This is a genomic window from Ulvibacter sp. 2210JD10-4 (assembly GCF_058148525.1).
The window spans coordinates 288,357-346,027 of record NZ_JBYVJZ010000005.1 but is presented as its reverse complement, the minus strand read 5'-3'; the positions used below and the strand labels follow the sequence as shown (position 1 = coordinate 346,027).

Sequence of the window (57,671 nt, the reverse complement as noted above, 5' to 3'; positions counted from 1 at the left end):
ATATGGCAGATAACAAAGCTTACTTAGAGTCTATTGCAAGAAGTTTTGGTTATTTCTTTGGAAAGGATAAAAAGGTACGCGTAAATACTATTTCACAGTCACCAACACCAACTACAGCCGGACAGGGAGTAAAAGGCTTTGATGGATTTATAGCGTATGCCGAAAAGATGTCTCCACTTGGAAATGCAACTGCTCTGGATTGTGCAAATTATACGGTGACTCTATTTAGTGACCTCACCAAAAGAGTAACCTTACAAAATCTATATAATGACGGTGGATTTTCTAATATGGGAGTGAGTAATGAAGTAATGGAATCTTTTATGGAAAAAGAATAACTTCCCGTTTTAAAAAACACATTAAAACCTGCTTTCTGACTTGCTTAGAGGCAGGTTTTTATGTTCTAAAAAAAACTTACACGCCTTCATCGAAAAAAGCAGCAAGCTTATCGAAATATTTTTGGTGATACCGCATTTTTTGGATACATTTAGACGAATATTAACTAATCTCTTTTTAAATTATGAAAAAACTTACTTTTCTAGGGTGCTTATTGTTTTGCTTTGCTTTGACAATGAGTGCTCAACGTCAGACATCATCAACGATGGATGATTTATTAAACCGATATTCCCAGCTTGGGGATAAAACAGGAAATGTTTCTGACTATTTTACTACCTCAGAACAACAAATGCTGAGTGATCATTTTAACAATCAGGAATTACCAATTCCTTCCCCTCAAGTAGCTGAATTGTTGGATAGATTGGAAGCTGCCGGAAATTCTGCTTTGGTAGAGCCGCAAAATCTATTTAATGATTATGAAAGAGGCCTTTTACAAGAATATTATTCAAATGCCTATCCGTCTAATGGTGCCATGAGAGCTCCGGGAGATGTTTGGGTTCTTAATGTAAGAGCAGCATGTGGCCAGGAGTTTGGTACTTTTCCTTTGGGAGGACCATATACAATTAATCCTATTGTTGTAAATGCTTCAGGAATTTTCGCAGGAGAATTTGACGGCAACGGAGTTTTATATGGTGTAAACTTTGATATTTTATCACTGGTTACTATAGATCAAGTTACTGGTGCCGAAACAACTGTAGGTCCACTAACTAATATGGTAGGTACTCCTAGTGGTTTGGCCTGGAATGAAGCTAACGGTACTATGTATGCTGCCAGTACAGATGGAGCAGTTAGTACCATCTATACGATAGATCTAACAACTGGAACTTGTACCGTTATTGGAGATACTGGTAATACATTAGGAATTTGGTTGGCAATTGATCCGGCAGGAAATGCTTTCATGGCGGATATTGGAGATGATAATCTTTATTCAATTGATCTAACCACTGGAGCCGGAACACTTGTAGGGCCTCTTGGAATAGATATTTCTTTTGCTCAGGATGCAGATTTTGACCCTGACACAGGAACTTTATATATGGGAGCTTATATTGGTGGAGGTGTTAATTTCTGGGCATCTGTAGATACTACAACCGGAACAGCTACTACTTTAGGTACAGTGAATGCCGATTGTGCTGAAATAGGTATTGCCGCTATCGAAGGAACTCCAGTTGTAACTGGTCCTTCTCTTGCTTATGCAGTTGAAAATGCAACTTCTATGAATGGAACTTTTATGACGGATACACCGGCAACATTTACTCCTATAGCTGCTTCAATACCGGTTGGGCCTGATTTTGAAGGAGCAGGAGCTGTTGATCCATATGACCCAACTACAGCATATGTGGTTGTTAACAACGGAGATTTCTTTAGCCTGGATCTAGCTTCAGGTGTTTATACCTCTCTTGGGAACGTAGGTGTTTTAGATTTTACAGGTTTAGAATTCAGCCCTGATAACGGTCTTTTATATGGAGTTACACTAACAGAACTTTATACAATCAACCCTGGATCTGTAACTGCTACACTAGTAGGAAGTACAGGTATGACGGTAGCTATTGCGCTTGCCATAGATGGTGATGGAAATGGATACTCTTATGATATTACTGACGATAATTTTTACAGCATTGACCTAAGTACGGGGGCAGCAACTGTTGTTGGACCAGTTGGTTTTGATGCTGCATTTGGCCAGGGTATGGCTTGGGACGGTAATACCGATACGATCTATATGACAGCGTTTAACAATGGTATTTTTGACTCGGAGTTACGTACCGTTGATCCTGCTACCGGAGCAACTACTTTAATAGGACAAATGGAACCGGGCTCACTTACACAGTATGCTTGGGTTGTTCTTCCTGCTCCTGCTTTAGTTAATGATGCCTGTGAAGATGCCAGACCTGTTTTCTGTGGATCTACTATATTAGGAGATACTACTACCAATACGGACCAGGGAGGTGCTAATGCTTCTCCAGATGCATGGTTCAGTTTTACCGGTTCGGGTACTTCAGAGTTAGTTACCGTTTCACTTTGTGACGGAGGGACAGCTTATGATTCCAGATTAACAGTTTATAATTCTTGTGGCGGATTAGTGATTACCGAAAATGATGATTTCTGTGGTGTACAATCTGAATTGAAATTTGTGTCAGATGGTTCTACGACCTATTATATCGCAGTGGAAGGATTTGATACTCCGGATGCCGGTGCATTTAGCCTGGCTATCACTTGTGACGTGCCATTGATTAATGATATCTGTCAGGATGCGCTTCCAATTAGTTGTGGAGAGACTGTTTCGGGAACTACTATCAATGCAACAGACGATGCTTATCTAGCTCCTGATTGTGGTACTGCTACAGTAACCACTCCTGGAGTTTGGTATGTATATGAAGATACTACCGGATTAGTTACAGATATTACAGTTAGTTTGTGTAATGGCTCTACAGCTTTTGACACTAAGCTTTCTGTATTTACAGGAGATTGTAATACGCCACCATTAACGTGTGTAGACGGAAATGATGATGCTTGTGGAACTGGAGGACTTGTTTCTGAAGTATCTTTCCAAAGTGATGGTAACTCTACATACCTGATTTTAGTTCACGGATTTGGAGGCCAGACAGGAGATTTCGATTTAGACATGACTTGTATCCCGGTACCTCCACCAAATGACGATATTGCAAACTCTATTGATGTAGACGAGATTGGATGTCCTTTCACAGATCCAGCTGTGCCTATGCCTGCTGCAACTACAGAAGGTGGTAATCCAACAGATTGTAATATAGACGGAGCTAATGGAGTATGGTATAATATCACTCCGGATGCAGATGGAGAAATTACTGCAACTATAACTACTCCTGCCGGAGCAAGTTTTGTGAATTTCTTTACTGCACCAAATGAGAATGCTGTTGAAACAGACCTTGTTTTAGTAGACTGGTGGAACAACCAGTGTGGACCTGCAACCTCTACAACGATACCTGTTGTGGCTGGACAGGCTTACTATATCTTTGTGGTGAACACAGGAGGAATTACAGATATTGAAATCACTTGTGATCTACTTGGTATAGATGATAATATCATTGAAGGGTTTAGCTATTATCCAAACCCTGCTGATGAGACTATCAGCTTAAGTGCTGCAGATACTATTGAAAAAGTAGTAGTATATAATATGTTAGGTCAAAAAATGATTGACCAGGCTATTGATGCTGCAACTTCTCAGGTAAATGTTGCTAACTTGGCAACTGGAACTTATATCATGCAAGTTACAGTGAATGGTCAGGTAGGATCATACCATATCATTAAGAAGTAATTTTTTTCATATTTATTTTAAAGCCACTCCGATTACTATCGGGGTGGCTTTTTTTTTGATTAACTTTGCCGGATGAATCTTCACTTCTCTTTTATCATCCCGGTATACAACCGTCCTGAGGAAATAAAGGAACTTTTAGAGAGTTTTACAAAGCTGAATTATGGGAATCCTTATGAGATTGTGATCGTAGAGGACGGATCCACAAACACATCAGAGGATATGGTCGCTCGGTTTTGGGACCAGCTAGAAATTTCCTATTATTTTAAGAAAAATTCAGGCCCTGGAGACTCCAGAAATTTTGGAATGCAAAAAGCAAAAGGGAACTACTTCATTATTTTAGATTCAGATTGTCTGTTACCTCCACACTACCTTACAACGGTAGCAGATTTTCTAACTAAAAATTATCACGACTGTTATGGTGGTGCAGATGCTGCGCACAGCAGTTTCACAAAACTTCAGAAAGCTATTAATTATGTAATGACCTCATTTCTTACTACGGGGGGAATACGTGGCAGTGAGAAAAGCGTTAGCCGTTTTGAGCCAAGAAGTTTTAATATGGGAATTTCAAAAAAGGCCTTTCTGGATACCGGCGGCTTTTCAAAAATTCATCCGGGAGAAGACCCGGACCTATCGCATAGAATACTGGAAACAGGTTACTCAACCACTTTCCTGCCGAATGCTTATGTATATCATAAAAGGCGAATTTCCTGGAAAAAGTTTTATGTACAGGTTAAAAAATTCGGGTTGGTTCGCCCCATATTAAACTTATGGCACCCTAAATCTTCAAAACTCACTTATTGGTTACCTTCTTTATTTGTGCTATATACTATAGTTTCGGTCATAGCTGCGATATTCATTAATTGGACGGTATTGCTTCCAATAATTTTGTATGTTGTTGTATTGTTTGTTGATTCAAGTTATAAAAATAGAAGTATGGTTATAGGCGTACTATCTGTAATCGCTTTTTTTGTACAGTTTTTTGGATATGGCTCAGCATTCCTTATATCGAGTTTTTATATTCAGTTTTTAAAAAGAGATCCTGAAAAGCAGTTTCCAAACTTATTTTTTAAGTAATTTTATTGAATACTTATAACAAATGCTATCAAAAAAAAAATATAAGAGTTCCAAAGTAAAATCTTTTCTTCTCTTCCTTCTGCTAGCAATTTTGTTTTGGGCACTTACAAAATTTTCCAGAGAATATACGGCCACCATAAATGCTTCGGTTCATTATAATAATATTCCAAAGAATACAATTTTGGATGAAGAGAACCTAAAAGAGGTTTCTTTTGATGTAACTGCCAATGGTTTCGAATTTTTGATGTATAAACTAAAAGAACCCTCTGTAAAGATTGATGTAAATTCATTTTATAATGAAGAAGTAAAACAGGCAAATATTTCAAAAACTGATTTAGTGAAATTAATAACGAATCAACTTAAAAAAAATATTTCAGTTAAGAATGTATCGATCAATGAGCTTACTGTAGCATTAAATGAAATTGTTTCAAAAATGATTCCTGTACGCGCAAATACAAGTGTTACTTTTAAAGAAGGGTTCAATTCTTTAGACAGCTTAAAGATCACACCGGATTCGGTTTCTGTTTCTGGGCCGGCTTCAGATGTAAAAGAAATAAATTATGCCGAGACCACACCGGTGAGTCTGGAAAATACAGACGAGACTATTAATATAATTGCACCGTTGGCGTTATCTATGAATAAAAAAGTTTCATTTACACCTCAAGAGGTACAATTGCAACTTGAAGTTGTAGAGTTTTCACAAAAGGAAATGTTATTACCTGTAGAGGTAATTAACCTTCCGGAGAATATCACAATAAAACTGATTCCGGAAATGATAAAGGTTGTTTTTAGTATATCTGTAAATGATTTTAAAACAATTACTCAAGATGATTTCAAGCTCATTTGTGATTATACTGCTCGTAATACGGAAGAAAATTTTATGGTACCTAAATTTTTGAAAAAACCGAAGAGTGTACTTAATATTGAGCTTAGTGATAAAAAGATAGACTACCTTATTTTTAAATAAACATTGTGTTTTAAAATTATAGCTTTTGAAAATTGTTGGACTTACAGGGGGGATAGGAAGTGGTAAAACTACTGTGGCAATGCTCTTTAAAGAACTGGGTGTTCCGGTCTATATTGCAGATGATGAAGCAAAAAAGCTTACTAATAAGTCTAAAATAATTAAAAAGAAACTTATTTCGTTATTAGGCAAAAAGGCATATACAAAAGAAGTATTAAATAGAAAGTTTGTTGCCAATAAAATATTTAAGGATTCAGATTTGCTGCAAAAGGTGAATGGAATAATCCACCCAAAAGTTGCGCAACATTTTCAAAGATGGCTCAAAAAACAAGAGGGAGCATATTGTATTAAGGAGGCAGCTATTTTATTTGAGAATGGAGGGTATAAAAATTGTGACCTGACCATACTGGTAACAGCACCTAAAGAAGAACGGATCAAAAGGGTTATGTTACGGGATAAAACAACAAAAGGAGCAATAGAAGAGAGAATGGCCAATCAATGGGAGGATGAAGAAAAAGAAAAATTGGCAGATGTTATCATAAGGAATACTAGTTTGGCAACTACACGAAAACAGGTTAAAAAGATACATTCTTTTCTAATTAAAGAGTGATAGAATCGCGACAAATTCATTTTGTTAACATTTGGTTAAATGGAAAGCCATCTAAATGTTAAAATCTTACTTTTGAAATATGAACAAAAAGCTATTTGCAATCCTTATAGCCTTAATGACGTTATCATTATTGGGTATTATTTTTGTTCAGGGATATTGGATTACCAATTCGTATCAAACAAAAGAGGATCAGTTTACATTTAATGTCCAGCAAACACTTTTGTCTGTATCTAAAAAGATACAGATGCGTGAGATTGAAGACTATTACAACATTTACAGTGGCTATGTGGATAGTATTGATGTTCCGGATAATGTGAATTTTAGCGAATTAATTTATACCACCAGCAACGATAGAAATAATGAGACCTATATATTTTCTGATGGTATTTTGGAAGAAGATTATAAGCTGTCTTCTAATTTTTTGGATACCGAAATAGATTCTATCCGATTTAAAAAAATAACAAATAAAAAAAGCACTACAAAAGTTGTTACAGGTGTAGATGGTAGTGGTATCACATCCGAAACTAAAATAGAATCATTTAGCAGGTTGAAAGATTATGAGCGCAACCAATTTGAAGAAGCTTTCAAGAATATTTCTACCAAAACACCAATTCACAAACGGGTGAGTGGTGCTGAGATTGAGAAAGAACTTACTAAAGAGTTAAGAGGAAGAGGGGTTGCTTCAAAATTTGAATATGCCGTTTACAGCAATAACCTGGCTACAAAAATAAAGTCTAAAAACTTTGAACTAAAGGGTGATACCACTTATGAGGTCCCCTTATTTACAAATGAAGAATTGAAGACAAATTATACGTTATATGTAAATTTTCTGGGAAAAGAAAAAGAGGTTCTCAATTCCATTTTGGGAATGGCGATGCTTTCATTGATTTTTACAAGCGTGATTATACTTGCATATTCCAGTGCTTTATCTCAATTATTCAGGCAACGACAAATTTCACAGATAAAATCTGATTTTATCAATAACATGACACACGAGTTTAAAACTCCAATTGCAACTATAAACCTGGCTCTGGACGCTTTAAAGAATCCAAAGGTAAAGGACGATAAAGAATTCTTAGGCCGTTATCTGGGAATGATACGGGATGAAAACAGGAGAATGCATGCCCAAGTAGAAAATGTCCTGCGTATTTCGAAATTAGAGAAGAACGAACTTGATCTACCAAAAGAAAGATTAAAATTACATGATATTCTGGAGACATCTATTTCGCACGTTGGGCTTATGGTGGAAGATCGCGGAGGCTATATAGAAACACATTTGGGTGCCTTAAAATCTTCTGTTCTCGCTAACGAATCACATTTAACCAATGTGATTGTAAATATTTTGGATAATGCTATTAAATATTCTGAAGAAAGTCCAAAAATTGACATTTATACGGAAAATGTAAAAGATAATATTATTTTAAAAATACGCGATCAGGGGATGGGGATGAGTAAGGCAGTTCAAAAAAGAATATTCGAAAAGTTCTATAGAGAATCGACCGGGGATATTCATAATGTTAAAGGACACGGCCTCGGACTTGCATACGTAAAGCGTATACTTGATGATCATGACGGAGAGATTTATGTAGAAAGTGAAAAAGGGAAGGGGAGCACATTTATTATAAAATTACACTTAATATCTTAAATTATGGAAACTGAAAACAAAAAGATTCTTCTAGTAGAAGACGATCCAAACTTTGGAACGGTACTTAAAGATTATCTTGCAATGAACGACTATCAGGTAACACACGCCAAGAATGGAATGGAAGGCTTTGAAAAATTCAAAAAAGATGATTTTGACCTTTGTATCCTGGATGTAATGATGCCTTATAAAGATGGTTTCACCCTCGCAAAGGAAATTCGTGAAAAGAATGAAGACGTACCCATCATTTTTCTAACTGCAAAAGCAATGAAGGAAGATGTTTTGAAAGGATACAAAGTAGGAGCAGATGATTACCTTAATAAGCCTTTTGACAGTGAAGTGCTTTTAATGAAAATCAAAGCCATCATACAGCGTAAGGCAACAGATTCTATTGCAGATAGCAAACAATTTGAATTTAATGTAGGTAATTTCCATTTGAACTCTAAATTACGTTTCCTTACCTATAAAAAAGAAAGTCCATCCAAACTTTCACCAAAAGAGAATGAATTACTGCGCCTGCTTGCATTACATAAGAATGATCTAATGCCTCGTGAATTAGCATTGACAAAAATATGGAGGGATGATAATTATTTTACCTCTCGTAGTATGGATGTATATATAGCTAAACTTCGTAAGTATTTAAGCAAAGATGATGGTGTGGAAATAATTAATATCCACGGAGAAGGATTTCGTTTGGTAGTGAAAGATGAAGTAGATCAATAATTTGAGTATATAATAAGTGTAAAAAACCCTTGTTAAAGAGCTTTTTCCCCTTTTATGTAAGCAATGATTTCTGAAGCATTTGTAAGATAATCAAACCAGTGAATTGCTTCATTTTTACCAAACCACGTAATTTGCCTTTTGGCGAAACGCCGTGTGTTTTTCTTGATTTCTTCAATGGCTTTTTCCTTGGAGATATTACCGTCAAGATATTGAAAGAGTTCTTTATAGCCTACTGTTTGTAGAGCATTCAAAGTTTTGTATTGAAACAGGCGTTTAGCTTCTTCTATCAAACCTTTGGAGATCATTTGGTCTACACGTTGATTGATACGATTATATATGATCTCTCTTTCAGCTGTTAAGCCAATATATAGTGTTTCAAAATATCGGGTTGACGTGCCTTTTTTCAGAAAAGAAGAGTACGGTTTTCCGGATCCCCTGTATATTTCTAATGCACGAATAAGCCTATGTGCATTGTGTACATCAACTTTTTTAAAATATTCCGGGTCTACTTCGGCGAGTTCTTTTTGTAAAGGTTCAATGCCATTCGTTTCAAATTCGGCATTTAATTGTGTTCTGACCTCTGCCGGAACCTCAGGAAATTCATCCAATCCGTTGACTACAGCATCTATATACAACCCGGAGCCACCAACCATCACTACAATAGGATTCTTCTCAAATAATTCATCAAGTTTCCGAAGGGCCTCTTTCTCAAAATCTCCTACGCTGTAAGGCTCAAAAATACTTTTATTCTGAATGAAGTGATGTGGTACAGCAGCAAGCTCTTCAGTAGAAGGAACTGCGGTACCAATGGACATTTCTTTAAAAAATTGACGTGAATCTGCAGAAATTATTTCAGCAGTAAAGGCCTGTGCAATTTTAATAGCAAGAGAGGTTTTACCTATAGCAGTCGAGCCTACAATACAAATAAGTAATGGTTTTTGAGGTGCCATTAAAATTCATTTTCTTCGGGATGTAATAGTTCACCACATTTATGACAAAACTCTGCATCGTCTCTGTGTTTTGTGGCTCCACAATTATTACATGAAAATGTATTTACATGCACATAATCACTACTTTTCACATATTCTGCACTAACAATACCGGTAGGCACGGCAATGATCCCATATCCTAAGATCATAATAATACTGGCTACAAACTGGCCAAACGGTGTTACAGGTGAGATATCACCATAACCTACAGTAGTAAGGGTTACAATACACCAATAGACACTTTGTGGAATACTTACAAAACCACTTTCTTCACCTTCGATGAGATACATGAGTGTCCCGGAAATTATTGAAATTATTAAAACAGCAAATAAGAAAATAAATATTTTCGCCCTACTGTCTTTTAGTGCTTTTACCAGTTTGTTTGACTCGCCAACATAACGGGTTATTTTTAAAATTCTAAATACCCGCAGTAAACGGAAAGCTCTTACTGTGAGGAGATAACTACTTCCAGCTAAAATAAAGGAAAGATAGAGAGGAATGGTCGACAGAAAATCAATAATTCCGTAGAAACTAAAAATATAATTTGCCGGCTTTTTGATAGTAATGATACGAGCGATGTATTCGAAAGTAAAAAAAATAGTGATGACCCATTCGCCTATATATAATACTTCATGAAATTTCTCATCTATAGTTTTTACGCTCTCCATCATTACAAATACAACACTCAATAAGATCAATATGAGCAAAACAACATCAAACAGTTTTCCTAATGGAGTATCTGCCTCATGGATAATGACGTGTAACTTTTGTCGCCAGGTACTTTTTTTAGTTGGTTCCAAGAAGGTTTATTTTTTAAAGTTCCATAAAATTAAACAACTTTATTTACATAGTTGCTTCTTGCGGTAGATTTACAATCTTTAAGACCTTATTTTTTCTTAGGTAACTCTGAATTATATGTTGCGAATCCCGATTGTTTTCCATTGGGCTGATAATGGATTTTAAAATTTCTGGATTATTGATCTGGTAGTTTAGATTGTAAAACCCAAACCCTCTATAGATCCCGTTTTCAATTAAAATTACGGAACGTTCATCAACCTCTCTTCCTTTGTCTATAATAAGCATATGGCTATTCTCGTAACTGTTTTTCTCTAAAAAAACCTGTACGCGGCCATTGTATTCTTCAACAGGTTCTTCTTCTATACAAGCGCCATAGCATTCTTTAATACTATAGGAGAAGCAACCGTGTTCTGTTTGGTATAAACCGGTTAGTTTCTGACACAATTGATTCTCTTCTGTAATTTTGTATAAGATAGATTTTGCCTGCTGATAATTGGTAAATGTCGTGATCGATTTTTTTCGAGTGTCTGCTTTTTCAATTTTTAAATTGATGTAACCCTTATCATCTAGAAAAGAAGATAGTTGGTAATTAAATAAGGTTCTACGTAAAGCACGGTTAAAAACAGGTTTGTTTCGTTTTATTTCTTCACTTTCTTTTAATTGGGCGATCAGGTCGTTTCCGGTTTCTTCATAACTAACTGCTGCAACTTCCAATTGAATTTTCTTCGACTTTCTATTATCATTGGTAAAATGTTGTGTTAACCGCTTCTTAATGTTTTTGCTTTTGCCAATGTAGATAATTGTCCCATCTGCCTTGTGCATATAATAAACACCTGTAGAAGAGGGGGCTGTTTCAAGAATATCTAATAATTTAGGCTCTAATTGCCGTTTAGGGTCTTTTCTAACGTGTTTAGTAATAATCTCTTTGGCGGTGTCCTTAGCCAATAACATTTTAAATAAAGCAACTGTAGCCTTTGCATCTCCTTGAGCACGGTGGCGGTCACTTAATGGAATTCCGAGAAAACGGACTAATTTACCCAGGCTATAGGAAGGAAGGTCCGGCATTAATTTTTTGGAAAGCTCTACGGTACAAAGCGTATTCATTTCGAAAGGATATCCTAACCTGTCAAACTCTGTTGTTAAAATCCGGTTATCAAATTGGGCATTATGTGCAACTAAGGTACAGCCATTTGTAATTTCGATAATACGTTTTGCAACTTCATAGAACTTAGGAGCATTTCGAAGCATTTCAGTAGTGATTCCGGTAAGATTTACAACGAACGGTTGAATTCTACGTTCCGGATTGATCAAACTACAGAATTGATCAACGATTTTATGCCCGTCGAAACGATAAATGGCAATTTCGGTAATTCCTTCTTCATTGTATTTTCCTCCTGTAGTTTCTATATCTAGAATTGCGTACATCTATAAACTGGGGTTCAATTTTTTTTGTCAAGTTACGAATAATTACGAGCACCAAAAATAGCACTACCTACCCGAACCATATTACTCCCGTGTTCTACAGCCAACAGATAGTCTCCACTCATTCCCATAGAAAGAATTGTAAAACTATATTTTTGTTGAAGAGAATCGTAGTAAGTCTTTAGTTTCTGAAACTCGGAAACTACCTGATCTTCATTATCTGTAAAGCTTGACATTCCCATAAGTCCAACTATTCTTATATGCTGAAAACTCTTTATTTCTTCTGAAGTCAATAAGGCTAAAGCATCTGTTTCGGTCATTCCAAACTTAGTATCTTCCCGGGCGATTTTTATTTGAAGCAGGCAGTCGATCACCCGATCGTTTTTTTCAGCCTGTCTATTAATTTCCCTCAACAATCTTAAACTATCCACTGCATGTATTAGGCTCACGAATGGCGCTATATATTTCACTTTATTGCGTTGTACATGTCCTATCATATGCCACTTTACATCTTTAGGCATCTCTTTCCACTTGGCTTCCATCTCCTGAATTTTATTTTCGCCAAATACATGCTGCCCTGCTTCATAGGCTTGCATCAGATCACTTACAGGCTTTGTCTTGGAAACAGCGATAAGGGTTACATCTTCCGGAAGTGTGCTTTTTATTTTTTTTATATTTTCTGAAATAGACATCTTAAAACTCATAAATAGTAACTCCGCTACGGAGTTTTGGTTCAATATAGGTGCTTTTAGGGGGCATTATTAAGCCTTCATCTGCAATTTGTTTCATCTCATCGGTAGTTACCGGTAACAACCCAAAACCTACAGTGAAGTCAGAATTATCCACCAACATTTTTACATAGGCCAAGTCATTTTTACCATGTGTATACGAAATACGTTGGTCATTGCGTACATCTTCAATACCTAAAATAGGATTCAAAATAGTTGCAAAGAGAATCTGTGTGTCCAAAGCATCTAAAGCATTGGCAATAGTATAGTTATTCTTCCGAAGGTATAGCGAATAGAATTCACCATCCAGATACATGCTAAAATGATGTTTCTTGGAAGGTTTATAATACTCTAGTCCTCTATTTTCAATACGGAACATGCTATCCAATTGTATAAGAAAAGACTCTTTACTCAATCCATTGAGGTCTTTTACCAAACGATTGAATTCGTAAATCTTTAAGTCACTTTCCGGAATAAGGTAACTCATAAAAAAATTATAGGCTTCTTCTCCGGTATGATTCTTATTTTCAGACCCCAGATCTTTTGCCAGTAAATAGGAAGAGGCAGAACGATGGTGGCCATCAGCAATGTACAAAGATTCCATAATCGCGAACTGTTCTGTAATTTCCCGGATGATTTCCTTATTATCAACGTTCCACAGATAATGGGTATCCCTGTAGGTGGTAGTAAATTCATATTCGGCCCTGTTCTGCATAACCATTTCTATAATAGAGGCCAGTACATCATTATCCGGGTAGGTGAGAAGTACAGGCTCGGCATTAAATCCAACGGTTTTTAAATATTTTTCAAAAAGGAGTTCCTTATATTCCAGTGTATCTTCATGTTTTTTGATCACATTGTCTTCATAATCCTGTGCACTGGCAGCTGCAATAATCCCATTGAATTCCAGCCCATCTCTGTTTACGATCTTATAGATATAAAAAGAAGGGTTCTTATCTTGTATAAAGTTTACATCTTCTTTGAATTCCTGATACCGGTTCCTAACCAGATTATAACGCTCTTTACCCAAAGTCTCTTTGTGGTAACGATACCCCGGGTTAACAATATGCAAAAATGAAAAAGGATTGTCTCGTAATCGCGCTTCCCTTTCGGCAGGAGTATAACTTTCATACGATCTTGATGCGATCAGGCTTACCTTATCTCGTGTTGGACGTACAGCTCTAAAAGGAATTATTTTTGCCATTTTTCTATCAGGTGTTAGGTATTGAGTGATTAGTAACCAGTGATCAGTAACCAGTGATCAATGATTAGGGGAATTCTTTGCTCCAAATTTTTCAGGATTCAATATCATATAATTTATAAGTTTACCTACCTCTTCGCTAATAGAGAATAGTTCTGAGTACATACTTTCTGATATGTAATTACATTTGTAAGAGAACTCAAGCCAAGTCTGCTTTTCAGAATTTTCAGCATCACTATCTGTCAATTTACTCTTAAAATGTTTTGGATAAGTCCTTTTTCTATAAGCTTCAGAGATATTGGCAGAGATACTTCTTGATGATCTTCTTATTTGGTCTGTTAATGAATAAGTTTCTTCTTTTGGAAATGACTTTGAGATTTCAAATATCTTCATAGCTAAGTCGACAGATTTTTGGTACGCAAGTAATTCTTGAAATTTCATTATTCTTTTTAAATCCTAGTTACTGAACACTAAGCACTGAACATTGAATTCTGAGTAGTGCTAACTAATTCCAACTTACTTTGAGAATTGCGAAGAAATTTTCTCTGCTCTACGACTTTCGCTATAATCATAAAACCCTTCACCACTTTTCACTCCTAATTTTCCAGCCATTACCATATTTACCAATAAGGGGCAGGGGGCGTATTTAGGATTTTTAAAACCGTCGTACATCACTTTTAAGATAGACAGGCAGACATCCAGTCCAATAAAATCTGCTAATTGTAAGGGCCCCATGGGATGTGCCATCCCCAGTTTCATTACAGTATCAATTTCTTCCACACCTGCAACTCCATTGTACAGTGTTTCAATAGCTTCGTTGATCATGGGCATTAGTATACGATTGGCCACAAAACCCGGATAATCGTTTACTTCTACAGGAACTTTTAGCAATTTTTCCGAGATTTCTTTTACCGTTGTGTAAGTTTCATTACTGGTACTATACCCTTTAATGATCTCAACCAGTTTCATGATAGGTGCCGGATTCATAAAGTGCATACCTATGACCATGTCTGGACGGGAAGTAACCGCTGCAATCTCCGTAATTGAAATAGAGGATGTATTACTTGCCAAAATAGTGTCTTCCGGACAAAACTTATCGAGGTCTCTGAAAATATTCAACTTTAGATCAATATTTTCGGTAGCGGCTTCTACTACCAGACTTGCATATTCGACGCCTTCTTCCAGGTTTGTATAAGTAGTAATATTATTTAGTGTACGTTGCTTGTCTTCTTCAGAGATCTTTTCTTTAGCTACCATTCTGTCCAGATTCTTGGTAATGGTCGCCATCCCTTTGTCCAAAGATGCTTGCGAAATATCAATTAATTGTACTTTATAATCAAATTGAGCAAAAGTATGTGCAATTCCGTTGCCCATAGTTCCAGCTCCTATTACTGCTACGTTTTTCATATTTTTTTAAAATTTTCAATGATTTGCATGGCTACGCGCAATGCTTCAGTTCCTTGTTGTAAGGAAACAATAGGGGTTGTATTATTGTTGATGGCATCTGCAAAGGTTTCCAATTCGTCCAGAATTGCATTGTTCTCATCAATTTCCGGATTGTCAAAATAGATCTGTTTTTTAATACCTTCGGCATTCGTTAAGATCATTGCAAAATCGTCCGGTTGTTCAGGAGCATCCTTCATTTTTACTACTTCACATTTCTTTTCCAGAAAATCAACCGAGATGTATGCATCTCTTTGGAAGAAACGTGCTTTTCGCATTCTCTTCAATGAAATACGACTCGCTGTGAGGTTGGCTACACATCCGTTCTCAAACTCAATACGTGCATTGGCGATATCCGGAGTTTCACTAATCACTGAAACGCCACTGGCATTAATATGTTTTACTTTACTGTCCACTGCACTTAAAATAGCATCGATATCGTGGATCATAAGGTCCAGCACTACCGAAACATCGGTCCCACGCGGATTGAATTCCGCCAACCGATGCGCTTCAATAAACATAGGATTCTCTATTTTATGACTCACTGCCATAAATGCGGGGTTGAACCGTTCTACATGTCCAACCTGTCCCTGTACACCATGTTTTTCGGCTAACTGAAGCAAGGTATTGGCTTCAGCAACAGTTTGTGTAATAGGTTTTTCAATAAAGAGGTGTTTCCCGGCTTCCACCACTTTTTTTGCACAATCAAAGTGATAAATGGTAGGGGTGACTACATCAATTACCTCACAAGCATCAATAAGTGCTTCCATGGTCGGGAAGCTTTTGTAACCGAATTCAGATTCAATTTTTGAAGAAGCTTCCGTATCTGCATCAAAAAATCCTACCAATTCATATTTGGAGGATTGATGGAGCAATTTTAAATGAATTTTTCCGAGGTGGCCAGCACCCAGAACTCCTGCTTTTAGCATGGGTATTAGTTTTCCACAAATGTACGTGTTTCATTAGAATTTACGAAGCAGGATCTCCAATTTACATTTTTCTTTTTTTTGAAATTTGACGCTTGTAATTTGATGCTTTCTTTTCATCTTTGTAAGAATGAAAGATACGTTTACCCATAAAGGAATGCGAAAACGATTGGTGGAAACCCTTATAAAAAAGGGAATTGCTGATGAAGGAGTGTTGCAGGCCATCAATAATATTCCAAGGCATTTGTTCATGGATTCAGGTTTTGTAGACCATGCTTATGTGGATAAAGCCTTTCCTATTGCAGCAGACCAAACCATTTCACAACCTTATACGGTTGCCCGCCAAACAGAACTTCTTGAAGCAAAAAAGGGAGATACAATTCTTGAAATAGGCACTGGAAGTGGCTACCAAACCGCTGTACTTATAGAGATGGGAGCCAATGTATATTCCATAGAACGTCAAAATGAATTGTTCAAAAAGACAAAATTGTTTCTCCCCAAGTTAGGCTACCGACCTAAAAAACTCATTTTTGGAGATGGTTATAAGGGGTATGAAGAGGCTGCACCTTATGATGGTATTATTGTTACAGCCGGAGCACCTTTTGTGCCGAAGCCTTTATTGTCACAGTTAAAAATAGGAGGGAGGCTTGTTATTCCTGTTGGGAAAGCTGTACAAATTATGACGGTCTTTACACGTACTTCTGAAACTGAGTTTGAAAAAAAGGAATACGGTGAATATCGCTTTGTGCCACTGCTGGGGGATAAGGAGTAGTATTACCACCCACCTGCATAGTCTAATGGTTCGGCAGTAGTCCTTTCTAGGTATTGATATTTGGTTTTTAGTATTTGTCGAAAGTGCAAATAGTCATGTGCTACCCAGTTCGTTAAAAATAAATTTGCCGTCATGGGGCCTAACTTAGGATGTATATAACTGTTATCCCATTGCGGTGAACTTAGAGATTCCAGCCAAACAACGGATTGCTCCCTTTCCTGCAGAAATTTATTGAGCATTTCATTATAATTTTGCCCTATATAATTTCTTTCCGTGACCCAGGCAGGAGGATCAATGGGAGGCAACGGAACTAAAGGATCTTCCAATACACTTTTTACACGTGTTCTGAAATCTTCCCGTTCTTCATCATATAAATGGCATAGGATCTCGAGCAAGCACCATTTATCAGGCTGTGGTTTCCAGCGCGATTCTTCTTCGGAAATACTGGATAAAAATGCCTTGAATACACCTTTATTCTTACTAAGTTGCTCTATGTAATATGTTTGATTCATTTCGTATGTACTTTACTTGTATGAAGATACCAATAGAATTTATTATTTACAAAGCGGCCAATTCTTTTTGCAGATTTTCTTTGGCTTGCTTCTCGAATTTCTGAAAAAAATGATCTCTTTTAAAGATTCGTTCCATCTGTAAAAAATGATACAGTACTTTTTTTCTGCCGGGTTTATAAATAACATCCGGATAAACTGCATATTCTTTTCGTACGTTTTTGGAATATTCCAGATAGGTGTTCCAATCCTGGCCTAAAATGGAAAGATCTGCATCCGTGAAGTAATTGGTGTCATTATCGGAGTTTTGCTTGTGATACTTTGTAGCGATGATCTGTGCTTTGCAGCGTATTATCATTTCTTTTGGCACACCTATACTTTTCATTCTTTTATCGGCAAGGGCTGCACTTTTTTCTTCGTTGTCTTGCTTTAAAGGGTTGTAAATAATATCGTGATAGAAAAGGCTAAACAATATGGTATTCCAATGGTTGATGTCGTCTTTTACACCTACCAATTCCTTTAATACGTTTTCAAGATGTGTTAAGGTGTGGTAGTACCTCTTTTTATGGGTGTAGTGTGTTGTTATTTCATGCCACAGGTTTTCTACATGTGTTGTATCTTTAGTATACTGGAGAATAAGCGTTATGTAAGTTTCTTTAAGCAAAGTGTATAATTCTTTAGATAAAGATAAGGTTTTGTTAGAGAGATAAGTAAGAAGTAAGAAGTAAGAAGAAAGAAGAAAGGAGTAAGCTTGGAGTTTAGCTACTGTAATTTATTTAATTAAAAGCAAAAGCGATCTGAATTTTCATTCAAACCGCCTTTGCTTCTAAAATGTATACTACGATTATTGATTTATACCTTCTACCTTCATAATGGGCCTTACTTCAACTCTCCAGATACCTTCTTCAAATCTGGGATCCCCTTTAGTGATCTCAATAGCTTCGTCCAGGTCTTTGGCTAAAAGGTGGTAATAGCCGGAGATAATTTCTTTTGTTTCGTTATAAGGACCGTCAACGATCTTTCCGTTTTGGTATGAAAGGATTCTTCCTTTCATTTCTAATGGCTGTGCTGACTTCATCCTTCCTTCATCGGTGAGTCGTTTAATAAAACTACCCACTTTTGCAATATGTTGCTGCAATTGTTCAGGAGATAAATTGGCTTTTGGTTCTTCTTCACTTCTAATGAAAAGCATGAATTCATTCATAATGATGTTTTTTAAATTAATATATATCCTTATTACAATTGAGTTTAGACAATAGGGACAATTTCAATTAATTTTTTTTGAAATAATTTTCGGTCTCTTTCATTTTCCGATAGTTGAATGGCGCTTTCCAGATGTTCTATCGCCTTTGGCATTTCATTTTCTTCTCTGAACAACTCTGCCATGGTAGCATGAAAAAGATAGTGGTTTCCTATGTCTGAACCCACTTCGACCCTTTGTAATTCTTCAATGGCCTTTTTATTTCCTTTTACCTTTGCTAATGCAACACTTCTGTTCAAGCGGATGGTAGGAGAATCTTCAAGGGCAATAAGGTCGTCATAAAGGGAGAGAATTTCTTTCCAATTGGTGTCTTCAAATCTTTTAGCGATACAATGATTTGCAGAAATAGTTGCCAGGATGAGATAGATAGAAACGCAGTTGCCTTTCATTGCCAGATCCAGAAATTGGATTCCACGCTGAATAAGGCTCTGATCCCACTGGCTACGATCCTGCTTACTCATTTCTATGATAGCATTATCATCATTCATTCTTGCCTTAAATCGGGAAGCATTCAAATACATCAATGCCAAAAGGGCATAACAATCTGTTTTTTCTGAGAACGCTTTGCTGGCGATAAGTATTTCGGTAAGCCGTATCGCTTCCAGGCAGAGGTCGAAACGAATAAGCTCATTTTTTTGAGTAGGGCTATAACCTTCATTGAAAAGTAGGTAAATGGTCTTCAGAACTATCGCGAGATTCGAATCAATCTCTTTAGGGATTTCGAACGATATGTTGTTTTGTTGTAATTTTTTTCGTCCTCTTACCAATCGCTTGTTAATAGTCTCATTGGTTGAGAAGAAGGCATTGGCAATTTCGGTGATACTAAAACCACATAATATCTTTAAGATCAATGCGATCTGGGAATTCTCTGAAATAGAAGGGTGGCAACATACGAACATCATCTTTAATTGCTCATCCAGGATTATTTCATTGGAGATCTGTAGTTTTTCCAATGCTATGGTGCTGGTCTCTACTTTATATTGAGTTTCGTATTTTTTTTGGTGCTTTTTGCGCTTCAAAATATTCAGCGTGATATTCTTTGCGGTTGTATACAACCATGCCTCAGGGTTTTCAGGGATACCATTTTGTTGCCAGTGGTCAACAGCTTTCATGAGCGTTTCCTGTACAATGTCTTCGGCTGTTTCTACATTATTGACACCAATATACCGAGTAATAACAGATACGATCTTTCCATATTCATTTCTGAAAAAATGCTCTGTTAGTGGTTTTACATTCATTTGCAGGAGTTACCTAACATAAAAATACAAAAAAAAAGCGCAAGCCATAGCAGCTTGCGCTTTCTTCAATATGTGTTATTTTGCCAGAGAACTTACATAATTTTCCAATCCTTCAAAGACTGAACCCCAGCCATTATAAAAGCCCATTTTCTCTTGTTGTCTGCAATATTCTTCTGTTGAGTGAACACAGTTAAAAGTGAAATTGGTCTTGTCTCCGCTTTCTTCAAAAATAGCTTGTATCTCCACACCTTCGGTCATGGGTTTGAAGTTAGCAGATGAGTATATTTTTTCAAGTGCTACAATTACCGAATACACCCCGTCTGAGATAAATTCACTGCCATTTGGCATTTCCATTGTATATTTCCATTCTCCTCCAACTCTAAAATCATGTTTAACTACATTGACTTTCATTCCTTTTGGCCCCCACCATAAGGCAATATGCTCAGATTGGGTCCAGGCTTCCCAAACCAATTCTACAGGGGCATTAAAGGTCCTTTTTAAGGTAAGCGTCCTATTGGCAATCTCATTTTGTTCTTTCATCTTCATTGTTTTTAGATTGTAATTTGTTTAAATACTTTTCGAATGAGTCCAGTTTTTCCTCCCATAAGCCTCGATATTGATCTATCCATAAGAAAGCTGGAATTAGGTTTCTGGGTTGGATCTGGCAAAGTCGTTCCCTGCCTTGTTTGTTAATGGTTATAATACCACACTCTTTTAAGATCTTTAAATGTTTTGAGACTGCGGGCCGACTTACATCAAATTTTTCGGCTACGGTATTTACCGTAAGAGCTTTGTTTGCGAGAAGCTCTATGATATCTCTTCGAACGGGATCTGCTATTGCCTGAAAAACATCTCTTCTCATATCATTACGTAACTGATTGGTTACAAATATATATGTAATCATTCGGTTACACAAATTTTTTAATGAAATTTTAGAAATTGGATTGTTTATTTTATTGAATTTGGGTTGAACAACGGTAATTGTAAGTTTTCAAGAAAGAACAGTTGTGATGTATATTATTTTTAATCTACAAATAAGTGTTGCTTAGTTTTCCAAACATTGTCAAGAAAATTATTATTTCCATTGAATATCTACTATTGTCCATGCTTCAGCATCATAAATTCTCCAATAGACAACACTGTTTATCAGGTCCTTAACTATTTGAACTTGAGTGTAAATAGGGCTTCCGTTTGCGCTATTTCCAACATCAATACCCTTAATTAAACTAGCTGAATCCAATATTCTTTTACTTAGATAAATTGCATCCGTATTTCCATTGGTATAATTAAGTGAAAAATTTAGCATAGTATTTACTTTAGTAAATCTTGAAGTGGACATCCAATCTCCTGGAATACCGAGCATTCCCTGTCCATGGAATTGATCTCCTGAATCTGGGAGCAGAGCGTTAGGACTCCAATTTCTTATATTGGCATAGTTATTTTGGTTTTCCAAATGATAGTTTAAATTGGGGTTATTTGTTAAGACCTTGGTTTCGTTAAAGTATGTAATCCCTTTTTGATTTTCATATTCAACAACAACACTGTTTCCATCTTTGTCAAATACAATATAGTGATAGTGCCAAGTACTATTAATATTAATTGTGGTTAATAAAGTAGCAGCTTCTTCAATACTTCCAGCCTGAGAAAGAACCCAGTTAACAATATCGTCTGATGAAATAGTAACGCCCGGGTAGTTTTGAGGATAACTTGCATTTGCCAGATTCCCGCTTATTGAAAGTCCTGCAGAGTTTATACCCTCAAAAGAAATGTTGTAAGGATCACCAACTGAGTCAATAGTGAAAATATCGAATATAGACCTCCAACTGACTCCATTATTTAAAACTGAATTAAATACGGTTCCTGCCACAATCTGATTTGTAACATAATTTAAATTTTGATCATAATCCAGTGACCTGCCGGTAATGGCAAATGTTCCTGACTGAAATGCTAAAAATGAAGTACACATGATTGTAATTTTTTAATTATTATATTGTATTAATTCGTTTACATCAATACAAAAAGCATTAACCCCTTTATAAATAGGGTATAATTGTCAAGGTTAAAAAAATTAAAGAGGTCACTTAAATTGAGGTTTGGGTAACCTAGGGAGAGAAACTCAAAGATAAGAAAATTTTGTTAGGGGTTTGAAAAATGAATTTGGAAGCAGGGAGATAGATTGTCATTCAGAGCGTAGCGAAGAATCTTTAGAGGTTCCTTACGTTGTTCGGAATGACATATAGTTGGAATATAGAAGCAGGAGGTATGAAGGTGGAAGTGGGGAGCCCGAAGTTTGAAATTAGTATTTTACACCAAACACCAAACACCAAACACCAAACACCAAACACCAAACACCAAACACCAAACACCAAACACCAAACACCAAACACCCAACGCCTAGCTTTGGCCTTCGCACCCCAACATTACTGAAACAATCCAAGTATCTTTAAGCCAAAAATAAAAGCCCCGTCACTGCCTCCATTAAAATAGGAGCGTACATAGTCCAGACGTAATAAGCGATACTTTCCAAAGCCCAGATTGTCAATACCAACAGAGAGCTCAGTGTAAGGTTTGCTGTTTTCAATACTAAGCAGATGCGCCCCGGCGACCAGATTAAAATTAAGCTGATTGATCCCGGGAATCTTCCCTAAGATCCAGCCTCTGAAATCATGCTCCAAATGTCCTTCAAAATAACCTTTATTAGTACTTAAGCTGTAATAGGGCAAGAGATTAAAAACATTAGTGTAAGTAGAGGAAGTTCCTACCCAGGTTTGGTTACCATTAAAATGTTGGTAGTCTACAAAAGAAATATCATCCCCGTTAAAAAAGGCCCCTCCTTTTAAACGATATGCAAACTCTCCTTTATTTCCAAGACTCAGATTCTGAAAGATACTGGCACGCAACTGACTGAAATTATAGTCATCATTAGAAGCTCCCAGGCCGTTTTCAAAAGTAATGGATAGCTCAGGGAATTTTTCATTCCTAAGATTGTATTTACCATCCGGATATGTCATATATTTTTGTCCAAAAGTAATATTGGCAGTAATACTACTTTTAATGATATCGTGTTGATCAATAGCAGCAGTGGTAACATTAACAGGGTCTAATGGGTTGTTGGACGTATAGGTCGCATTATCTGCAGGTAAAGTGACATAATCCGTGGTATTAAAGAGTGGTTTTCGTTGTTCGTAGCCAATACTTGTTCTTATTCTGAGTCCATTAAATAATTCCTGACTGTAGCCGAAGCTCCCATAATTTAGTTCATACACCTTCATATAATTGCGTTCAAAAAAGAGTGAAGCAACCGAGTTTATAAAGGGAAGAATAGGTTCTGAAGAATTAAATTGTACAACTTCACTTCCGCCGGAAAGTGATAACTGCAATCTGTTGACCCTGTTAAATCTTTTTGCAATGCCTCCGGTAATACGAATCCTTTTATCCGAAACTCCATAAGTAGCACGTGTATAGACAGAAAGCCATTTGGTGCTGTTTTCATCATAACTTTTAAAATAATTAAGGCCCACACCGCCATTCCAACCTTGTATGGTATTGAAATTAACCTTTGGAAAAGGCCCTTCGTAGTTGAGGTCCCAGTTCTTATAGCTGTTTTCATACGTATAGCCTGTAACGGGGCTGTGCCACTTGAACTTATTATTCTCCCGGTCGATAGAATCCAGATATTTTTGTGATTTCCGCAGTGTTTGAATACTGTCTTTCCGGATATAATCATTCAGTTCTTCATTGGTAAGCGGAACAGGGCGTGTACCTTTCCAGAACAGACTGTCCTTTTTATTGGCCTCAGGTTCAAAAAGCAATACTTCATTTGTAAAGGACCTTTTTTCAAACTGCGGATTGAAATCATAATTACTATATACGGCGATAAATCTTCCGTCACCGTTAAAACCAAAAAAACCAAAACCAAAGTCAATGGTTTGCGAGATCTTCACCCAGAAATTGTATTTAGAGTCAAACTTAAAATTCTGTTTAAAGATCAATTCAGAAATAAAAGGCACCTGTATCGCCTGCCCGGTAGTAGTAAGCTCCACACCATACAATTGCCAGTCGTCTTCCACAATATAAATAATGCCCTGCCATACTCTATCTTTAGGACGACGAGGAGTCACTATGATTTTATTGATGAGTTTATTACTTTCATAAAATACCCCGTCCAGCTTATACTTGTAATAGCTGAAAGCATTGTTGGCAATAGGAGAAACAATGGCTGCATTGATATCGATCGTATTTTCATAAAATGAAAAATTAGCATCTTGCGCACTATTAAAACTGAAACCATTATCATTTCCGCTAACCTTGCTGGCAATGATCCTTTCTTTAAAATCATCCGGTTTCTGGTAGGCTATTTCACTAATGGTCTCAGAAAGATAGATCACTCCTGTCCTTGTTGAATCTAAAGTTCCGTCGAGGTCACCCACTTCTTGTCCGAGAATCCTTTCGGGAATACTATCTACACGCCAGATTCCACGTGAATAAAAATCGGCTTTAAATGCTGAAATTCTGTCAAGATTCAATTTTCGCTGTGCGATGGTTTCACGAATGATACGATAAGCAGGATCCTCTTTGGAAGAAATCACCACTTCTTTTAGACTAGTAGATTCTTCTTCCATCGTTATATGGAGAATATGCGGAAAGGAGGCAATTGAAATTTCTTTGGTAATGGTCTTAAACCCTAAAAACTGAAAAATGATCTTGTACTCGGAAGCTTTTTCTACACTTAGTACATAATTGCCATCGTTATTGGTAGTGGTTCCGGCATAGCTGTTTTCCAGATAGATATTTACAAAGGGGAGAGGTTCTCCTTTGGTATCGGTAACCTTACCTACGATCTGGGCTTGTGTAAAAAATGCTAAAAGAAAAAAAGCTAAAAATAGAAGTCTCTTCATGCGTGTTAATATCTATTCAAAAAGACGAAGATATATTTAAAAAGGTTGTCTGTTTAATAAAAATTTAGGAAAAAGTCTTAGAAGCTGGGAGTGTGAAGCGGGAATTGCCATTCAGAGCGCAGCGAAGAATTTATTGAGATTCCTCCGGTTGTTTCTCTCCTTCGAAATCACATAGAAGTGTCATTCAAATACAATGAAGAATCTGGGATATTCCTTATACAACTTACATTGTACTTTGTTTTAATAACTTTTCTATTGATAATTTACTCAAATTTCTGGCAATGAAAAGGTTGAGCTTAATACGTTTGTATTGTTAATATTATTATTTAAAATTATTCTTAATAATACTTGCGTATTAAAAAATCCTAATATACTTTCGCACTATTCTTATTCATTCTAAATAAAAATAACAAATGAAAAAATTTATATTTACAACACTAATCGCAGTATTTTTTGTAGCACTAACGGGGTGTTCCAGTGATGATGACAGCGGAACTCCTAACCCAAATTTAGTTACAAAGCAAGAAGTAATAGCAAATTATGCTGCTATTGTACTCAAAAATTATCAGGATGCCTACAATGATGCTGTAGCTCTTCAAACAAGTCTTAACACATTTATAGCCGATCCTACGGAAGCAAATCATAATGCAGCAAAACAAGCCTGGAAAACAGCAAGAGAATCCTACGGTCCTACTGAAGCATTTCGTTTTGCCTCGGGGCCTATAGATGATGAAGATGGACCGGAAGGTTTGTTAAATGCATGGCCTTTAGATGAAAATTATATTGACTATGTAGAAGGGGTGCCAGATACAGGCATTATTAATGACCTTACTAACTACCCTAGTTTAACCAAAGAATTACTGGAGTCATTGAATGAACTTGGAGGTGAGGCTAATATTAGTATTGGATATCATGCTATTGAATTTTTGCTTTGGGGACAGGACAATACCTCACCAAGTGATAATCAGGCAGGTTTAAGACCTTATACAGATTTTGTTGACGGAGGTACTGCCGAAAATCAGGATAGAAGAAGACAGTATGTTTCTATTTGTGCAGAACTGTTATTGGACCACTTACAACTCATGTTGGATGAATGGGCTACAGGAGGTTCCTACTATACTACCTTTTTAGCTTTAGATGAAGATACAGCTATAAAGAATATGCTTACCGGAATTGCAACCTTGTCTAAATCTGAATTGGCAGGAGAGCGCATGTTTGTTGCTTTAAGTAATCAGGATCAGGAAGATGAACACTCTTGTTTCAGTGATAATACCCATAGAGATATTCGTTTGAACTTTGATGGGATACGTAATGTTTACAATGGTACGTATGGGACGATATCCGGGGCATCTATAAGAGACCTTGTAAATCAGGCTGATGAGACAAGAGGAGCAGAAGTTACCGGTCAATTAAATACAGCAAGCACCGATGTAGACAATACCGGAACTCCATTTGATCTTGCTATCATTGAAGGGAGTACAAGTGTAGAAGGTGCTAAAGTATTACAGGCGGTTAATGCACTACAGGATCTGGGAGACCAGTTTGTACTGGCTGGTGCAGCATTGGGAATAACCGTAGTGCCTGAGTAAGAAAAAATGATTATTTGAATTGCCAACCATTGCAAAATGGCGTTGACTTATGGTCTTCGCCAGTTTGCTTTTTATTAGAATCATGCAAAAAATTAAAAAGTTTCTGTTGTTACCGGCTTTTATTATTGTACTCTTTACAGGGTGTACAAATGATGATAACTCCGGATATATTGGATTATTACCGGAAGACGGGGAAGAATTTTCAGGTGGGCAAACCACGATTTTTGATATATCTCCAAATGCATTTGGTTTTCAAGCTCCAAATTTAAATGATGAAGAAAGCCTGGATTTTTTTGTTGGGAACTCTCTGTTCAATCAGAATTGGGTAACGGCTCCCGCTTCCACTACAGCTAGAGATGGCTTAGGCCCTTTATTTAATTCGAGGGCTTGTTCCGGTTGCCATTTTAAAGATGGAAGAGGAAGGCCTCCGGAATTCAATGGAGAAATAAGTCATGGACTATTATTGAGATTAAGCATTGGCAATGGTGATTTCGGAGTGCCCTTACCAGATCCTAACTATGGCGGGCAATTGCAAGATCAATCTATAGAAGGTATAGATACTGAAGCTGGCTTCGAAATCACCTATGTTGAAATACCGGGGAAATATCCGGACGGAACTTCCTATTCTTTAAGAAAACCTACTTATACAATTACAAACCTCACGCAAGGAGACTTGTTAGCGACAAATATTTCACCGCGTGTGGCCAACCATATGAGTGGAATGGGTTTACTGGAGGCTATAGATGAAACTGTATTGCTTTCACTTGCAGATGAAAATGATAGCAATAATGACGGAATCAGCGGAAGACCAAATTATGTTTGGGATGTTGCGTCAGGCAGCATTAAGATGGGTAGGTTTGGATGGAAAGCAAATCAACCCTCTGTCTTACAACAATCAGCAGGTGCTTTTTCAGGCGATTTGGGGATTACAAGTTCTTTATTTCCGGATGAAAACTGTCCGCCAACTGTAGATTGTTCAACTATTCCCAATGGAGGAACACCGGAAATTGGAGATGAAAATCTTAAAAAAATGGCACTTTATGCGAGTACTTTGGCAGTACCCGGAAGAAGAGATTGGGAAGATCAGGATGTTTTAGAAGGAAAATCAATCTTTGAGCAAATAAACTGTACTGGCTGCCATACCCCTAAGATCACTACAGGAACACATCCGTCAATAAACGCCCTTTCAAATCAAACTATACGGCCTTATACTGATCTCTTATTGCATGATATGGGTCCCGATTTAGCAGACGGGAGCCAGGACTTTCTGGCAACAGCTAACGAATGGCGAACTCCACCACTTTGGGGAATTGGACTTATTGAAACCGTAAACGGGCATACTTTTTTATTACACGACGGAAGAGCCCGAAACCTTGAAGAAGCTATTCTATGGCATGGGGGTGAGGCGGAAAGTTCGAAAAATGATTTTGTAAACCTATCTGCTGCAGACCGTGAAAAATTACTTCTCTTTCTTAATTCATTATAATGAAAAAAAATATTGTATTTAGTACTGTTCCCTTATTTGTAATACTATTCTTTCTTATAGTAACCAGTTGTGAGAATGATGGAATCTCTGAAGACCAGGCACAAATTGAATATAACCGCAGAGACCAGTTGAGGAATCTTTTCACTAATGGAATTCTTCCATTGCATGAAGAGTTTGTACTACAAACGGAAGCATTATTCCTGGCAACAAAAACATTTTCCAATGACACTTCTTTAGAGAACCTTTTAACACTTCGGGAAAAGTGGAAAATTACAGCGAACTGGTGGAAGCGTTGTGAAGTATATGACATAGGGGATGTTAATGATAGTTTTATACATACCCGAATCAATACCTGGCCAACAAACACCAATACTATTGAAAGTCTTATAGAAGGCTCGGATCCTATAAACCTCAACTTCATAAATTCTGTCGGGTCTTCTTCAAAGGGGATCGCAGCAATGGAGTACCTTCTTTTTAATGAAGATGCTACTACGACTCTTAGTGAATTGCAATCTAATTTACGAAGAATTGACTATCTGGCGGCACTTTCTGAAGATCTTAAAATTACTTCAGAAGAAATAAAAGATTTGTGGACTACTTATGGCCCTGTCTTCACTGAAGCAGTACAAAGTGATCTGGACGGAGGACAAAACCAGACTGTAAATGCAATGGTGACTTTATTGGAAGAGGTTATAATAAGTAAGTTAGGAAAGGCCCTGGGAGATACCAATGGAGGATTTACGAATATAGAAGAGTTTGAAGCCTTCCGAAGCGATATTTCTTTAGAAATGATACGAAATAATATCGAAGAATTACGAAGGGCATTTAATGGAAGCTATAAAGAAAATACACGTAGAATTGGCTTTGATGATTACCTGATTAATCTTGACAATACACAATTACGGGATACCATAAAAGCAGCTTTTAATGCTGTTGAAAACCACATAGCTGCTTTCGATCAAGGTTTGAACAGTACACTGCAAACCAATCCTGAAAAAGTCTTAAAACTCAAGAATGCCTGTAATGAACTTTTAGTATTGATCAAGGTAGATATGGCAAGCTTTATTGGTTCTACCATTACGTTCAATGATAATGACGGAGATTAGTGTTTTTTAAAAAGTATCTATATTCCTCTACTCATATTTTTCCTTTAGCGGTATATAGGGTTGCATTTGGCTTTTTGATGTGCTTCTCTCTGATACGTTTTATAGCTAATGGTTGGGTGGAGACCTGTTATCTGGAACCGAATTTTCATTTTACATATCAGTTTTTTGATTGGGTACAGCCTTTTAATAATGCTACAGTTATGTACGGTTTTGTTACTATTTGTGCCTTAGCAGCTCTTTGTATTGGATTAGGATTGTTTTACAGAATAGCCACAATCGTTTTCTTTTTTTCTTTTACTTATCTCGAACTTATTGAAAAATCCTGGTATTTAAACCACTATTATTTTGTTTCGATCATTGCCTTTTTGTTATGCCTTATACCTGCCCATAAAGGATATTCTCTGGATTCCAAATGGATAAGAGGATTAAGGTCTAATAGTGTTGGTGCATGGGCTACATTTATTTTAAAACTTCAAATTAGTATTGTATATTTTTTTGCAGGAATTGCCAAATTGAAACCAGACTGGTTGTTAGAAGCTATGCCGTTAAAAATATGGCTTAAAGCAAAAACAGATTTGCCTTTAATAGGTGAATTATTTCAATATGAAACAACTGCTTACGTATTTAGTTATTTTGGAGTATTCTATGACCTTTCAATTCCTTTTCTTTTATGGAATAAAAGAACCAGACCTTATGCATTCATTGCGGTTGTTATATTCCATTCGTTGACTGCAATGCTATTCAATATTGGACTATTTCCCTGGATAATGATTGCGGGATCCGTAATTTTTGTAACTGCTGAAGATTGGAAAAAACTATTAAAAAAAACTCCCGTAAACTTTTCTCTGACCGCAAAAGAACAGTATTTAAAACTTTCAAATCTTAAACTAATTGTTTTAGTAATATTTTTTACTGTACAAGTATTTTTACCACTTCGCCATTTTTTATATAACGAAAATATACTTTGGACAGAACGTAATTTTCGGTTTAGCTGGAATGTAATGCTTATAGAAAAGAATGGCTACTCCATTTTTTATGTTGAAGATAAAGAAACAGGAAAACGCTGGACCGAATATCCCAAGAACCACTTAACAGTGATTCAGGAAAAACAAATGAGCTTTCAACCCGATATGATCTGGCAGTACGCCCGGTTTTTGGAAAAAAAATACAATGAAAGTGGATATAAAGATGTTAGTATTACAGTAGATTCTTATGTTACTTTAAATGGTCGGCCTTCTCGTCAATATCTTTCCGGGAAATTGGACCTTTTGACAATAGGCAGGAATGACATTTATGATCATGTTTTAGAGGAACAGTAATATTATAAAGAATTAACTTTAGTTATTAAAAGCCTTTTTGATCCGGCTGAGGTCACGTTTGGTATCACGCTCTTTTATAGATTCGCGTTTATCGTATTGTTTTTTACCCCGCGCCAATGCTATTTGTAGTTTGGCCAGACCCTTTTCGTTGGTAAAAAGCAACAATGGAATGATTGTTAAACCTGAATTCTTTACTTCTTTCTCCAATTTTTTGAGTTCGCTACGGTTCAATAATAGTTTCCGTTCACTCTTAGGGTTGTGATTAAAATGCGTAGCGTGCGAGTATTCCTGTACGGTCATATTGATAACAAATAACTCATGTTGATCATTGAACTCACAGAAACTTTCGGCAATAGACGCTTTACCTTCCCGAATAGCTTTAATTTCGGTGCCGGCCAATACAATCCCGGCCGTATACGTATCAAGGATCTCGTATTCGAATCGGGCCTTTCGGTTTTTTATTTTTACGTCTTTCTGAATTACCATTACGGAGCAAAAATAGAAAGATTCATAGAATCTCTATCATAAAACTTCGTTTATCATGTAAGCATTTATGTATTTTACATACAAATAAACCTATGAAGTATCTGGTTATTGTTTTTACCGTTCTATTCTTTATTTCCTGTAATAAAAAAAAGGAGACTGTAACTGCTCAATCTATCATCGATAAAGCAATTGAAAATTCTTGTAATGGCAATTGTGGTCATGTAGTTATCGATTTTACTTTCAGAGACCGCTGTTATATCAACAGACGTAATGGAGGTGCATATCAATTGGAGCGTATTACTTCAGGTTCTACTGGTGTTACTCACGATATTCTTACAAATGATGGTTTCATGCGTTATAAGAATGATACCCTTATTGCAGTCGTAGATTCTATGGCGACAAGGTATTCCAATAGTGTAAATTCGGTACATTATTTTGTACAACTGCCTTTTGGACTCAATGCTGCGGCAGTACAGAAAGAATTATTGGGAGAAGCTACTATTAAAGGAGAACCATACTATGAAATTGGTGTCACTTTTACTGAAGAAGGTGGTGGAACCGACTTTGAAGATGCTTTTGTTTATTGGGTACATAAAGAAGATTATACCGTAGATTATCTGGCATATAGCTATGCTGTAGATGGTGGCGGAATTCGATTTCGTGAAGCCTATAACCCTCGTGTGATAGAAGGTATAAGATTTGTGGATTACAATAACTATAAACCCGAGACCCTGACCATTCCTCTAACCGAACTGGATGCATTATTTGAAGCAAACGAACTGAAATTGCTTTCTAAAATTGAAACAGAAGCAGTGGGTGTAGAACTGATTTCAAAGAATTAATTTACAGTTAAGATCTGTACATTTTTTTCGTTTCCGGCAATTGTAACTATATATAAACTTCCATTATCAGTATCGTCCATATCGGTATAGATGTCTTTACCTATGATGGCATTTACAAATTTTGGTGTTGTATTACTATGCCCAACAATTAAAACAGTCTTTCCAGAGGTCTGAGTTTTAAAATCTTCGTTATACATATCTCCGGGATCGTAATTTTCTATTGCGATATTTTGATCATTGGCCGTTGCCATGGCAGTTTGCATGGTACGATTGTAATTGGTGGAATAGATCTGGTCGAAAGCTGTTTTTTTAAAAAGGGCTGCCCAGTTTTCAGCCCGTTGCAAGCCGGCTTCAGTAAGTTCCGGGTTCCTGTTAGTAGGGTCGCTACGGTCTTTTTCCGCATGGCGTATAAGATAATAGGTGGTAATGACAATTTTTTCAGGAGTGGTTTCAACAGTCTTTTTTTCTTCAGCGGAATTACAGGAAATAAAGGCTATGGAAAGGGCTAGTAAAATAAAAAGGTTTCGCACAGTTTTCGGTTTTAGTGATTAAATGTACAAAATCTAAAAACCAAATCTAACTGTTTCAGCTATCTAAAGCAGCACATTACAAAGAGAAGCCTTTCAGATTCTAGGGAGGGGGTCTCATTACAAATTCTGAAAAATAATTATTACCGAATAGGTTATGGTGATCGTTGTGATAAAAGCAATATAAATACCTAAGATATTGTTATATTTTTTCTTGTTGCGCTTTTTTTCTGAAGGAATCACTTGTGTTTTCATTTTGTTAATTATTTATGATTGATGTATTAGATAGACGAGCGAAACGCATATTTTGTTACAACTATCGTGAAGTAATTCTGAAAAAATAAGTTGTAATTAACTAAAAATTAGTCATCTAGAGTATAGTTGAAAAAACCGATCAACATTTCGTCCGTACTTTGTATCCCGAAAGTGAGTTCTTGTTCGGGATCGGGATTAAAAGGATTTTGATAGGTATTATCGTAAATACCTTCCACTATAATTTTTGACCCTTTTGGAATAGACTTAGGCTCCTTTAAACAATACAGCCGTTGCCAGTTAAAGTTGAAATCGGGCACCGAAACGATTATTTCTTTTCTTCCGTCAGGATATATCACCGAAAAAGTAATACTCTTTCCACGATAATGCATGTGTGGCATTATGTAGTGTAGCTTGATATCTCTTTGGATAGAATCTTCTGCAATGAGTTTTATATTCTTTCCGAAAGGAGGGATTACAAATTCGGTATTTGAGGGAGACAGGGGATAAAATTCTTTTTTTGGAATCGTATCGTGATAGTACAAACCAAGAATTGTCTGGTCAGTTTCTTCTTTACCTGTTACTGTATAATGCATTTGTATGGTTAGTTCTGTGTTCTTTGGAAGAAATATTCCGGACGCTTCAGGAAACAGGGTAGACTGTATGCCGGAACCTCCAAGTGCAATAAAATTATCAGTCCATTTTCTCTGTTCGCGATTGGTGATAGGACTTCTTATGTCTCTTTCGGTATTAGTAATAACAACGTGATGTACTACTTTGGGATTTCCGGGTTGTATTTCAATCCCTTTTAACCACTTATCTTCAGAATTTTTTAGAGGGATCTTTTGATAGCGATAGCGGAGGCGCCCCGTAGGCGGAATTGTTTCTGTTTCCATCTTATAGATCTCATCCGGATCTCCGTTTTGCCATAATTTAGTTAATGGCGGAATTGTGGTAAGTATATCTTCTCCTTCGCCCTTAAGCATTCCATTATCGATCCAGGCAACAATCTTTCGCGCGCTGGAATCTTCCAAAGCCAGAGAGTTGGAAAACTCTCCAATATACGGGTCTGCTTTCCATGGAGGCATACGCTTACTTAGCAATACCTGCTTCATCATAGCGGACCAGCCTACGATCTTATTATAATCTGTCATGGACCAGGGAGCAATACCGCCTTCAATATGGCATTTTGCACATTTTTGCTCAAGAATAGGTGCAATGTCCTTCGTATATGTAAGCGTATCTTCTTTATGGATCTTTGAAAGCCGGGTTACCGTGCAACCTCTTGTCATCTCTTGTTTTTGCGAGGGTACTTTTCCTTTCAAAACAGCGTCCAATGCATCTCTTAAATAGTTATCCGTAGCAATGTTTTTTTGTACTTCGTAATCCAGACGATTATTGATAGGGCCGCGGTATAGAATTCCCCGGCTAACAGGATGGAGTACGATCGCTTCGGCAGTGATAGTGATGTCTAATTCATCGGCAATAAGTTGAGCGGCATCATCCAGTACCGGGACCAGGAAATTAAATTCTGAAGCTTCTTCTTTAATATTTTCCCTTTCATCCTGAATGTTACTGTTGAGCATAAAGAAAATGAAGCCCTTTTCTTTATATTCCGAAACAATTTCATGAAAATCTGTTAGTGCATTTCTAACAATAGGACAACCATTCCCTTGCACCCAAAGGACTATTGCCTTACTGTCGTTATAATAAGACAGTCGGTGAAATCCTCCGGATTCATCATATAAAGCATAGTCATTTGTGCGACTGTCCGTGATGGCTTTAGGCTTATTGCATGCAATAAGGGTAAGTGCTAAGACTATATAGAAAGCGATTTTGGGCACAGAAATGTTTTTTGCGAAAGTACTAAAAAGCTTACACCTTTTGTGTTTTGACAGCTAAAATTCGCTTTTCAAAAGAGGTTTCTTCAATTGGGTTCAGGACTGCTTTGAATAGTTCCATAAAACCTTCAGAATGTGTTTCTCTTTTTTGCTTTAAAAGGTTAAAATGTACATACGTACTCCACATAACAGCTTTTAATTCGGTTTTGTCTGCATTATACATTCTCATCTCTACGTTTATGGTTGTATCACTATAACTAAACATTTGTGATTCGATGACAATGTTTTCCATAGTAAAAGCAGGGCGGATGTAGGCAATTTGATTGGTACCCACCACCCAACTCTTACCTTCTTTGCGAGCCATTTTATAGATATCAATGTCGTAATATGAGATTAGTTGATCTTCTCTTGCATTTACCATATAGTTAAGGTATTCTGCATTGTTAAGATGGTTGAAGGGATCGCAATGTTGAAAACGAATGAGCGTTTTTGTTTCCAGTACTTTAGGTAAGTCTTTCATAAATATTAGTTTTATACCAATTGGTATATTATTAGATAAAAAAATTAGTTTTTAAGGTTTTTTTGTACAATTATGTCTATTTCATCTGTTGCATCAATCAGGTATGATTTATCCTGCATGGTCTGGCTCATAAAAATAGCACCCTGAATTCGGGAATATAAATATTTGGCGAATCGTTCCGGGTTTACATCATTTTTGATCTCTTGCGCCTCAATACCCCATTGTACTAACTTGATAATATTGTTTTGAGTTTTGTTGATCACATACTGAACCTGTGCTAATAGCTTTGTGTTTTGATGTTTGGCATCTACTCCAATATTTAAGATAGGACAACCTCCAAGTTCTGTACTGTATTCGTAATAGTTGCGATAGAAATCTGTGATCAAAAAGAGTTTCTGTAAAGGAGAACTACTTTTTTCCTGATGCAGGGATACCTTTTTTAAGAGGTCATTAATGTTCTTGTTAAATGCGGCAATAGCTATGGCTTCTTTGTTTTCGAAGTTGCCATACAAAGCTCCTTTTGTTAGGCCGGTCACTTCTGTAATGTCTGCGATTGAAGTTGCTGCATAACCTTTTTTATTGAAAATAGGAGCTACCTTCTCAATAATATATTTTGTGGTTTGTTCGGCTTTTGTGAGCATTCTTTAATTTCTGAAAGAGCTAATTTAATAAAAAAATACCAAACGGTATATTTTTATTCAAAAAAACACCTGTCAGAATTCGACAGGTGTTTTTTCTACTAACCTATTAATTATAAAACGAAGTTTTTGAGGAACTCTAACCTTTACTGTTCACCAGATCACTCTGGTTTCTAAATACCAACTCGTCATTAAAGCTATCCAGTAAGATGATACTATCTGTGCTTACTTTTCCGGAAAGAATCTCTTTCGAAAGTGTATTCAGGACATCTTTTTGAATAACTCGTTTAACCGGGCGCGCACCATACTGTGGATCAAATCCTTTTTCAGACAGGTATTTGACTGCTTCCTCCGTTGCGTCCAATGTGATATGTTGTTTCGACAACATTTTGGCTACCCCTTTTAATTGTAATCCAACGATCTTATGGATATCAGTTCTCGTCAAAGGAGTAAACATGATGATGTCATCAATTCGGTTTAAAAATTCAGGCCTTACAGTTTGTTTCAATAGCCCAAGCACTTCCAGTTTTGCCCCTTCCATTGCGGTATCAATATCCTTTACGCTGTCAAATTTCTCCTGAATGATGTGGCTTCCTATATTACTCGTCATAATAATAATCGTGTTTTTAAAATCTGCCACACGCCCTTTATTATCTGTTAAGCGACCCTCATCCAATACCTGTAATAGGATATTAAAGGTATCCGGGTGTGCTTTTTCAATTTCATCCAACAGGACTACAGAATATGGTTTTCTTCGAACAGCTTCAGTTAATTGCCCTCCTTCATCGTAGCCAACATATCCGGGAGGAGCACCTACCAATCTACTCACACTATGGCGTTCCTGATATTCACTCATATCAATACGTGTCATTGCACTTTCATCATCAAACAGATACGATGCTAATGTCTTTGCCAGTTCTGTTTTACCTACTCCGGTTGTCCCCAGAAACAAGAAGGACCCGATAGGGCGCTTAGCATCCTGTAAACCTGCTCGACTTCTACGAATAGCATCACTTACAGCTACAATAGCTTCTTCTTGACCTACAACACGTTTGTGCAATTCGTCTTCCAATTTCAGGAGTTTTTCACGATCACTTTGCAACATTTTGGTAACTGGAATTCCTGTCCATTTTGCAACTACTTCGGCGATATCTTCATTAGTCACCTCCTCTTTGATAAGCGAGCTTCCTTCTTGATTTTCGGCCAACTGTGTTTCTAGCCCTGAAAGTATTTCCTGAGCTTCTTTTATCTTTCCATAGCGTAATTCGGCTACTTTACCAAAATCACCTTCACGTTCTGCTTTTTCAGCTTCCAGTTTGTACTCTTCAATTTCGGTCTTGACCTGCTGAACGTTATCCACTACTTCTTTTTCACTCTTCCATTTCGCATTCAATTCGTTTCGCTCTTCTTTTAGATTCGCAAGGTCAGATCGCAGCAATTTCAATTTAGACTCGTCCTTTTCACGTTTAATAGCTTCAATTTCAATTTCCAGTTGCATGATCTTTCGATCCAGTACATCCAGCTCTTCCGGCTTGCTATTGATCTCCATTCTTAGTTTTGATGCCGCTTCGTCCATCAGGTCGATGGCCTTATCCGGTAGAAAACGGTTGGTGATATAGCGCTGTGATAGTTCTACAGCAGCGATGATCGCTTCATCCTTGATTCGTACTTTGTGATGTGTTTCGTATTTTTCTTTGATTCCGCGAAGAATAGAAATAGCACTTTCAGTATCCGGTTCATCTACCATTACTTTCTGAAAACGCCGCTCCAAAGCTTTGTCTTTTTCAAAATACTTCTGGTATTCATCCAGAGTAGTCGCACCGATTGCGCGAAGTTCACCACGTGCCAAAGCAGGTTTAAGAATATTTGCAGCATCCATTGCTCCTTGTCCGCCACCAGCTCCTACTAAAGTATGGATCTCATCAATGAAGAGTACAATATCTCCATCACTGGAGGTCACCTCTTTGATGACGGCTTTTAACCGCTCTTCAAATTCACCTTTGTATTTAGCACCGGCAATTAATGCGCCCATATCCAGAGAGTACACTTCTTTTGATTTTAAATTTTCGGGAACATCGCCATCCACTATACGATGTGCTAAACCCTCGGCAATAGCCGTTTTACCTGTACCGGGTTCACCTACCAGCATAGGATTGTTTTTGGTACGGCGTGATAGAATCTGAAGAATACGACGTATTTCTTCATCACGACCTATCACCGGATCCAATTTCCCATCGCGAGCCAATTGGTTGAGGTTGCGAGCGTATTTATTCAATGAATTATAAGTTTCTTCTGCACTTTGCGAAGTTACCGTGTCTCCTTTGCGTAATTCGGAGATTGCAGCTTTTAGCCCTTTTTCTGAAACACCTTGATCCTTTAGTGTTTGTGCAATACTACTTTTTGAAGCAAAAATAGCGAGCAATAAATGTTCAATAGAAACGTATTCATCGTTCATTTTTTTTGCAATAATACTAGCTTCATTTACGGTTTTTCCAGCTTCACGGGATAGCATAATATCTCCTCCAGAGACTTTTGGATAGCTCTCCAACTGTTTATCCAGTATCTGTTGCAACATTTCCGGATTCACATTTAATTTTTTAAGTAAGAATGGCGTTACATTCTCATCCACTTCAAAAATAGCTTTTAAAATATGCTCATTTTCAATTTGCTGATGCCCGAAGCTCTGCGCCAGCAGTTGTGCCTGCTGTATAGCTTCTTGCGATTTTATAGTAAAGTTGTTAAAATTCATAGCTTTTATATATTTTATTCTGAAGAATACTGCTTCAGAAGTTATTTAGATCTTTAATTCCTGAATACTTATTTCAAAAGATACGCCATATTGATTTTGAGACAAAATGACCGATTTTGTAAGGAATTGAGCGACATTTTGACTGATGAGTTTTCAGAATAGCTTGTTTTATTCAGAAAAAAGAAAACAGTAATACTATCTTTGTATAAATTAAATTTTATGGGTTTATTCGGATTATTTAAATCGGACAACAGCAATGAAAAAAGAGAAATAAAAGAAGTCCCCTGGCACCGTCTCAGTTCGTTAGAACAACTAAATACTATTACAGAGGAGTCGAAAACAATACCGGTGGCAATTTTTAAGCACTCTACACGCTGTGGGATTAGTCAAATGGTTTTAAACCAGTTTGAAAGCAGTTACGATATTGACCCGGATAAGTTAAAATTGTATTACCTGGACCTATTGAGCTTTCGTGATGTTTCGGATGAAGTAGGCTATAAGTTTCAGGTGATGCACCAAAGCCCGCAATTGATTGTGATCAAAAACGGGAATACTGTGCATCATGCATCTCACCACAATATTCAAGCTTCTCATTTGAGTGCTTTAATTGCATGATTTTATCATCTTAACATTCGTTAACACAGATTGCTTCACCCATTCCTTAGGTTTGGCTATCTTTAATTTTTTAAATTATAAAATCTCCAAAATGAAAAACAAAGTTATACTACTATTTTTGGTGATTACTCTAACTACATTTGGAGTAAATGCCCAGGAAACTTCTACTGATTCGCAGGCAATCGAAAGCTCCATCTTAAATTATATTGAAAATTTCTTTGAAAATAATTTTAAAGAAATGAATAAGTCACTTCATCCACGGCTTGCTAAAAGAGGCTTGAACCCTGATGGAAGTCTAAGTGATGATTTTCCTCCTTCAAAGTTAAAAGAGCTAATGTCTCAAAAACCTCCACTTCCATTAGAAAAACAAAGTAATAAAGTTAAGGATGTTGCTATTTTCGGAAATATGGCAAAAGCGACTTTAATCACCGGATATCCAAATATGAGATGGGAAGAGAACATTCACTTGGTAAAAATAAATAATGAATGGCAGATCATTAATGTTTTTTGGGAGTTTTACCCCAGAAAGAAGAAATAAGCAAAATAAAAAGCTCCCAAATAGGGAGCTTTTTATTATCGTATCGAATTATTTTTCAAAATATCCTTGAGTCTAATCTTTATATCCTCTCCGGCATCAAATACCATTTGCTCGTTACTTGGAAAGTGAACAAACCTATTATTGATCAGATCCCAGTCTTCATCGAGCAAAGCGCGTTTATCTCCGCGATATGTTGCAAAAACATTTTCAAAGATAAATTCGCTGGAAAGTGGAAAATTATTGAGGTCGCGTCTTGCTATCAGATCTCTGTAAATTACATTTCCACCAACCAGGACAGATTTGGTCTGCTCGGTAACAGTTAACCGGGCAGTTATATTTGCATATTTGTCTATTTTAATTGCATTCCCCAGACTATCACGTATAATCTCACCGTTGCGATCCTTTTTGTATTCCCAACCATCTTTAATTCGTTTTTTACGGATAATTTCTTTTTCTGAAATACGCTCAGGTGAAATGGCAATCTCTCTGAAATTAAGTGCAATTCCAAAATTATAGTCTATGTTCTGTTGGCGTTCATTGTGATATTCGGTCCAGAAATCATCCAGACCATAGGTGTTGAAATCTAACAATTCACGTTCTAAACGAAATGGAACGATTTGACCACTTCGGTTATTGAGTGTTACAAATATAAAATCGGTACCATAAAAATGAGCATCTTTTTTTAAAGCACCTACATCGCGGTAATTGGATTGTAACTCATCTATCTCACAATAAATATTGTAAGCTGTACGATAATCGGCAATGGATTGTCTGTTCATATACAGCGAAGCTTCATGGTACAGGTATTCCAAAAAGGCTTTTTTGGAAGCAATGAGGTCGTCAGTATAATTTACGAGTTTAAATTTGGCATTTCTATCCAATGACCTACTGTAAAGAGGTAATAAAGGGCGTATTAGGTTCTGCCTTTCATTTAAATTGCTGTAAAGGTGATAGACTTCTCTTGTAGTAGCAGGATCATTTTCTTTCTTTAGAAATGTAATACGGCGGATATCTTCCTCAGCAGCTTTCTTATAAGCTTCTTCAAGTAGGATAATATGCGCATCGTTCTTTTCGGAACCTTTATTTTTCTGGAGCTTCTTTACTGCCAATGAAATGGCCTGGTTATAGTTGCCTTTTGCCAGAAGCTTTTGGTTCCTTTTTACACTATTACACGCTACGAGCAATAGTGCCATACTGAATAAAGTAATAATGTGTCTCATAACGAAATTGTTTTGGTTATGGAGGGTAAATTACAATTGTAATGCCAAACTTGTTACAGCTTTGCCGGAAGTACCTTCCCGCTACACTCTCCAAAGCCAATCCGGAGGCCGTCTTTTTCACAATATGCACGCATGATCACCGTGTCATTATCGTTAATGAACTTACGTTGAGATCCGTCTTTTAAAGTGATTGGATTTTGACCACGCCAGGTCAATTCAAGCATAGAACCAAAGGAATCTTTTGTAGGGCCGGAGATCGTTCCGCTACCCATCATATCACCACTTCTAACATTGCAGCCATTTACTGTATGGTGTGTTAGCTGTTGTGCCATAGACCAATACATATATTTAAAATTGGAATTAGCAACTACCGTTTCTTCTCCTCCTTCGGGCTGGATAGCCGCTTGTAATTTTATGTCAAAGTTTTTGTTCTCTCCATGCTGTAAATAGGGAAGAGGAGCGGGATCTTGTATAGGGCCTTCGGTCCTGAAAGACTCCAAAGCATCTAAAGTTACGATCCAGGGGGAAATGGTAGAAGCAAAGTTCTTACCCAAAAAAGGTCCTAAAGGAACATATTCCCATGCCTGAATATCTCGGGCACTCCAATCATTAAATTGAACTAATCCAAAAATATAATCTTCAGCTTCTGAAATTGAAACACGCTTCCCCAGATCATTACTATCTGTAGTTATAAAAGCCATTTCCAATTCAAAATCCAATAATTTTGAAGGTCCAAAGCCGGGTACTCCATCATCTCCCGGTTTGGTTTGCCCAATGGGTCTTCGAATAGGTGTTCCGGAAGTTATAATTGAAGAACTTCTCCCGTGATACCCAATAGGAATTCGCAACCAATTGGGTAACAATGCATTTTCAGGATCACGGAATAAGGACCCTACATTGGTGGCATGTTCTTTACTTGCATAAAAATCTGTATAATCTCCCACATCCACAGGTAATTGCATTTCAATTTCGTCTAAAGTGAAGAGGATATGGTTACAATGTTCAGCATTGTCCTTAAGTTCATTATTTCCTTCCAGAAAAATATCTGAAATTCTATTTCGCACCAAACGCCAGGTTTTTCGGCCGTCGGCAATGAAATCGTTAAGAGAATCTTGCAGGAAAATATCATCGGTCAATTCAATTCCCTTGAAATACCCTAATTGGTGCAAAGCACCCAGGTCAATAGCATAATCCCCAATGCGAGTTCCAATGGTAATAATATCATCTCGGGTTAAAAACACACCAAATGGAATATTTTGAATAGGAAAATCTGTATTTGGAGGCGTATCCAGCCACGTTTTTCTTGAAGGGTCGTTGGCAGTTAATGGCATAACAGTTTATTTGTTGTTCGTAAATTGTTAATCAAATATATAATTTCTTCGGAAGTAACCACAAGCTTTTATTACTTTTGATTCCTAATAACTTTTTCTGAAAAAATATGCAACGCGACCAACAGATTTTTGAATTAATTGAAGCTGAAAGACAACGCCAGTTAAATGGCTTGGAATTAATAGCTTCCGAAAATTTTGTAAGTGACCAGGTAATGGAAGCAGCCGGGTCTGTACTCACCAATAAATATGCAGAAGGCTATCCCGGAAAACGCTACTATGGAGGCTGTGAAATAGTGGATGAAGTTGAACAAATAGCTATTGATAGGGCTAAAACACTTTTCGGTGCAGAATATGCAAATGTTCAACCTCATAGTGGTTCGCAAGCGAATACAGCTGTATTTGCTGCCTGTTTGCAACCTGGAGACAAGTTTTTAGGCTTTGATCTGGCACATGGAGGGCATTTAACACATGGATCTCCCGTGAATTTTTCCGGAAAATTATATACTCCGGTATTCTATGGCGTAGAAGAGAGCACCGGAATGTTAAATTATGATATGATCGAAGAAATAGCAGTTCGTGAGCAACCAAAAATGATCATTGCCGGAGCTTCTGCTTATTCCAGAGAAATAGATTATAAACGATTTAGAGAAATAGCAGATAAGGTAGGCGCAATTTTAATGGCAGATATTGCACATCCGGCAGGATTAATTGCCAAAGGGATTATTTCGGACCCAATTCCACATTGCCATGTAGTCACGACCACTACACATAAAACGTTGCGTGGCCCTCGAGGTGGAATGATCTTGATGGGAAAAGATTTTGACAATCCTTTTGGGATAACACTTAAAAATGGAAATCTGCGTAAAATGTCCTCGTTATTGGATAGCGGAATCTTTCCTGGAAATCAAGGTGGCCCTTTAGAACATATTATTGCAGCAAAGGCAATCGCATTTGGAGAAGCTTTAACAGATGAATTTTTACATTATATGATCCAGGTGAAGAAAAATGCCGCTGTGATGGCACAAGCTTTTATGGATAAAGGATATAAAGTTATCTCCGGAGGGACAGACAATCATATGATGCTGATAGACCTTCGTAATAAGAATATTACCGGTAAGCAAGCTGAAGAAGCCCTTGGAAAGGCAGATATTACAGTTAATAAGAATATGGTGCCATTTGATGATAAGTCACCTTTTGTTACCAGCGGAATCAGAGTAGGAACTGCTGCTGTTACCACGCGAGGCTTAACGGAAGACCATATGCTTCAGATCGTAGCATTGATGGATGAGGTGATCGCTAATTTTGAAGATGATGCCAGACTGGAAGCAATTTCAGAAAAGGTATATGGAATGATGGCAGATAAGCCTCTTTTTAAAAAATAGTACATGATTCTTATTGAGACCGAAAGACTTCAACTCAGGGAATACACCCTTCAGGACGCTCCCTTTATCTACGAGCTAATGAATAGTGAAGGCTGGTTGAAATATATAGGTGACCGAAAGATACATACGGTCAAAGATGCCGAAGCATACATTGAGAAATCATATTTGCCGTGTTATAAAGACCCTGGCTATGGAGCCTTTATTGTTGAATTAAAAGAAACCGGAACTCCTATTGGTTCTTGTGGGTTGTACAAACGAAAAGATCTGGAACACCCGGATGTAGGGTTTGCTTTTTTAGATGAATACATGCATAAAGGGTATGGCTTTGAGTCTGCACAGGCTGTTATAAAGTATGCAAAAGATACACTAAACCTAACTACGATCCTGGGTTTTACGGTTTCGTACAATACAGCTTCTATAAAGCTTTTGGAAAAACTGGGGCTGAAGCAATCGGGAACCTATACTTTTAAAGGCGACCCTGAGGAATTATTACTTTTTTCAACCAAATCCTAATTTTTTTATATATTTATAAGTAATAGTTTTAGGGCAAATTCTTATATAATTTATTGTAGTATGTTGCATATTTGTAGGATAGTATTCCTGTTCATTAGCACATCAAATTTGTTAATTGGGCAAATTCAGTTTAGTGACCAGTCAGCTCTTTTAGGTTGTAGCAATTCATCCTATGGAGTGGGTACTTTAGGAGGTGGAATTTCTTTTTTTGACTTTGATGCCGACGGCTGGGATGATATCACGGTTTCATCAGAGTTTGGAGAACCCATACGTTTCTTCAGGAATGACCACGGTACTTTTTTACCAATTACCTTTAATTTTACAGATCAATTAGGAGAAACCAAAACAGTACAATGGGTTGATTTTGATAATGATGGTGACTACGATTTATTTTCAGTAAGTAATACACATGCATATCGTTTGTATGAGAACGATGGCAATATGCAGTTTACCGACATTAGTCCTGCGGCCGGATTAGCAATACCCGATTACAATGCCTGGGGTGGCTCCTGGGGTGATTATAATAATGATGGTTGGTTAGATCTCTTTATAAGTTCCAGGGATAATAATAACAATAATATTCACAACCGGCTCTATCAAAATAATGGAGATCAAACTTTTACGGATATTACAATAAGTGCAGGGATATCCACGGATGACTTCACTACTTTTTGTTCGGTGTTCTTTGATTATAACAATGATGGCTGGCAGGATATATACATGGCGAACGACCGCCCATGGAATTTAAATATTTTATATAAAAATAATGGAGATGGTACTTTTTCGGATGTAAGTGCTGTTTCCGGGTCCGATATTGGTGTATCGGCCATGTCCAATGCTATAGGTGATTATAATAAGGATGGCTGGCTGGACATTTACATTACCAATACCCCTGAAGGGAATGTCTTTTTAAAGAATAATGGTGACGGTACCTTTACTGATATAGCACAAACCAATGGCACCTTTATGGAATCCTATGCCTGGGGAGCTGTTTTTTTAGATGCTGAGAATGATGCAGACCTTGATTTGTATGTAAGTAGTATGTTAACTGATGGTCAGACAGAATATTTAACTTCAGCCTTTTATGAGAATAATGGTTCCGGAATGTATTCTATTCCTGCAGATGCCGGTTTTGCTGATGATGTAGGAAGAAGTTATGCTAATGCTATTGGTGATATAACGAATGATGGCTACCCCGATATGTGTGTTTTGAACTTTCAACCGGATGATATTTATCTATGGCACAATGAGAGCCCACAAAATAACAATTGGATCAAGGTCAAGTTGCAGGGAGATGTTAGTAATCGGCAAGGAATTGGCTCTTGGATCGAAATTTCGGTAAACGGACAAAAACAATATAATTATACATTATGCGGAGAAGGGTATATAGCTCAGAATTCGGGTTATGAGTTCTTTGGAATTGGTTCAGCTACTTCCATAGACTATATAAAAGTAACCTGGTTAAGTGGAATTGTAGATATTATCAATAATCCGGCAATTAATGTTCAGGGAGCCATTGTGGAAGGAAGCAATGTGCTGGCTGTAGAAGAAGAACCTTTATCTGAAGATGCTATACTAGTATTTCCAAATCCGGCTCAGGAAATACTTCAGCTTAAGGTTCCACAGAAATTGCTTCAGACATCTGTACGCGTGCTGGATATTCAAGGGAGAACACTTTTCTCAAAAAAAATAAAGACGCTTTCAGAACACATTGATATTTCAGCCTATTCCAAAGGAATATATTACTTTACTTTTGAAAATAATACCACTAAAAGAGTAATAATTTATTAATTTGAAATCAGCAGAGATCGTCACCAAAGAGAGTGGCCCTTACCGTAATCACATATCAATTATGAATTTTAAGCTTGATAAATCCATTGCTATTTTAGAGAGAGCTCCGGAAACCTATAAAGCGTTACTATATAACCTTCCTGAAGATTGGGCCTATGTTGACGAAGGAGAAGAGAGTTGGAATCCGCACGAAATTATGGGGCATTTAATCCTTGGAGAGCAAACCGATTGGATTCCAAGGACAAGGATCATGCTTAGTGATTCGATAGATAAGGCATTCATTCCTTTTGATATGCAAGGTCATTTAGAGATCTGCAAAGGGAAGACGATGGAACAATTGGTAGACAAATTCACTGAGCTTCGAAGTCAAAATCTGAAGGAACTTATCTCATGGAACCTTTCTGAAACCGATTTGTCTAAAACTGGTATTCACCCTGAATTTGGAGCGATCACCGTCAAACAGCATCTGGCAACCTGGGTTGTTCATGACTTAAGCCACCTTAACCAAATAACAAGGGTGATGGCAAAGCACTATCGGGGTGATGTAGGGCCATGGACCAAGTATTTCCGCCTTTTAAAAGATGATTAAGCCTTTTTTTGTTGAATAGGCACCAGAATACCCCATATTATGTATTTCCTGTTCCTCTTTAAATCCTTATTTTTAAGGTTGTTAAACAACCTTGTTCATTTTTTTGAGGCGTACAGACAAAATAAAGTTATCAATTTTGATATGGCTTCTCCTGTTCCTTATGGCAGGAACAGGTTATTCACAATATTATGAAGTTTCTCGCTATGCGGATGATAATGGCTTACCCTCGAGAATTGTTAGGGGTGTATCTCAAGATTCCATGGGCTTCTTATGGGTAGCTGGTAATAATGGACTTTACAAATTTGATGGACAGAAATTTAGGCCTTATTATGCTTCTTTAAAAGATACTGCGGGACTTAGAGACAATAAGATCAATACTGTTTTGGCAGCTTCTAATGGTACTGTATGGATTGCTACTCCAAAAGGCCTTCATGTATTGGAGAATGATGTGATCAAATATGTTAAACTAACCGACAACTTATCCAATAGTAAGAACCATGTTGTAGGCCTATTTGAGGATAGTATCAAGAATATCTGGGTAAGTACGTATGATGGCCTTTTTGTTGTCGAAAGTGAAACGGGTCATATTTTAAATTTTTCAGAAAAAGAAAATACTGATGTTAAGGACAATACTTTTTGGAGTGTTACTGAAGACAGCAAAGGTAGAATCTGGGCCTGCAGATCCGGAAAACCTCCATTGCTTATTGAAAAAGGTACGTATCGCTTTAAGGAACTTTCTTTCCACTTGGCCAATTCGATCAAAGATAAGGACATCAATCCCCTTAAATATATGGAGTATAATGACTCTATTGTAATAATATCTTCGGGTATTGGTTTATTAAAGGCTTCTTATGATAACGATTCTACTCTTTCTGTAGCCAGATTCCATACCGAAAAAGGCTCGGAAGCAGCCGGAGATTATACCTATGGGGCTATTGTAGACAGTGATCAAAATATCTGGACGGCTACCTGGAAGAATCGTTTTAAGAAATATCGCATTGTTGAAGGGTCTCTTATAGAACAGGAAGTCATTAGCAGAAACGGGCTTTTGAATATGTCCGGACATGCTCGTAACGTTTATGAAGATTCACAAAAAAATATTTGGATATCTAATTCTAACGGCCTCTATAAACTAAGTGAAAACAAAGGGAAGATATTTACTTTTCCACCAAGTCATATAGAAAATTGCTTTGAAGACCTTTACAGTATTTACGGAATAGCGGAAGATAAAGGAGGATATCTTTGGATCACCACTCCCAGAGATTTGTATCGCTTTAAAAAGGAAGATCTTTTAACCAGAGATTGCCCTACGGCACCCCTTCGAATTAAAAATATACATTTTCAACGTGCACGGGACATTATGGTAGATACAGAAAATCGTCTATGGATCAGTGGTCCTGAAGGGATCAGTATCAGTCAGTTAGATGCTAATTACAATCCGGGTGAATTTTTTCATCTCACAGATGCCAATGGCTTACCTCATAAATGGTCTAATAGTGTACACCAAGCTGACGAAAACACTTTTTGGGTGGGTAATTATATTCGTTTGGTGAAAATAACCTTTCCGAACGGGGATCATTTACGTCCTGAGATCTCAACATATAATTCTAATAATGAGCGAGATGATGCTTTGGTCAATTCGTATACTCTGGACATTGAAGCCGATAAAAACGGAGCGATATGGATCGGGACGTTCTCAGGGTTGAGTAAATTGAATTCGGAAGAAGGAGAAGGCACTTTTACTAATTATACCAGTGTTTTTGGACAGTACGACCAATTGAGTAATAATGCCATCAAAAAAATATTTAAGGATAGTAAAGGACGACTATGGATTGGAACCCAAACCGGGTTGAACCTGTTTATGGAAGATACCAATAGTTTTCTGCAATTAGGCAGAGAAGAAGGGTTACCGTCCGAATATATTTTGGGGATAGAGGAAGATTCTTCCGGGAACCTTTGGGTAGCAACTACCAGAGGGCTTATGAAAGCTGTTTATAACGACTCAATGCAAACATTTGTTCATATTGAATATTATACAATGAGAGACGGCCTGGCAGATAATATTAGCAATTTGAGGGCTTTGTATATAGATGATGACGATACTATATTTGTTGGTAGTGCTAACGCTTTAAGCATTTTAGGCCCGTCTGAAACGACTATAGAGGCCCGGGCATTTAGATTATCGCTGACTACTGTTGAAAGCACACAGAAACAACGACAGGGTTTTGTTTCGGTAAACAATGCTATTAAGGATAATACGATCAAATTATCACATCATGAAAATTCAATTAAACTGAGCTATGCGGCATTAGATTTTACAGATCCTGTTTATAACCGTTATCGCCATAAATTCTTGCCGGTAAACGAAGACTGGATAGAAACAGGAAGTACTTCAGAGCTCACCTATTACAACCTTTCTCCCGGAGAGTATGAACTCATTTTGGATGGAAGTAATAATCAGGGAATATGGGCTCAAGACCCCATTCGATTGAAAGTGATCATTAAACCTCCTTTCTGGAAATCCAATCTGGCATTCTTACTATATTTTATTTTGGGTGGATTTCTTTTACGTTTTTTCTATATGACCAGAATACGCAAGCGTGAACGTGAATTGAAACAGGAAGCAAAACTTGAAAAAGCCCTGATACAGGAAAGAGAAGAGCTTCGAAAGGAGAACACAGCAGACTTTCATGATGAGTTAGGCTCTAAGGTGACTAAAATATCTTTGTTCTTAACCTTGGCAGAACGAAGTTTAAAAGAACGGAAAGACCCTTCGGAATGGTTTGCTAAGATCCGAAATAATATTAAGGACCTTTCAGGAGGATTCCGGGACTTGTTATGGGTGATAGATCCACAAAAGGATAGCTTAAGTGATGCGTTCCTTCGACTGAAAGATTTTGGAGAAGATCTCTTTAATCAAACAGAAGTAGATTTTAGAACTGCCGGATATGAAGTAAGTCAGATGCAACTACTGCTGGACCCACAAACTAAAAAACAAATAGTGATGATCTTTAAAGAGGCTATGAATAATTGTTTAAAATATGCAGATTGCAATACGGTAATTTTAAATATAACAGCTAATGAGCAATACTCAAATATCATGCTGAAGGACGATGGAAAAGGGTTTAATGTTGTAGAAAAGTCAAAAGGAAGAGGGCTAAAGAATATGTCAGACCGCGCCAAGAAAATAGGAGCAGAGATAGATATAACATCCTCACAGTTAGGAACCAGCATTGTATTGAAGCGAATACCCCATTCGGGTGATGATTACCACTTGGAAGCTATGTAACAAAATTATAAATGAACCGGGACAATATCCATATTGCTATTGTAGAAGATGATGAAGAGATTCGCCAAACATTAACATTGATTATTGACGGGTCACAGGGATTCTCTTGTAAATATGCTTTCCCTGATGGAGAGTCTGCCATTGCATCCATAACTAAGCTGCCAATAGATGTTGTTTTAATGGATATTGACCTTCCTGGAAAATCCGGAATTGAAGTTACCCGCGAATTAAAAAAGAAATGTCCGGATCTTGACTTTATAATGCTTACGGTACAAAGTGATGACGACTCCATCTTTGAATCCCTATGTGTAGGGGCTTCCGGTTACCTTCTGAAAGACACGAACCCGGCAGATTTATTGGTTCATATTAGGGAAGTTTACAAAGGAGGCTCACCTATGAGCAGTCAAATAGCACGTAGAATTATCAACTCGTTTCGTATCATTGAAAATCCCCTTTCAGAACGTGAGACCGAAGTACTAAAAATGCTAAGCAAAGGAATGAACTATAAAGAAGTTGCCGAAGAAATTTTCTTAAGTCCGCATACTGTAAAAACACACATCAAAAATATCTATTCCAAACTTCATGTAAACAATAGAGCAGAAGCAATATATAAGGCACTGAAGCAAAAATTAATCTAATTCCTACTTTTTATTTTTTCTAAATACCCCATATAAGCGATTGACCGAAGTGGCTGTTTGTCAGATATTTGGACATATTAATCTATAAATATCTCACAAATGAAAACAACTAAACTATTCAAGTTATTTACGGCATTTTGCATGATGTTTCTTGTATCCATGAGTTATGGGCAAGACGTTGGCGGAATCATAAAACGTAAAGTTAAAAAAAGAGCCAAAAAGCAAATAGAAAAAACTGTAGATCAGGGATTGGATGTAATTGAAGGAAAAAATCCTGATGTAATTGGAGATGGACCCTATGGGGAAGTTGTAGTAGTATCCCGTGATGCAACTGGAAATAATGCTCCTATTGCTAATTTCATTGATCCGGGAACTGCAATTTTTGTAGACGATTTCAATACCGAAAGGCCAACTGAATTTCCTTCTAAATGGACACAAATAAAGGGCGCACTTGAAACCAACCAGATTATTGTAGGAGGTGAAAAAGACGGAGTGATACAAACCATTTCCGGATCAACCGACCTAAAACCTTCCATTATAGGAGATAATTATTTAGGGAACTCCTTTAAGGTTGAAATGCAAGTATATTTTCATGAGAAAGGAAATGAAGCCTATTATGTAAATCTTAAAAATTCAAATGTTGTTCATGGAGCTCATAGTATTAGAATTAGCGGTGGTATTATGTGGAGTGGTTCTGATAATCTTTCACGAATGCCGGGAGGAAATCCTCAGCCTGGCTGGCATACACTTCAAATTTCTTTCAATAATGGGTATCTGAAAGGATATTTGGATGGGGTAATGCTTGTGAACGATCCAGATATAAGTAGATCGGGTGTTGAGAAGAAATCATTTACGCATTTAGAGGTGAATATTCTTTCACCATCAATAACAAGTACTCCGCCTCTTAAACAGATGATTACCTATTTTGCCATAGGAGGAAAGGGGCATACTTTGTATGACCGCCTAATAAATGAAGGCCGGTTGATCATGCACAATATTAATTTTGAAGTGAATTCTTATACACTTGCGCCTAATTCTTATGCTGTTTTGGATCAGTTAGTAACCATGCTTACAGAGCATCCGGAAGTAACACTTGTTATACATGGACATACCGATTCTGATGGCTCCAATAGTTTCAATCAGACACTTTCAGAGAACAGAGCCAGATCTGTGATGAAATATCTAACAAACAAAGGAGTTGAAGAGAGTAGATTAACCAGTGCCGGTTATGGTGAAGAAAAGCCCATTGCTATGGGTAACACAGAAGAAGCCAAAGCTAAGAACCGAAGAGTAGAATTTGTATTAAAAAAATAAACTAAGAAGAAAGGGGCTAAAACCTCTTTCTTTTTTTAAACGTAATCATTATGAAGACTCTAAGATTTAACTATATAAGTGTGGCTATTGTATTTTTATGCTTCTTTACTACGAATCAAGCATATACACAAAATTATCAATTCCCCAGCCAGGAAAGGGTTATAACCCTATTAGACCAGATAGACGACTGTAAAAATATCATAGCAGAAACCGAAGCACAAATAAAGACAATGGAAGCAAATCCGGAATCGTATACATTAGCGGAATATAACTCGGCAAAAAAACTCATAGGGAGAGCAAAAATCTGTATCTATGCAAATAGAGGTGAGCTTGAATCAATCCGAAAAGAATACCCGGGCTGGTTCAATCAACCAAGTGTTTCCATGCCATTAAGCAAAGGGGAAACAATCACTCCCAGAAAACTGGAACAAATATTGAGAGATATAGAGGCAAAAATTAAACTTGTATTATCAAGAATGGATGCTATCCCAAAATCTGATCATTAATCCTTGATGTTTTTTATTGTAATAGAACCTTTAGAATTAGGCTATTATATGCCATTTTTAAAATATAAATTGAAAAAACCACTGCGGGGAAAGAAATAAGAGTACCTTTGCACCTTAATTATTTAATTTTATACAATGCAAACAGGCACAGTAAAATTCTTCAATGATTCCAAAGGATTTGGTTTTATAACTGAAGATGACACAAACAAAGAACATTTTGTACACATTTCCGGATTGATCGATGAGATTCGTGAAGACGACAAAGTAGAATTTGAACTTAAAGAAGGTAAAAAAGGATTAAACGCAGTAAACGTAAGAGTACTATAATATAATTTTCTTTCACTTTTGAAACAAAAAGCCCATCGTAAGATGGGCTTTTTTTATTTAAAAAAGGTATGTTTTAACCCTTGTCATCCGGGAAGACAGTACTTTCATATGCTCCTGCATCGGATGGGTTTCCTCGGTTCGTTCCATTCAGGTCTATTGGGACCGGAGGAGTTGTAGGTGTTATTCCTAAATTTTCTGCTGCGGAAGAACCACTTTCAATATTGAAATTATTTAATGCAGTATCCTGGAAAACCGGGTCCATATTTCGGGATATAGTAGTATACAGGCTCGTATTGCTAAAATCGTAATTAGGGTCATCTACAAAGTCATTATTGGGGTCTTCAAAACGAATCAAACAGTTTGTGAAATTAAAATTAAATTGAGCGGATGTATCAGGTGATTCGAAAAGCCCTAACTCCCGTTGTTCATTTCCATAAATAATACAATTGTTAAAAGATGCATTTAAGTCTACCCCTTCCGTTTCACTTAAAAGATTATCTATCTGTACTGATGAGAATGAACGGAAGCTATTCGTCCAGTAATTAGCAAATGTGCAGTGATTAAAAGTGTAAGTTCCTCCTATAGAACATGCAATAGCAGATTGCCCGGCATTACTAATTACAACATTTTCACCATATATATTACCATTTCGGGCCAATAATCCAACATTTGAACTATTGTAGATTTGTACATTTTTTAAGGTAAGGGTACGGTCACCGTCATTACTGTCCATTAAGATACCAGCAACATTATTTTTGATGGTAGTATAACTAAACTCATTATTGGTACTTCCAGCTCTGAGCCAGATAGTACCCCATTGACCGGGAACTTCAGAGAAGCTTGGCTCTAAGCGGTCGCCTTCAAAAATAATTTCATTTTCCAACAGATCAGGGTCCGTACTTGGCAAGCCATTTGCTTTTATAGAGCCGGTATCTCTTACCAGAATACCGCTATTAGCATGAAAATGTACTCTTGCACCGGGTTCTACAGTAAGGGTTTTACCTGCATCAACGGCAGCATAACCATATATTACATAAGGCTTTTCATTTGTAAAGGTCAATTCGGTATCATCGAGAATAAAACCTTCAATTAAGATTTCATCGCCATTTTCATCTATACCAATACTAAGTGTTTCAAAAATACCGTTACCCAAATCTTCAGGAAACAGGAATACCGCATCTTTTACAAGAGTAACCAATTCTACTTTTTGTTCATTGCCTCCACTGTCAAAAAGGATCTGGTCGGTATATAAGAAGGCGTTGTCCGGATTTGGAGAATTAGTGATGTCTAAGGTAGTTTCTACAAAGATGAAGATGCTGTCCTTAGCTAAAACCTGAATATTCTCAAAAGTCTTTCCCGGAATTCCGTCTACGTTAAGCCGGTAATTTGAATCTTCACCATCTCCTAAACGTACCGTTGGAATATTAACGTCTTCATCGCTTCGGTTATAAACCTTTAAATTATAGGTGCTGGAGCCAATATTGGTAAATATGGTATCCAAATAGACAGTATCTCTTGAGAATTCGAGATTTCCGGTACTGGGGACACTTTCAAAATCGTTTCGACAGGAACTCCAAAAAACAAGACACGCTACTAGTGCCAATCCATATAAATACTTCATTCAGGTAAATTTTTGGTAAAAATATAACTTTTTATGAAGCATATTATTGTTAACACAAGAAGTTTTTATTAGGGAGTATAATTAACTTATTCATTCTCCAGTTTAAAACAATAACTAATGCTAATTATCTTGAAGTGTTTAATGGATTATCACTAATTTAGTGATAAAGAAAACATTATGAGTAAAACTGTAATAGCGCAGGAGACGTTGGGTTTGTACGATAAATTAATTGCAGAAAATTCTGAAATTGAAAGAAAAGGGAAAACTACTCCTTATACTTCTGTAAATGGACATATGTTTACTTTTCTATCGAAAACCGGAATCATGGGATTAAGACTCTCGGAAAGTGATAGAAGCACTTTTATTGAAAACTTTAACAGCCAATTAATGGAGCAACATGGTCGGTTAATGAAAGATATGTTGTGGTTCCGGATGACTTATTAAAAGATACAAAACAACTCTCGGAATACTTGCACAAAAGTTTTGATTATGTTTCTTCATTAAAACCAAAGCCTACAAAAAAATAGGTGCTGATATGAACATAGAAGTTATAACAAATATCTGCAACAATTTAAAAACTGTTACAAGTGATATAAAGTGGGAGGATGATTTATGTTTTAGCATAGGGGGTAAGATGTTTTTCGTAGTATCTCTTGAAAATATCCCAACAACAGCATCGTTTAAAGCCAGCGATAAGGATTTTGCCTTTTTAACTTCTCAAAACGGCTTTAAACCGGCTCCTTATTTAGGAAGGTATAAGTGGGTTCATATTGATGACATCAATAGATTGACCGAAAAAGAATGGACAATCCATATTGAAAAATCCTATTCTTTGATCGTTTCCAAATTGCCTAAAAAAGTGAGAGAATCATTAGAAGAAGAAAAAGGTTAATGCATTTTAAAGATCAGACTATTTTTCTACTATTTCAACTTTAAAGAGTTTGTCCCAGTTCTTTCCGGTAACGTAAATGATGTTTTCTTCTCCCTTGTAGGCAATACCGTTCAATACGTTCAACTTTTCATGCTGAGTTACCTCATCTTTTAACCCTTTAAAATTTATCACCCCTTCCACGGCACCTGTGGCAGGGTCTACAATCGCAACAGCATCTCTTTCGTAAATGTTGGCATAGATTTTCCCTTCTACCCATTCCAACTCGTTGACACTTTTAATTTTACTGGTATTGGTATAGATCTCTATATAGTTTTCTTCGGCAAGTGTTTGGGCATTGAGTGTCCATATCTTTTCGGTTCCATCACTTTTGTAAATTACATTGCCATTGTTACACAGTCCCCAACCTTCCAGGCTTTTTCCGTAGACAAAGGTTCCTTTTCTCTCAAGCGAGTTGAGGTCGTAAATAAACCCGGTTTTCTCTTTCCAGGTAAGCTGATAGATCTTATTGTTAAAAATGGTAAGCCCTTCTCCAAAATATTGATCGGCTAAAGGGATTTTTTGCAGAACCTCTCCGTTTGTATAATTGGTCTTGCGTAAAGATGATGATTTGTATTGCCCGGTGCTTTCATATAAAGTATCGTTTGCAAATTCCAGTCCTTGTGTATATGCTTCTATATCGTGCGGATACGTCTCGAGTATCTTATAAGTGTATAATTTTGGCTTTACGGAAGCGACAAGAGTAAGCTCTTTCGAAATAGAATAGGTAGTGCCGTCAGCCATAATTGAAGCTGTTAGCTTTCTTTTTCCAACCTTTTTGTTTGAAAGGTTTATAGATGTCTCTTTGTTTTCGTTATCAACAGTTATATTTTCATCATCGATCGCATAGGAGACAGATTCAATATTTTTATTCTTCTTGTTTTTGATTGAAACCAGTATAGATTCGGAATTGTTATATACTTTTTTTCCATTCTTAATATCTATGGAAAAAAGGTCTTTATGGCTTTCGGTATTACTTCCGCAACCGGCAACAAAAAGGACTAATGCAGTAACTATTACTATGTTATAAATTTTCATGGATTCTTTTCAAATTTCCGGCAAGATATTTATTATAATCTAGAACTAAAAATCATTGTGAAATCTACAAATTGCCGTATATTTGCATCGGCAAGTCCTACACAACCAGCTCCTGTTGAATCCCCCAGGGCGGGAACGCAGCAAGGGTATACGGTCGTAGCGGTGTGATGTAGGTAGCTTGCCATTTTTTGTGCACTAAATTCTGGTTTTACTATCATTTTCTTATCACAATTTGGAAAAGTAATACCGTAACCGCATCTTTGTCTATCGCAATCAAAAACTATGTCTAAAGTTGTCTTAATTACAGGAGGGTCTTCAGGGATTGGAAAAGCCATTGGTGAATACCTTACTGAAAAAGGCCTGGTGGTCTACGGAACCAGTCGCTATCCCGAAAGACATATGGACACCTGTAAGTTTTCTTTACTGAAAATGGATGTGATCCTACCTGAATCTGTTGCTGAAGCTGTTTCGGAGATCATTACAAAAGAAGGTAGAATAGATGTGGTCATAAACAATGCTGGCGTCGGAATTACAGGCCCAATTGAAGAAACGCCCAATCCTGAAATTAAAAAAGCTTTTGATACTAACCTATACGGCCCTATCAATGTAATGAAAACTGTATTGCCATACATGCGGGAGCAAGGAGGTGGCCATATTTTAAATATAACCTCCATTGCCGGTTATATGGGATTACCTTATCGTGGGGTCTATAGTGCGACGAAAGCTGCTTTAGGTATCATTACCGAGGCTTTTAGAATGGAAACTCTTCAATTTGGTATACAAATGACCAACATAGCTCCGGGTGATTTTGCCACCAATATTGCTGCCGGGCGTTACCATGCACCTGTGTTGGAAGATTCGCCTTATAAAGATGCATATGGTAATACACTTGCTATGATGAATGACCATGTAGATCATGGCGAAGACCCAAAAAAAATGGCAAAAGTTGTATACCGGATCATTAAAACAAAAAACCCACGCATTTACTATAAGGTGGGGGCGTTTCTGCAAAAAATATCGATTGTTCTAAAAAGAGTCTTGCCGGATAAGGCATATGAAAGAATGCTTATGAATCACTACAAATTAAAGTAGGTTATTAACAGCTTTTATTTGGAAACTTTTTCAAACAAAGGTTTCAAAGAGATTCAATCTTACGTACTTTTGCCAAAACAAAAAACGAAAACCTCATTGTATGAAATTCTTTATTGATACCGCAAACTTAGATCAAATACGTGAAGCACAGAACTTAGGTGTGCTGGACGGTGTAACTACAAATCCTTCATTAATGGCGAAAGAAGGGATTACCGGGCGTAACAATATTTTGAAGCATTACGTGGACATCTGTAACATTGTAGATGGAGATGTTTCCGCTGAAGTGATTGCTACTGATTTTGAAGGTATTATTAAAGAAGGTGAAGAACTTGCCGAATTGCATGAACAGATTGTTGTAAAAGTACCTATGATTAAAGAAGGGATAAAGGCGATCAAATATTTTACGGATCATGGAATTCGTACTAATTGTACATTGGTTTTCTCAGCCGGACAGGCTTTATTAGCTGCAAAAGCAGGAGCTACCTATGTTTCACCTTTTATTGGGAGGTTGGATGATATATCTACAGATGGCCTGAACCTTATTGCAGAAATCCGCTTGATCTATGATAATTACGGCTATGACACACAGATTCTTGCTGCTTCGGTACGTCATACAATGCATGTTTTGGAATGTGCAAAGATCGGGTCAGATGTAATGACAGGGCCTTTATCTTCTATAGAAGGATTATTGAAACACCCTTTAA

54 protein-coding genes, 1 other RNA gene and 1 pseudogene (2 of these 56 cut by a window edge) are annotated in these 57,671 nt (G+C 37.0%); 29 read left to right on the top strand and 27 right to left on the bottom strand.

Annotated elements, in window-relative coordinates:
• The 7 genes from ACY2RT_RS13390 to ACY2RT_RS13360 form a co-directional block, all read left to right on the top strand.
• Positions 1-335, top strand: partial view of an enoyl-ACP reductase FabI gene (locus ACY2RT_RS13390; protein WP_490156427.1) — the end only. The gene continues 484 nt to the left of window position 1, outside the view; only the last 335 of its 819 coding nucleotides appear in the window; its start codon lies off the left edge, out of view; the stop codon is at positions 333-335.
• Positions 336-517: 182 nt separating this feature from the next.
• Complete coding sequence (locus ACY2RT_RS13385; protein WP_490156426.1) at positions 518-3,682, top strand: T9SS type A sorting domain-containing protein; 3,165 nt, start codon at positions 518-520, stop codon at positions 3,680-3,682.
• A 72-nt stretch (positions 3,683-3,754) separates the two neighbouring features.
• Positions 3,755-4,756 carry a glycosyltransferase family 2 protein gene (locus tag ACY2RT_RS13380; protein ID WP_490156425.1) on the top strand — a complete coding sequence of 334 codons (1,002 nt, stop codon included), beginning with the start codon at positions 3,755-3,757 and terminating at the stop codon, positions 4,754-4,756.
• 22 nt (positions 4,757-4,778) lie between these two features.
• Positions 4,779-5,723, top strand: coding sequence for a CdaR family protein (locus ACY2RT_RS13375; protein WP_490156424.1), 945 nt, complete (start codon positions 4,779-4,781; stop codon positions 5,721-5,723).
• Positions 5,724-5,748: 25 nt separating this feature from the next.
• A complete protein-coding gene (gene coaE, locus ACY2RT_RS13370; protein WP_490156423.1) occupies positions 5,749-6,330 on the top strand; it encodes a dephospho-CoA kinase in 582 nt (193 codons plus the stop codon).
• Between the two features lie 79 nt (positions 6,331-6,409).
• Positions 6,410-7,975, top strand: a complete 1,566-nt coding sequence (locus ACY2RT_RS13365) for a sensor histidine kinase (protein ID WP_490156422.1) — start codon at positions 6,410-6,412, stop codon at positions 7,973-7,975.
• 3 nt (positions 7,976-7,978) lie between these two features.
• Complete coding sequence (locus tag ACY2RT_RS13360) at positions 7,979-8,695, top strand: response regulator transcription factor (RefSeq protein ID WP_490156421.1); 717 nt, start codon at positions 7,979-7,981, stop codon at positions 8,693-8,695.
• A 32-nt stretch (positions 8,696-8,727) separates the two neighbouring features.
• Here the strand turns inward: ACY2RT_RS13360 and miaA are convergent, their stop codons facing one another.
• From miaA to ACY2RT_RS13320, 8 genes are all read right to left on the bottom strand, one after another.
• Positions 8,728-9,645, bottom strand: coding sequence for a tRNA (adenosine(37)-N6)-dimethylallyltransferase MiaA (miaA, locus tag ACY2RT_RS13355; RefSeq protein WP_490156420.1), 918 nt, complete (start codon positions 9,643-9,645; stop codon positions 8,728-8,730).
• Positions 9,645-10,484, bottom strand: coding sequence for an ion transporter (locus tag ACY2RT_RS13350; RefSeq protein ID WP_490156419.1), 840 nt, complete (start codon positions 10,482-10,484; stop codon positions 9,645-9,647). The genes miaA and ACY2RT_RS13350 overlap by 1 nt, the downstream gene beginning before the upstream one ends.
• A 43-nt stretch (positions 10,485-10,527) precedes the next feature.
• Positions 10,528-11,907: an exonuclease domain-containing protein gene (locus tag ACY2RT_RS13345; protein WP_490156418.1), complete on the bottom strand. Its 1,380-nt coding sequence runs from the start codon at positions 11,905-11,907 to the stop codon at positions 10,528-10,530.
• Between the two features lie 32 nt (positions 11,908-11,939).
• Positions 11,940-12,596 (bottom strand): YggS family pyridoxal phosphate-dependent enzyme, encoded by a 657-nt coding sequence (locus ACY2RT_RS13340; protein WP_490156462.1) that lies wholly within the window; start codon positions 12,594-12,596, stop codon positions 11,940-11,942.
• A gap of 1 nt (position 12,597) precedes the next feature.
• Positions 12,598-13,836, bottom strand: a complete 1,239-nt coding sequence (locus tag ACY2RT_RS13335; RefSeq protein ID WP_490156417.1) for a DUF1015 domain-containing protein — start codon at positions 13,834-13,836, stop codon at positions 12,598-12,600.
• Positions 13,837-13,893: 57 nt separating this feature from the next.
• A complete protein-coding gene (locus tag ACY2RT_RS13330; RefSeq protein WP_490156416.1) occupies positions 13,894-14,274 on the bottom strand; it encodes a four helix bundle protein in 381 nt (126 codons plus the stop codon).
• Positions 14,275-14,349: 75 nt separating this feature from the next.
• Positions 14,350-15,240, bottom strand: a complete 891-nt coding sequence (locus ACY2RT_RS13325) for a 3-hydroxybutyryl-CoA dehydrogenase (RefSeq protein WP_490156415.1) — start codon at positions 15,238-15,240, stop codon at positions 14,350-14,352.
• A complete protein-coding gene (locus ACY2RT_RS13320; protein WP_490156414.1) occupies positions 15,237-16,205 on the bottom strand; it encodes a Gfo/Idh/MocA family protein in 969 nt (322 codons plus the stop codon). Before ACY2RT_RS13320 ends, ACY2RT_RS13325 begins: the two co-directional genes overlap by 4 nt.
• Before the next feature lie 127 nt (positions 16,206-16,332).
• On the opposite strand from ACY2RT_RS13320, the gene ACY2RT_RS13315 reads away from it, so the two are divergent.
• Positions 16,333-16,974, top strand: a complete 642-nt coding sequence (locus ACY2RT_RS13315) for a protein-L-isoaspartate(D-aspartate) O-methyltransferase (protein WP_490156413.1) — start codon at positions 16,333-16,335, stop codon at positions 16,972-16,974.
• A 2-nt stretch (positions 16,975-16,976) separates the two neighbouring features.
• Here ACY2RT_RS13315 and ACY2RT_RS13310 read toward each other — a convergent pair whose 3' ends face one another.
• From ACY2RT_RS13310 to ACY2RT_RS13275, 8 genes are all read right to left on the bottom strand, one after another.
• Positions 16,977-17,486, bottom strand: a complete 510-nt coding sequence (locus ACY2RT_RS13310; protein WP_490156412.1) for a DinB family protein — start codon at positions 17,484-17,486, stop codon at positions 16,977-16,979.
• Positions 17,487-17,532: 46 nt separating this feature from the next.
• Positions 17,533-18,147: an HD domain-containing protein gene (locus ACY2RT_RS13305; RefSeq protein WP_490156411.1), complete on the bottom strand. Its 615-nt coding sequence runs from the start codon at positions 18,145-18,147 to the stop codon at positions 17,533-17,535.
• Between the two features lie 180 nt (positions 18,148-18,327).
• Positions 18,328-18,687 carry a YciI family protein gene (locus ACY2RT_RS13300; protein ID WP_490156410.1) on the bottom strand — a complete coding sequence of 120 codons (360 nt, stop codon included), beginning with the start codon at positions 18,685-18,687 and terminating at the stop codon, positions 18,328-18,330.
• A gap of 44 nt (positions 18,688-18,731) precedes the next feature.
• Positions 18,732-19,982, bottom strand: a complete 1,251-nt coding sequence (locus ACY2RT_RS13295) for an RNA polymerase sigma factor (protein ID WP_490156409.1) — start codon at positions 19,980-19,982, stop codon at positions 18,732-18,734.
• Between the two features lie 75 nt (positions 19,983-20,057).
• On the bottom strand, positions 20,058-20,522 hold the full coding sequence (locus tag ACY2RT_RS13290; RefSeq protein WP_490156408.1) for an SRPBCC domain-containing protein: 465 nt from the start codon (positions 20,520-20,522) through the stop codon (positions 20,058-20,060).
• Positions 20,506-20,886, bottom strand: coding sequence for an ArsR/SmtB family transcription factor (locus ACY2RT_RS13285; protein ID WP_490156407.1), 381 nt, complete (start codon positions 20,884-20,886; stop codon positions 20,506-20,508). The genes ACY2RT_RS13290 and ACY2RT_RS13285 overlap by 17 nt, the downstream gene beginning before the upstream one ends.
• A 171-nt stretch (positions 20,887-21,057) precedes the next feature.
• The gene (locus ACY2RT_RS13280) at positions 21,058-21,948 is read right to left on the bottom strand and encodes a linear amide C-N hydrolase (protein WP_490156406.1); all 891 of its coding nucleotides are present in this window, start codon (positions 21,946-21,948) and stop codon (positions 21,058-21,060) included.
• Between the two features lie 454 nt (positions 21,949-22,402).
• Positions 22,403-24,880 (bottom strand): DUF5686 and carboxypeptidase regulatory-like domain-containing protein, encoded by a 2,478-nt coding sequence (locus ACY2RT_RS13275; protein ID WP_490156405.1) that lies wholly within the window; start codon positions 24,878-24,880, stop codon positions 22,403-22,405.
• Between the two features lie 413 nt (positions 24,881-25,293).
• Between ACY2RT_RS13275 and ACY2RT_RS13270 the strand changes: the two genes are divergently transcribed.
• From ACY2RT_RS13270 to ACY2RT_RS13255, 4 genes are all read left to right on the top strand, one after another.
• The gene (locus ACY2RT_RS13270; RefSeq protein ID WP_490156404.1) at positions 25,294-26,469 is read left to right on the top strand and encodes an imelysin family protein; all 1,176 of its coding nucleotides are present in this window, start codon (positions 25,294-25,296) and stop codon (positions 26,467-26,469) included.
• 82 nt (positions 26,470-26,551) lie between these two features.
• On the top strand, positions 26,552-27,955 hold the full coding sequence (locus tag ACY2RT_RS13265) for a di-heme oxidoreductase family protein (protein ID WP_490156403.1): 1,404 nt from the start codon (positions 26,552-26,554) through the stop codon (positions 27,953-27,955).
• A complete protein-coding gene (locus tag ACY2RT_RS13260; protein WP_490156402.1) occupies positions 27,955-29,061 on the top strand; it encodes an imelysin family protein in 1,107 nt (368 codons plus the stop codon). Before ACY2RT_RS13265 ends, ACY2RT_RS13260 begins: the two co-directional genes overlap by 1 nt.
• Positions 29,061-30,380, top strand: coding sequence for an HTTM domain-containing protein (locus tag ACY2RT_RS13255; RefSeq protein WP_490156401.1), 1,320 nt, complete (start codon positions 29,061-29,063; stop codon positions 30,378-30,380). Before ACY2RT_RS13260 ends, ACY2RT_RS13255 begins: the two co-directional genes overlap by 1 nt.
• Positions 30,381-30,398: 18 nt before the next feature.
• On the opposite strand, the gene smpB is transcribed toward ACY2RT_RS13255, so the two are convergent.
• Positions 30,399-30,866 carry an SsrA-binding protein SmpB gene (gene smpB, locus ACY2RT_RS13250; RefSeq protein WP_490156400.1) on the bottom strand — a complete coding sequence of 156 codons (468 nt, stop codon included), beginning with the start codon at positions 30,864-30,866 and terminating at the stop codon, positions 30,399-30,401.
• Between the two features lie 92 nt (positions 30,867-30,958).
• Between smpB and ACY2RT_RS13245 the strand changes: the two genes are divergently transcribed.
• Entirely contained in the window at positions 30,959-31,708 is a 750-nt protein-coding gene (locus tag ACY2RT_RS13245) for a DUF6503 family protein (RefSeq protein ID WP_490156399.1), read from the top strand.
• Here ACY2RT_RS13245 and ACY2RT_RS13240 read toward each other — a convergent pair.
• The 6 genes from ACY2RT_RS13240 to clpB all read right to left on the bottom strand — a co-directional run bounded on the left by ACY2RT_RS13240 (position 31,705) and on the right by clpB (position 38,235).
• A complete protein-coding gene (locus tag ACY2RT_RS13240) occupies positions 31,705-32,238 on the bottom strand; it encodes a SixA phosphatase family protein (RefSeq protein WP_490156398.1) in 534 nt (177 codons plus the stop codon). The genes ACY2RT_RS13245 and ACY2RT_RS13240 overlap by 4 nt on opposite strands.
• 117 nt (positions 32,239-32,355) lie before the next feature.
• Complete coding sequence (locus ACY2RT_RS13235) at positions 32,356-32,490, bottom strand: hypothetical protein (RefSeq protein ID WP_490156397.1); 135 nt, start codon at positions 32,488-32,490, stop codon at positions 32,356-32,358.
• Between the two features lie 107 nt (positions 32,491-32,597).
• Positions 32,598-34,331: a redoxin domain-containing protein gene (locus ACY2RT_RS13230; protein WP_490156396.1), complete on the bottom strand. Its 1,734-nt coding sequence runs from the start codon at positions 34,329-34,331 to the stop codon at positions 32,598-32,600.
• A gap of 31 nt (positions 34,332-34,362) precedes the next feature.
• The gene (locus ACY2RT_RS13225) at positions 34,363-34,848 is read right to left on the bottom strand and encodes an acyl-CoA thioesterase (protein WP_490156395.1); all 486 of its coding nucleotides are present in this window, start codon (positions 34,846-34,848) and stop codon (positions 34,363-34,365) included.
• Positions 34,849-34,892: 44 nt separating this feature from the next.
• Positions 34,893-35,489, bottom strand: a complete 597-nt coding sequence (locus ACY2RT_RS13220; protein ID WP_490156394.1) for a TetR/AcrR family transcriptional regulator — start codon at positions 35,487-35,489, stop codon at positions 34,893-34,895.
• A 136-nt stretch (positions 35,490-35,625) separates the two neighbouring features.
• Positions 35,626-38,235, bottom strand: a complete 2,610-nt coding sequence (gene clpB / locus ACY2RT_RS13215; RefSeq protein ID WP_490156393.1) for an ATP-dependent chaperone ClpB — start codon at positions 38,233-38,235, stop codon at positions 35,626-35,628.
• A gap of 219 nt (positions 38,236-38,454) precedes the next feature.
• Here clpB and ytxJ point away from each other — a divergent pair, with 219 nt between their 5' ends.
• On the top strand, positions 38,455-38,850 hold the full coding sequence (ytxJ, locus tag ACY2RT_RS13210; protein ID WP_490156392.1) for a bacillithiol system redox-active protein YtxJ: 396 nt from the start codon (positions 38,455-38,457) through the stop codon (positions 38,848-38,850).
• A gap of 91 nt (positions 38,851-38,941) precedes the next feature.
• Positions 38,942-39,388 carry a nuclear transport factor 2 family protein gene (locus tag ACY2RT_RS13205; protein ID WP_490156391.1) on the top strand — a complete coding sequence of 149 codons (447 nt, stop codon included), beginning with the start codon at positions 38,942-38,944 and terminating at the stop codon, positions 39,386-39,388.
• Between the two features lie 35 nt (positions 39,389-39,423).
• On the opposite strand, the gene ACY2RT_RS13200 is transcribed toward ACY2RT_RS13205, so the two are convergent.
• A complete protein-coding gene (locus tag ACY2RT_RS13200) occupies positions 39,424-40,608 on the bottom strand; it encodes a hypothetical protein (RefSeq protein ID WP_490156390.1) in 1,185 nt (394 codons plus the stop codon).
• A 53-nt stretch (positions 40,609-40,661) separates the two neighbouring features.
• Positions 40,662-41,939, bottom strand: coding sequence for a fumarylacetoacetase (gene fahA / locus ACY2RT_RS13195; RefSeq protein WP_490156389.1), 1,278 nt, complete (start codon positions 41,937-41,939; stop codon positions 40,662-40,664).
• A gap of 107 nt (positions 41,940-42,046) precedes the next feature.
• On the opposite strand from fahA, the gene glyA reads away from it, so the two are divergent.
• From glyA to ACY2RT_RS13150, 9 genes are all read left to right on the top strand, one after another.
• Positions 42,047-43,321: a serine hydroxymethyltransferase gene (gene glyA / locus ACY2RT_RS13190; protein WP_490156388.1), complete on the top strand. Its 1,275-nt coding sequence runs from the start codon at positions 42,047-42,049 to the stop codon at positions 43,319-43,321.
• Positions 43,322-43,324: 3 nt separating this feature from the next.
• Positions 43,325-43,834, top strand: coding sequence for a GNAT family N-acetyltransferase (locus tag ACY2RT_RS13185; protein ID WP_490156387.1), 510 nt, complete (start codon positions 43,325-43,327; stop codon positions 43,832-43,834).
• A 60-nt stretch (positions 43,835-43,894) separates the two neighbouring features.
• A complete protein-coding gene (locus ACY2RT_RS13180; RefSeq protein WP_490156386.1) occupies positions 43,895-45,625 on the top strand; it encodes an FG-GAP-like repeat-containing protein in 1,731 nt (576 codons plus the stop codon).
• 61 nt (positions 45,626-45,686) lie between these two features.
• Positions 45,687-46,214 carry a DinB family protein gene (locus tag ACY2RT_RS13175; protein ID WP_490156385.1) on the top strand — a complete coding sequence of 176 codons (528 nt, stop codon included), beginning with the start codon at positions 45,687-45,689 and terminating at the stop codon, positions 46,212-46,214.
• 136 nt (positions 46,215-46,350) lie between these two features.
• A complete protein-coding gene (locus ACY2RT_RS13170; RefSeq protein ID WP_490156384.1) occupies positions 46,351-49,503 on the top strand; it encodes a ligand-binding sensor domain-containing protein in 3,153 nt (1,050 codons plus the stop codon).
• Positions 49,504-49,514: 11 nt separating this feature from the next.
• Complete coding sequence (locus ACY2RT_RS13165) at positions 49,515-50,141, top strand: response regulator transcription factor (RefSeq protein ID WP_490156383.1); 627 nt, start codon at positions 49,515-49,517, stop codon at positions 50,139-50,141.
• Positions 50,142-50,240: 99 nt separating this feature from the next.
• A complete protein-coding gene (locus ACY2RT_RS13160; RefSeq protein ID WP_490156382.1) occupies positions 50,241-51,455 on the top strand; it encodes an OmpA family protein in 1,215 nt (404 codons plus the stop codon).
• A gap of 50 nt (positions 51,456-51,505) precedes the next feature.
• Positions 51,506-51,961: a hypothetical protein gene (locus ACY2RT_RS13155; protein ID WP_490156381.1), complete on the top strand. Its 456-nt coding sequence runs from the start codon at positions 51,506-51,508 to the stop codon at positions 51,959-51,961.
• Between the two features lie 135 nt (positions 51,962-52,096).
• On the top strand, positions 52,097-52,288 hold the full coding sequence (locus ACY2RT_RS13150; protein WP_100804256.1) for a cold-shock protein: 192 nt from the start codon (positions 52,097-52,099) through the stop codon (positions 52,286-52,288).
• A 73-nt stretch (positions 52,289-52,361) separates the two neighbouring features.
• On the opposite strand, the gene ACY2RT_RS13145 is transcribed toward ACY2RT_RS13150, so the two are convergent.
• On the bottom strand, positions 52,362-53,909 hold the full coding sequence (locus ACY2RT_RS13145) for a hypothetical protein (RefSeq protein WP_490156380.1): 1,548 nt from the start codon (positions 53,907-53,909) through the stop codon (positions 52,362-52,364).
• A 177-nt stretch (positions 53,910-54,086) separates the two neighbouring features.
• Between ACY2RT_RS13145 and ACY2RT_RS13140 the strand changes: the two genes are divergently transcribed.
• Entirely contained in the window at positions 54,087-54,353 is a 267-nt protein-coding gene (locus ACY2RT_RS13140; protein ID WP_490156379.1) for a hypothetical protein, read from the top strand.
• A 91-nt stretch (positions 54,354-54,444) separates the two neighbouring features.
• Positions 54,445-54,801: an MmcQ/YjbR family DNA-binding protein gene (locus tag ACY2RT_RS13135; RefSeq protein ID WP_490156378.1), complete on the top strand. Its 357-nt coding sequence runs from the start codon at positions 54,445-54,447 to the stop codon at positions 54,799-54,801.
• An 18-nt stretch (positions 54,802-54,819) separates the two neighbouring features.
• Here the strand turns inward: ACY2RT_RS13135 and ACY2RT_RS13130 are convergent.
• A pseudogene (locus ACY2RT_RS13130) lies at positions 54,820-55,569 on the bottom strand (glutaminyl-peptide cyclotransferase); the annotation flags it as partial.
• 394 nt (positions 55,570-55,963) lie between these two features.
• Between ACY2RT_RS13130 and ffs the strand changes: the two are divergent.
• The 3 genes from ffs to fsa all read left to right on the top strand — a co-directional run.
• An RNA gene (ffs, locus tag ACY2RT_RS13125) (signal recognition particle sRNA small type) lies at positions 55,964-56,062 on the top strand.
• A gap of 95 nt (positions 56,063-56,157) precedes the next feature.
• Entirely contained in the window at positions 56,158-56,967 is an 810-nt protein-coding gene (locus ACY2RT_RS13120) for an SDR family oxidoreductase (protein ID WP_490156377.1), read from the top strand.
• Positions 56,968-57,067: 100 nt separating this feature from the next.
• Positions 57,068-57,671 carry the 5' portion of a fructose-6-phosphate aldolase gene (gene fsa, locus ACY2RT_RS13115; RefSeq protein ID WP_490156376.1) on the top strand. The gene runs 50 nt beyond the window's last position, so 604 of the gene's 654 nt are visible here — the first part of the coding sequence; the start codon lies at positions 57,068-57,070; the stop codon falls past the right edge of the window.

Coding starts and splice junctions, on each gene's coding strand:
- ACY2RT_RS13270 (WP_490156404.1), top strand. CDS start 25,294: ATGAAAAAATTTATATTTACAACACTAATCGCAGTATTTTTTGTAGCA.
- ACY2RT_RS13285 (WP_490156407.1), bottom strand. CDS start 20,886: ATGATTACATATATATTTGTAACCAATCAGTTACGTAATGATATGAGA.
- ACY2RT_RS13235 (WP_490156397.1), bottom strand. CDS start 32,490: ATGAAAACACAAGTGATTCCTTCAGAAAAAAAGCGCAACAAGAAAAAA.
- ACY2RT_RS13345 (WP_490156418.1), bottom strand. CDS start 11,907: ATGTACGCAATTCTAGATATAGAAACTACAGGAGGAAAATACAATGAA.
- ACY2RT_RS13365 (WP_490156422.1), top strand. CDS start 6,410: ATGAACAAAAAGCTATTTGCAATCCTTATAGCCTTAATGACGTTATCA.
- ACY2RT_RS13360 (WP_490156421.1), top strand. CDS start 7,979: ATGGAAACTGAAAACAAAAAGATTCTTCTAGTAGAAGACGATCCAAAC.
- ACY2RT_RS13165 (WP_490156383.1), top strand. CDS start 49,515: ATGAACCGGGACAATATCCATATTGCTATTGTAGAAGATGATGAAGAG.
- ACY2RT_RS13220 (WP_490156394.1), bottom strand. CDS start 35,489: ATGCTCACAAAAGCCGAACAAACCACAAAATATATTATTGAGAAGGTA.
- clpB (WP_490156393.1), bottom strand. CDS start 38,235: ATGAATTTTAACAACTTTACTATAAAATCGCAAGAAGCTATACAGCAG.
- ACY2RT_RS13300 (WP_490156410.1), bottom strand. CDS start 18,687: ATGAATGAATTCATGCTTTTCATTAGAAGTGAAGAAGAACCAAAAGCC.
- ACY2RT_RS13320 (WP_490156414.1), bottom strand. CDS start 16,205: ATGCTAAAAGCAGGAGTTCTGGGTGCTGGCCACCTCGGAAAAATTCAT.
- ACY2RT_RS13135 (WP_490156378.1), top strand. CDS start 54,445: ATGAACATAGAAGTTATAACAAATATCTGCAACAATTTAAAAACTGTT.
- ACY2RT_RS13315 (WP_490156413.1), top strand. CDS start 16,333: ATGAAAGATACGTTTACCCATAAAGGAATGCGAAAACGATTGGTGGAA.
- ACY2RT_RS13280 (WP_490156406.1), bottom strand. CDS start 21,948: ATGTGTACTTCATTTTTAGCATTTCAGTCAGGAACATTTGCCATTACC.
- ACY2RT_RS13145 (WP_490156380.1), bottom strand. CDS start 53,909: ATGAAGTATTTATATGGATTGGCACTAGTAGCGTGTCTTGTTTTTTGG.
- ACY2RT_RS13330 (WP_490156416.1), bottom strand. CDS start 14,274: ATGAAATTTCAAGAATTACTTGCGTACCAAAAATCTGTCGACTTAGCT.
- ACY2RT_RS13295 (WP_490156409.1), bottom strand. CDS start 19,982: ATGAATGTAAAACCACTAACAGAGCATTTTTTCAGAAATGAATATGGA.
- ACY2RT_RS13310 (WP_490156412.1), bottom strand. CDS start 17,486: ATGAATCAAACATATTACATAGAGCAACTTAGTAAGAATAAAGGTGTA.
- ACY2RT_RS13375 (WP_490156424.1), top strand. CDS start 4,779: ATGCTATCAAAAAAAAAATATAAGAGTTCCAAAGTAAAATCTTTTCTT.
- ACY2RT_RS13160 (WP_490156382.1), top strand. CDS start 50,241: ATGAAAACAACTAAACTATTCAAGTTATTTACGGCATTTTGCATGATG.
- ACY2RT_RS13120 (WP_490156377.1), top strand. CDS start 56,158: ATGTCTAAAGTTGTCTTAATTACAGGAGGGTCTTCAGGGATTGGAAAA.
- ytxJ (WP_490156392.1), top strand. CDS start 38,455: ATGGGTTTATTCGGATTATTTAAATCGGACAACAGCAATGAAAAAAGA.
- ACY2RT_RS13185 (WP_490156387.1), top strand. CDS start 43,325: ATGATTCTTATTGAGACCGAAAGACTTCAACTCAGGGAATACACCCTT.
- ACY2RT_RS13200 (WP_490156390.1), bottom strand. CDS start 40,608: ATGAGACACATTATTACTTTATTCAGTATGGCACTATTGCTCGTAGCG.
- ACY2RT_RS13205 (WP_490156391.1), top strand. CDS start 38,942: ATGAAAAACAAAGTTATACTACTATTTTTGGTGATTACTCTAACTACA.
- ACY2RT_RS13260 (WP_490156402.1), top strand. CDS start 27,955: ATGAAAAAAAATATTGTATTTAGTACTGTTCCCTTATTTGTAATACTA.
- ACY2RT_RS13175 (WP_490156385.1), top strand. CDS start 45,687: ATGAATTTTAAGCTTGATAAATCCATTGCTATTTTAGAGAGAGCTCCG.
- glyA (WP_490156388.1), top strand. CDS start 42,047: ATGCAACGCGACCAACAGATTTTTGAATTAATTGAAGCTGAAAGACAA.
- smpB (WP_490156400.1), bottom strand. CDS start 30,866: ATGGTAATTCAGAAAGACGTAAAAATAAAAAACCGAAAGGCCCGATTC.
- ACY2RT_RS13265 (WP_490156403.1), top strand. CDS start 26,552: ATGCAAAAAATTAAAAAGTTTCTGTTGTTACCGGCTTTTATTATTGTA.
- ACY2RT_RS13225 (WP_490156395.1), bottom strand. CDS start 34,848: ATGAAAGACTTACCTAAAGTACTGGAAACAAAAACGCTCATTCGTTTT.
- ACY2RT_RS13155 (WP_490156381.1), top strand. CDS start 51,506: ATGAAGACTCTAAGATTTAACTATATAAGTGTGGCTATTGTATTTTTA.
- ACY2RT_RS13180 (WP_490156386.1), top strand. CDS start 43,895: ATGTTGCATATTTGTAGGATAGTATTCCTGTTCATTAGCACATCAAAT.
- miaA (WP_490156420.1), bottom strand. CDS start 9,645: ATGGCACCTCAAAAACCATTACTTATTTGTATTGTAGGCTCGACTGCT.
- fahA (WP_490156389.1), bottom strand. CDS start 41,939: ATGCCATTAACTGCCAACGACCCTTCAAGAAAAACGTGGCTGGATACG.
- ACY2RT_RS13245 (WP_490156399.1), top strand. CDS start 30,959: ATGAAGTATCTGGTTATTGTTTTTACCGTTCTATTCTTTATTTCCTGT.
- ACY2RT_RS13140 (WP_490156379.1), top strand. CDS start 54,087: ATGAGTAAAACTGTAATAGCGCAGGAGACGTTGGGTTTGTACGATAAA.
- ACY2RT_RS13275 (WP_490156405.1), bottom strand. CDS start 24,880: ATGAAGAGACTTCTATTTTTAGCTTTTTTTCTTTTAGCATTTTTTACA.
- ACY2RT_RS13340 (WP_490156462.1), bottom strand. CDS start 12,596: ATGTCTATTTCAGAAAATATAAAAAAAATAAAAAGCACACTTCCGGAA.
- ACY2RT_RS13290 (WP_490156408.1), bottom strand. CDS start 20,522: ATGAAAGAACAAAATGAGATTGCCAATAGGACGCTTACCTTAAAAAGG.
- ACY2RT_RS13325 (WP_490156415.1), bottom strand. CDS start 15,240: ATGAAAAACGTAGCAGTAATAGGAGCTGGAACTATGGGCAACGGAATT.
- ACY2RT_RS13380 (WP_490156425.1), top strand. CDS start 3,755: ATGAATCTTCACTTCTCTTTTATCATCCCGGTATACAACCGTCCTGAG.
- ACY2RT_RS13385 (WP_490156426.1), top strand. CDS start 518: ATGAAAAAACTTACTTTTCTAGGGTGCTTATTGTTTTGCTTTGCTTTG.
- ACY2RT_RS13335 (WP_490156417.1), bottom strand. CDS start 13,836: ATGGCAAAAATAATTCCTTTTAGAGCTGTACGTCCAACACGAGATAAG.
- ACY2RT_RS13150 (WP_100804256.1), top strand. CDS start 52,097: ATGCAAACAGGCACAGTAAAATTCTTCAATGATTCCAAAGGATTTGGT.